Genomic DNA, 54,187 nt, shown 5'->3' with positions numbered 1-54,187 from the left:
GCGTTTCGAATGGGGCCTGGGCCTGGGCATCACCCACGCCAAGCTGGAAGCCAACGCCACCGGCCGCTCCACCGGCACCGACGAACTGGACCCGGAATGGGAGCAGGTGCGCTGGAAGCGCGACGGCACCTCGCCCAACCTGCACAGCCGCCTGACCTGGACGCCCGCGCCGCGCTGGCGGGTCGAGGTGCAGGGCCAGTACCTGGACACCCGCTGGGGCGACTTCATCGACGAGCGCGGCCATTTCGAGCGCGGCGGCCTGCTGGTGGAGTACCTGCTGACCGAGCGCGTGGCGCTGCACGCCGGCTACGACTGGTTCCGCCTGAAGCTGAGCGACGACTACCGCGGCTCGTTCGAAGCGCCGGCCGAGTCCGACATCGGCACGGTCGACGTCAGCGGGCGGGTGACGGGCCAGTTCAAGGTGCACGGCCCGATGGCGGGCGTGACGTTCAGGTTCTGAACCAGGGCCGGCTGCGCAGGCGTCGGGAACCTTCCGGCGCCGTGCCGGTCCATCTCCGTGTGGGCCGGTTCCGTATCCTCGTCGACCTCAGGATCGGCCCATGCCCACGAAGCCCCGGCAGCCCCGGGGCTTCGTTCATTTCCGCGTTCAGGAACTGCCGGCGCGCACCGCCGGCGCCTATTTCTTCTTCGGCAGGTAGAGATCGGTGATGGTGCCGTCGAACACCTCGGCCGCCATGCCCACCGACTCGCTGAGCGTCGGATGCGGATGGATGGTGTGGCCGATGTCGGCGACCTCGCAGCCCATCTCGATCGCCAGCGCGGTCTCGGCGATCAGTTCACCCGCGTGCACGCCGACGATGCCGGCGCCGATGATGCGGTGGGTGGCCTCGTCGAACACCAGCTTGGTGAAGCCTTCGGTCCGCGACAGGCCGATCGCGCGTCCCGAGGCTGCCCACGGGAACTTGCCCACGCCGACCTTCAGCCCCTTCGCCTTGGCCTCGGTCTCGGTGACGCCGACCCAGGCGATCTCCGGATCGGTGTAGGCCACCGACGGGATCACCCGCGCCACCCACTCCTTCTTCTCGCCGGCGGCGACTTCCGCGGCCAGCTTGCCCTCGTGCGTGGCCTTGTGCGCCAGCATCGGCTGGCCGATCACGTCGCCGATGGCGAAGATGTGCGGCACGTTGGTGCGCATCTGCGCATCGACGTCGATGAAGCCGCGCTCGCCCACGCGCACGCCGGCCTTGTCGGCGTCGAGCTTCTTTCCGTTCGGCGAACGGCCCACCGCCACCAGCACGCGATCGAACAGCTTGCCTTCCGGGATGTTCTCGCCCTCGAAGGACACCTCGATGCCCTTCTTGCCGGCCTTGGCCTCGACCACCTTCGTCTTGAGGTGGGTCGCCACGCCACCCTTCTTCAGGCGGTCCGCCAGCGGCTTGACCAGGTCCTTGTCGGCGCCCGGCATCAGCTGGTCGGCGAGTTCGACCACGGTCACCTCGCTGCCCAGGCCGCGGTACACCGTGGCCATCTCCAGCCCGATGATGCCGCCGCCGACGACCAGCAGCTTCTTGGGCACGTCGGCCAGGTCCAGCGCATCGGTCGAATCCATCACCCGCGGGTCGTCCCACGGAAAACCGGGCAACTTCAGCGCCTGCGAACCGGCGGCGATGATGCACTGTTCGAAGCGCACCAGTTGCGCCTTGCCGTCTTCGCCCGTCACTTCGAGCTCGTTGGCCGAGACGAACCGGCCGCTGCCCTGCACCACCCGCACCTTGCGCTGCTTGGCCATGCCGGCCAGGCCCTTCGTCAGCTGGCCCACCACCTTGTCCTTGTAGGCGCGCAGCTTGTCGAGCGCGATCTTCGGCTTGCCGAAGTCGACGCCGTATTCGCCGGCGTGGCTGGCCTGCTCGATCACGTCGGCCGCGTGCAGCAGCGCCTTGGACGGGATGCAGCCGACGTTGAGGCAGACGCCCCCGAGCGCGGCATAGCGTTCGACCAGTACGGTGTCGAGGCCGAGGTCGGCGGCGCGGAACGCGGCGGTGTATCCGCCGGGGCCGGCGCCGAGCACGATGATGCGGCACTCGACATCGGCCTGGCGGCCGCTGGGGCCCGCCGCCTGCAGCGGGTCGGGCTCGGCCGGTGCGCGGGGCGACGGCGCGACCGGCGGCTTGCTGCCCGGCGCGACCTTCTGTCCCGCCGGCGGCGGTGCCTGCGCGGACGATCCCGACGCCTCGCCGGTGTCGATGACGGCGACCACGGCGCCTTCCGAGAGCGTATCGCCCACCTTGACCCGCAGCTCGGTCACCACGCCGGCGGCCGCCGACGGCACCTCCATCGTCGCCTTGTCCGATTCCAGCGTGACCAGGCCCTGGTCCTGCGACACGGTATCGCCGACCGCAACCAGCACCTCGATCACCGGCACGTCGCTGTAGCCACCGATGTCGGGCACCGTGGCTTCCACAGTGCCGCCGGATCCCGAGCCGGAACCGCCTGCCGGGGGCTTCGGCGGCGTCGCGGCCTGGCCAGCCGGCGCCTCCCGTGACGGCGCCTGCGCGGGCGGCGGGGAGGCCTGCTTGTCGCCATCGGACGATGCGGCGTCGGCGCCGGCTTCCAGCACCACCACCACCGCGCCTTCGGACAGCGTGTCGCCGACCTTGACCTTCAGTTCCCTGACCACGCCCGCGGCGGACGCCGGCACCTCCATCGTCGCCTTGTCCGATTCCAGCGTGACCAGACCCTGGTCCTTCGCCACCGTGTCGCCGACCGCGACCAGCACCTCGATGACGGGCACGTCCTCGTAGCCGCCGATATCGGGAACCTTCACTTCGACCGTGTTCGCCATGCCTGCTCCTGTCTGTTCGTTCAATCCGCGCGGGGCCCGGGATCGGGCCGTTCGCGCTCGCCGGCTTCGCGCGTGTCCTGCGCGATCTGCCGCTCGGTATCGTCCCTGGCATCGTTGCGTGCCAGCAGTTCCCGTTCCTGCCTGCCCAGCCCGGGCGACTCCGGCTCATCCTCGCGATCGCCGCGCCGCGCGGGCTCGCCCTGCAGTGCGGCCAGGGCATCGTCGCCGCTGCGGCCGAACAGGCTGCGGATGTGCAGGTCGCGCTGCGGGAACGGGATTCCGATGCCGTTCTCGGTCAACGCGGTCTCCAGCTCCCACAGGTAGGCGGCCCTGACGCCCACGTTGCGCCGCGCCGCCTCGTCGGTGAGCCAGACCACCAGCAGGAAGTCCACCGAGTTCTCGCCGAACTCCACCAGCCACACCTGCGGGCGCTTCTCGCCTTCGGTCGCCAGGGTGAACGGCACCCGCGAGGCCGCCTCGAGGGCCGCTTTCTTCACCAGCAGCTTGTCGGCCCCGTAGGCCACGCCGAACGGAATGCGGATACGCCGGTTGAGCGATCCGTGGGTCCAGTTCACCACCCGGCCGTTGACGAACTCCGCATTCGGCACCAGCACATCGATGTTGTCGTTGGTCGTGATCAGCGTGGCACGGATGTTGATCGCACGGACCACGCCGCGCATGTCGTTCTCGAGTTCCACGAAGTCGCCGACCCGCAGCGAACGGTCGAACAGCAGGATCAGGCCGCAGATGAAATTGCTGAACACCGCTTGCAGGCCGAAGCCGAGACCGACGCCGGCCGCGCCCGCGAACACCGCGAACTGGCTGAGCGGCAGCCCGGCGACACTCATCGCCAGCAGCACGGCGACCACGACGAGCAGGTAATGCGCCAGACGCGACACGGTATAGAGCGTGGCTTCGCTGGTGCCGGGATGGCGTACGCCGATGCGGCGGATGCCACGCTGCAGCATCATCGATGCGAGCATCGCCACCAGCACCACCAGCACCGCTGCCAGCAGCGTCCCGAGCGTAATGCTCTCGATTCCGAACGCCCGCAGCGGCGCGAACTCGAGGGTCGCCTGCAGGTCGTCCCAGCCTCCGCCCCCGGTCGAGCGCGTCCCTGGCCGCGTGTCCTGCATGGGGATGGCGCCCGTTCCCCGCCGCTACAGCAGCACGCGGCGCATGTCCGCGAGCAGCTGCGCGAGGTAGGCGGTGAAGCGCGCGGCGGCGGCGCCGTCGATCACGCGGTGGTCGTAGCTCAGCGACAGCGGCAGGATCAGGCGCGGCACGAACTGCTTGCCGTCCCACACCGGCTTCATCGACGACTTCGACACGCCCAGGATCGCGACTTCCGGCGCATTGACGATCGGGGTGAAGCTGGTGCCGCCGATGCCGCCGAGCGAGCTGATCGAGAAGCAGCCGCCCGACATCTCGGCCGGGCCGAGCTTGCCGTCGCGCGCCTTCTTCGCCAGCTCGCCCATCTCCTGCGCGATCTGCAGCACGCCCTTCCGGTCGACGTCGCGCACCACCGGCACCACCAGCCCGTTGGGCGTGTCGGCGGCGAAGCCGATGTTGACGTACTTCTTCAGCGTCAGCGTCTCGCCGGCCGCGTCGAGCGAGGCGTTGAAGTCGGGATACTTCGCCAGCGCGTTCGCGCTGGCCTTGATCAGGAAGGCGAGCATGGTCAACTTGATGCCCGACTTGCTCTTCTCCTCCTCCTTGTTGAGCTGCACGCGCAGCGCTTCGAGCTCGGTGATGTCGGCATCGTCGTGCTGGGTGACGTGCGGGATCATCGCCCAGTTGCGGGCGAGGTTGGCGCCGGAGATCTTCCTGATCCGCGACAGCGGTTTCTCCTCCACCTCGCCGAACTTGGAGAAGTCCACCTTCGGCCACGGCAGCAGGTTCAGGCCGTTGCCACCACCACCGGTGGCTGCAGCTGCGGTCGCGCCGGACAGCGCGCCCTTGACGAACTTCTGCACGTCCTCCTTCGAGATCCGGCCGCCCTTCTCGCTGCCGGAGACCTGGAACAGGTCGACCCCCAGTTCGCGCGCGAACAGCCGCACGGCGGGGCTGGCATAGGGCACCTTGCCCGGGATCAGCGCCTCGGCCTCGAACCGCACCGGCGGTGCGCCCTGCGGCGGCGCCTTGCCGGCCTGCGCGTCGATCGACGCCTGCGCGAGGCGGTCGGGCTTCGACCCGGTCGCCGCCGGCTCGACCGCCGGATCGGGTTCCTTCGCCTTGTCCTGGACGGGCGCGGCAGGTGCCGGCGCGGGCGCGGGCCTGGCCTCGGCCGCAGGGGCGGCGTCCGACGCCGCGGCCTCGATCACCGCCACCACGCCGCCTTCGGACAGCGTGTCGCCGACCTTGACCTTCAGTTCCTTTACCACGCCGGCGAACTCGGCCGGCACTTCCATCGTCGCCTTGTCCGATTCGAGCGTGACCAGCCCCTGGTCCTTGCCGACCGTGTCGCCGACCGCCACCAGCACCTCGATCACGGGGACATCGTCGTATCCGCCGATATCGGGGACGCGGGACTCTTTCAGGTCGGCCATACGGCCCTCTCCAACGGCAAGGGGATTCCTATTGTGTCCGCATGTCCCCCGCTCGCCAACCGTGGCGGACGCCGGGGCGTACCTGCCCGGCGCCGCAGGCCCGCAGGCCGCGACAGCGGCGCTCAGGCGGGTGCGGCGAGGCGACGATCGCCGTCCGCGTATCGGCACACGCATCGCCACGGGCATGGTTGCGGTTGAAAGCATGACGCTGCGCCCGTCCCTCGGCGTTCGCACCGGATGTCGTGCCTTCACGTTTTCCCGGGCTGGATCGCATCGACCGGGCGCGATCGGGCGCTGCAGTCCGCGCGGATCGGGGACTCAACCTGAAGCCTGTCGTCACAGGCACGCGCGTCGCCGTCACCGCGATGAACACGGGCCACACGCGCGCGACAGGTTCGGCGCGCGACACCGGAACGGTTCATTCGCGCGTGGCTAGGTTGTGCCCGCCCACCACGGGCATCGCCCACCTCAACGGCGAAAGGCAACACCACAACCATATGAGGAGTCCCCCATGAAGTCCTTGCGTTCCCTTGCCCTGACCACCGCCATCGCTTCGCTGCTCGCCGCCCCGGCCGCATTCGCCCAGGACGGCGGCGACACCGCCTCCGGCAAGCGCTTCTCGGTGGTGGGCAGCGCCACGATCCTGCAGCCCGATTCCGATCCCCTGCCCGGCGCGCGGATCGACGCCGACGGCGATGTCGCGCCGACGCTCAGCGCCACCTACCACGTCACCGACAACATCGGCGTCGAACTCTGGGGCGCGGCCGACAAGTTCAACCATCGCGTGCGCGGCGACGGCGGCAAGATCGGAACGGTCGATTCCCAGCCCATCGCCGTGAGCGGCCAGTACCACTTCGGCGATGCGGACAACACCTTCCGTCCGTTCGTGGGCCTGGGCTACCACCAGACCAACATCAGCGACGAGGACATCGCGACCGCCGACGGCGCGCATGTCGGCCTGACCTCTCCCAAGGGCGCGATCGGCACGGTCGGCGTGGACGTGAACATCACCCCGACCTGGTTCGCCCGCGCCGATGCGCGCTATCTGGACGGCGATGCGGACGCGAAGCTGGCCGGACAGACGATCGAGCGCGACGTCCGGTTCAATCCCTGGACCGTCGGCGTCGGCGTCGGCGCGCGCTTCTGACCCACCGCGCCCCATGGCGCACGTGCGACGGGCCCATGCGGGCCCGTCGCCGTGTCCGGGCCTCGCGCCGCCGGACTGCACGAAGGCCCCTCACGAGGACACGCAGGTGGCGGATCGGTTCCGAGCCTCGGGGCCGATGCATCGACACGGTGACAGGCGACTTTACCGGGAGCGGGAGGCAACCTTCGCACCCGGACCGACGGACGCTCAACGGCGGCGCAGCATGCCCAGACGTCGCAACCGTCCGCGCAGCGACCACGCGAACCCGAGGTGATAGCCCAGCAGCAGGCCGCCCACTGCCCACAGGCTCGCAGGGTCTGCCAGCCAGGGCCAGGGCACGGGTGCCGGCACGCCTTCCACCGCGCGGTGCCAGGCCTGCCACGCTGCCAGCGCGACCCGCGCGGCCACCAGCAAAGTGAGCCCGGTCACCAGGCCCGCATGCGCGGTGTAGTGGAGCTGAGCGTCGCCGGCCTCCAGCCGCGCCATCCGCAATCCGATCGTCCCGAGTGCGACCCCGGCCAGCAGGCCGGCCGTCGCGTGCAGGGCGGCGCCTCCGATCCAGACCGAGGCCACGACCGCTCCCGCCACCAGCAGGAGCGCCGAGACCAGCAGGGCCCATGCGTTGAACGAGGCCATGGCCGGGTAGGCGCGCCGGCGCGCGCGGCCGCTGCGCCAGCGCATCCACAGCCCCAGCGGCCACAGCACCAGCAGCAGCGCCAGCAGCAGCAACACGACCACCGGAAGCAGCAGCAGCGGCATCGCGTCAGGGCGGAGGGGTCTGCGCCGCGTCGCCGGGACGCTGGCCGGCGACGATCCGCTCGCGCCGGATCAGGTACAGGCCACTGGCGATGATGATCGCCGCGCCGAGCCAGGTCGCGCGATCGGGCAGCGACTGCCACACCACCAGGTCCAGCAGGACCACCCAGACCAGTGCGGCGTACTCCAGCGGTGCGATCTGGCTGGCCTCGCCGAGGCGGAACGCATGCGTCAGCGCGACCTGGCCGAGCGCGCCGGTCAGGCCGATCGCAGCGATCACCGGCCAGTGCACGCGCTGCACCGGATGCCAGTCGAACGCGGCCACCGCGCCGGCGAACACGCCCAGCAGCACCAGGAACCAGAACACCATCGCCTCCGGGCTGTCGCGCAGCGCCAGCTTGCGCACGGTGATCGCGGCGATCGCGTAGCTCAGCGCCGCCAGCACCACCGCCAGCCCGGCGAGGGTCGCCACGCCCTCGCCGCTGGGACGCAGCACCACCAGCACGCCGAGCAGGCCGACCGCGATCGCCGCCCAGCGCCGCGGCCCCACCTTCTCGCCGAGGAACGGCACCGCCAGCGCGGTGACCATGAGCGGCGCAACGAACACGATCGTGTAGGCGGTCGACAGCGGCATCCGGGCCAGGCCGTAGACGAAACCCACCATCATCGCCACGCCCAGCAGGCCGCGCAGCAGGTGCAGCCGCCAGTGCACCCGCAGCAACGTATGCGCGCGCCCGCGCCATGCGATCCACGCCAGCACCAGCGGCAGCGCCGACAGGCTGCGCAGGGTCGCGACCTGGAACGGGGGGTAGTCGGTGGAGATCCACTTCATGCCCGCGTCCATGCCGGCGAACAGCAGCCCTGCCGCCAGCATCCAGGCTGCGGCCGCACCAGGGCGGGATTCGATCGCGGCGCTCATGCGTCGCGCCGCAGGTGATCGATGCACCGCCCGACCCCGCCAGGCGACAGGCATCCAGCCACGGCGGTCGCCGGGAACGCCTCGGACAGGGCAGCGGCGGCACGGAAGGACATGGCGGGCATCGGGACGGGCGCGACGGAGCCGGCATGATGCCGCATCCGACCCGCATCTCCGCATGCGGGGGGACGGCGCAGGGCGCTGGCGGCCTGTCCCCGCGAGACGTATCGGAAACGACCCATCGTCCACCCGCGTTCCACGGATGCCGCCGGCGCGCCCGAAGCCCTCAACCGGCTTCGAGCACCCGGCCGATGCCGCTGGCGTCGATCTCCGCCACCGCCCGCGCCAGCGCAGCGGCATCGGTCCCGCGCACGAAGCCGATGCGGAAATGCACCTCGCCCCCGGGCGTGCGCGAGGAGTGGATCGAGTCCAGGCTCACGCCGTGGCGCTCGAACACGTGCAGCAGGGTGCACAGCGAGCCGGCGCGGTCCTCGGGCAGGTGCACGCTGGTGTAGCGCGGGCCCACCAGGTCCGCGAGCAGGTAGCCCACGCGTTCGTAGGCGTAGTTGCCGTCGGCCAGCGCCTGCGGCCCGAACGCCTCGCGGCTGCGCAGGAAGCGTTCGCGGAACCGCGCGCGCGCCGCATCGTCGCCGCTGCGCACCAGGTCGCGCAGCTCCGTCAGCTGCGCCAGCAGGCGGTCGAGCACCTCGGCCGAGTGCGTGTTGCCGAACTGGATCTCCTCGTAGATCGCGGGGTTGAGCGAGAGGATGCGCGCCGCGATCGCGGCGTCGAGTTCGAACGAGGCCGAGCGGAACGGCATGATCGCGCCGAGTCCGCCCAGCCGGCCGGCGTATTCGTCCAGTACGCCGGCCTGTGCCAGGTGCGAGGCGTGCACCATCGCCTGCACCAGGGCCATCATCTGGTCGTGGCGCTCGGCGCTGGCGTGCACGCATTCGGCTTCCAGCGCCTCCAGCAGGGACTGCACCCACGGCCGCCAGCGGTCCAGCCGCGCCTCGCACACCACCACCACGCGTCCCTTCATGGTGGGCGCCTTGGGCGGGGCGGTCATCGGATGCAGGCCGACCACCTCCGCACGCGAGCGCAGCATCGCCTCCACCGCGCCCTGCTTGATCGAGGTCACGTCCAGCCACAACCGACCGGCCTCGCGCCCGTCCGAGCGACGCGCGTAATCGTCGATGAGGGCGGCGGTGACGCGGATCGGAGTGGCGAACAGCAGCACGTCGGCCCGATCGAGCAGGGCGTCCGGCGAGTCGCTGCCCGGATCGCCGGGGTCGTGCCCGAGCACTTGCAGGCCCATGCGCCGGGCAAAGAAACCGCACAGCCAGCGGCCGTAGGTCCCTGCGCTGCCGACGATGCCGATGGTGGGAGATGGTTTCACGCGTGGGCGACGGACGCGCCCCCGCCGGGCGCCGCGACAAGGTACGGGCTCGCCGCCATCCACGCATCCGTTGCGTGCGCAACCATGGAGTACCCTTGTGCGCGACGCCCGCAGCCGCCGGCCGCGCCGGAGCGCGGCGCGTGCACCATCATGCGACCGCACGCGCATGCCGCGCACGCCGGCGACACAAGCGCTTTTCCTTCCAGAGACCGGACCTCCATGCCTTCTTTCGACATCGTCTCCGAAGTGGATACCCACGAACTCATCAACGCCGTGGACCAGGCCAACCGCGAGCTCTCCACGCGCTTCGACTTCAAGGGCGTGGACGCGAGCTTCGTGCGCGAGGACGCCGTGATCACCCAGTCGGCGCCGAGCGAATTCCAGCTGCAGCAGATGACCGACATCCTGCGCGCGCGCCTGATCGCGCGGAAGATCGACGCGCGCTGCCTGGAGTTCGGCGACATCGACACCAACGTCGCCGGCGCGCGGCAGAAGGTCACCGTGCGACAGGGCATCGAGCGCGAGCTTGCGAAGAAGATCCAGGGCACGCTCAAGGACGCCAAGCTCAAGGTCGACAGCCAGATCAACGGCGACAAGCTGCGCGTAACCGGCAAGAAGCGCGACGACCTGCAGGCCGCGATGGCCCTGCTGCGCGGCGAGGACTTCGGCCTGCCCCTGCAGTTCGACAACTTCCGTGACTGACGGCAGCTTCGACGCCGCGCAGGTGGAGGCGCAGGTCCGGCGCTGGCTCGAGCGCGCGGTGATCGGACTGAACCTGTGCCCGTTCGCCAAGGCGGTGGTGGCCAGGGGCCAGGTGCGGATCGAGGTCAGCGATGCCAGCACCCCGCGCGCCCTGCTCGAACAGCTGGGCGAGGAGCTCGCGCTGCTGCGCGACACGCCCGCCGAGGCCATCGACACCACCCTGCTGGTGCATCCGCAGGTGCTCGAGGACTTCCTCGACTACAACGACTTCCTCGACGATGCCGACGCGCTCGTGGAGACGATGGGTCTGGACGGCGTGCTGCAGGTGGCCAGCTTCCATCCCGACTACCGCTTCGCGGACACGGCCGACGACGATCCGGCCAACCTCACCAACCGCGCGCCCTACCCGATCCTGCACCTGCTGCGCGAGGACAGCGTGGATCGCGCGGTGGCCGCCTATCCCGAACCCGACGCGATCATCGAGCGCAACATCGCCACCGTGCGGACGCTGGGCTTCGACGGCTGGCGTGCGCTGCTGGACGCAGGCGATGCGGATGACGGCAGCGGGCGCAGGGACACCGTCTAGGGGATCGCGCGTCGCGGCGGGCGCGCGTGCATGCCCCTGGCGCGCTGCCGCACCTGCCCCACGCAACGCCGCGCCCGCCGCCGCGCCTGCGTGCTCACGCCGGGCGTCGGTCCAGCTCCATGCAGGCCTCGAGCAATCGCTGCGCATCGCCCAGCGACTCGACGATGCGGTGGCGCAGGGCACGCACGGCGTCGTCCGGGACCACCAGGTCGGGGACCTGCACCGGGGTCATGCCGGCCGCCAGCGCGGCGCGCACGCCGGTGGGCGAATCCTCCAGCACCACGCAGCGCGCGGGGGCGACGCCGAGTTGCGCGGCCGCCAGCAGGTAGACGTCCGGCGCCGGCTTGGGATGGGCGACGTCGCTGCTGGTGCAGATGGCATCGAAGCGCGCCAGCAGCCCGGCGCGGCGCAGCTTGCGCAACGCCAGTGTTCGCCGCGTCGAGGTGGCGACCGCGCGCGGGATGCGCCGCTGCTCGAGCCAGTCGAGCAGGGCCAGCAGGCCCGGACGATGCGGCACGCCGGCGTCGACCACCTCCGCGTACAGGGCGCCGGCATGTTCCAGCAGCGCATCGGTGGCGGCGTCGCCGAGGCGTTCGGCGAGCATGGCGCGGCATGCGGCATCGCCGGTGCCCACCATCTCCAGCCACAGCCCCGGCGGCAGGTCGTGCCCGGCCTCGGCCGCGGCGCGGGTCATGCAGTCGGTGATCGCGCGTTCGCTGTCGAGCATCAGTCCGTCCATGTCGAACACGACTGCGTCCGGCCGCCACGCCAGCGGCGCGACCGCGCTCATGGCGCAGCACCCTCGAACAGCCGCGCGAGATCGCCGGCGTCGAGCGGCCGCCAGCGGCCTTCGGCCAAGTCGCCCAGCGTCAGCCCGCCGATCTGGGGGCGATGCAGCGCGACGACGTGGTTGCCCACCGCCGCGAACATGCGCCGCGCCTGGTGGTAGCGGCCTTCGGTGAGCACCAGGCGCGCACGGGTGGCGTCGACCGGCACCAGCGTGGCGGGCTTGAGCGGCGTCTGCTCCGACTCGAGCAGCAGCGTGCCGCTGGCGAACAGCGCCGCCTCGTCGCCACGCAGCGGCTGCGCCAGCGTCGCCTCGTACACCTTCGGCAGGTTGGATTTCGGGGCGATGATCCGGTGCAGCAGCTGGCCGTCGTCGGTCAGCAGCAGCAGGCCGCTGGTGTCGCGGTCCAGGCGGCCGACGGTGGACAGCTGCGGGTCGCGCATGCGGAAGCGCGGCGGCAGCAGGTCGTACACCAGCCGCCCGGGATCGCGGGTCGAACAGGTCGTGCCGACCGGCTTGTGCAGCATCAGCACCAGGCCGGGCGGCGGGTCCAGCGGTTCGCCATCGATTCGCACCGCCGCGTGCGGGACGCGGTCGTCGGCATACAGCACCTCGCCCTCGGCATCGGTGATCCGGCCTTCGCGGAACAGGGCCTGCACCTGCTTGCGGCTGCCGTAGCCGAGGTTGGCGATGTGGCGCACGAGCTTCGCCACCGGCGCGGACTGCGCGTGGCTCATCGCCCGCGCACCGCCTCGACCACCTTGAACCCGCCCTGCTGGGCCACCAGGCGTGCGCTGGCGAAGCGGGCGTCGAACATCTCCTCGTACGGCAACTGGCGGTTGGCCACCAGCCACAGCGCGCCGCCGGGCCGCAGCGCATCCGCGGCCGCGGCGATGAACGCGCGCCCGAGTTCGGGCCGGGGCTCGCCGCGCAGCGCATGGAACGGCGGATTGGTGACGATGAAGTCGTAGCGCGCCGGCAGGCCGGCGGTGACGTCGTGCCACAGGAAATCCAGCGCCACGCGTTCGGCATGGGCCTGAAGATTGACGTGGGCGCAGTCGAGCGCGCGGCGTTCGGCTTCCACCACGTCCAGCGCGGTGACCGCGGGACAGCGCGAGAGCACCTGGTCGGAGAGGAAGCCCCAGCCCGCGCCCAGGTCGGCGCCATGGCCGGACAGCGTCGCCGGAAGCTGCGCCGCCAGCAACGCGGAGGCCGGGTCGATCCGGTCCCAGGCGAACACCCCCGGGCGGCTCGTCCAGCGTCCGTCCAGGATCGGCCGCGGCGCATCCAGCGCGCGCCAGTCCGCCGCCAAACCGGCATCGGCGCCCGCGGTCGTGGCCCAGAACACGCGGCACTTGTGCTTGCTCAGGACGGACGCGGGGCCCAGCTGGGCTTCGAAGTCGGCCTGGCCCGAGCGCGCGCCGGCATCGTTGGGCATCGACGCGACCACGGTGCCGCCCGGCGACGTGCGCGCCAGCGCTTCGGCCAGCAGGGCCCGCGCCTCGTCGCGCTGGCGCGGGGGCAGCACGAGCACCAGCGGGAATGCGTCGTCGCCATCCGCGCGCACGCTGAAGCCCGCGCGCTGCAGCGCGTCGTACTCCGGGCGGAACGACTGCTCGCACACCAGCGCGGCGCGCGGCGCGTGCGCGTGCAGCGCCGCGCCCTCGCGCGCGCGCAGGAACAGTGCGCCCGCGCCGGGCCACGCCAGGCGCCGGTCGGCGAACGGCAGCATCAGCGCATCGAGGGCGGGATCGGACATGGCAGCCAGCGCGGAACGGGGCCGCAGATTCTACCGGCGCCGGCTGCGCTGCCGTGCAACGGCGCCCGTACGCAACGTTGACCCCGCGGGAACATCCCGCCCGGCACGCTGTCGATGAGGGAGCACCCCAGCCAAAGGAGCATTCCATGCGCGCACTGTTCGTCGGCGGACTCATCGACAACAGCGAACTCGACCTCGACGGCCAGGAGCCGCCGCGTCATTACCCCCCGGAAACGGGCAGCGGCCAGTCGCGCTACCGGCTGCACGCCGTCGGCCGGGGCAACGGCGGCATCGCCTGCGCGGTGTATGGAGCCCCCGATTCGGATCCGGAGGAGGTCCTGCGCATCAGCGGCGAGCGCGGCTACTCCCGCCGCTTCGAGACCGAACTCCAGCGCGTGGACTGACCCTGGGCACGGGCTGCGCCGCGCCCGATGCGTGGCGCAGCCCTCCGTGTCACCCGGTTCGACCGGGGCCCGAACGACACCTCATAGGCGACATCGGCGTCGATGCGTGGCGTGCGATCCCACGGATGCGGGACGCCCCGCGCCTCGAAGCCTGATTTGAGCAAGCTGCGCGTCCGGCACCGGCGTCACGCGCGACATGTCCTACGTACGGGGTCGCACCCGGGCCACTGCGGGCCGGATGCCTGGCGGGCGGATCAGGCCGCCGCTTCCGGAGAGCGTCGCTCCTGCACAAGCCAGCGCGCCGCGGTCGGCAGCCAGGACAGCAGCAGGCAGATGCCGGCCACCAGGCTCCACTGCGCGCCGCCGGCCCCGAACGCCTCGCGTGCCAGTGCCCACCACTGCGGTCCGTACAGCGCCAACGCGCCGGCGCCGACCAGGCCCATCAACACCAGCAACGTCTGCAGCAGCCGGCCTTCCAGCCCTGCGTCCGGCACCGCGTGCGGCACGGGCCCGCTGGCGGCCACGCGCGCGACGGCGGCCGCGAAACCGTGGGGCGGCACCGAGGCGGGCGCTGTGCGCAGCGCACGCGCGAGCAGCGCATCGCGCCGGTCGCCGGCACCGGCGAGCGCACGCTCCTGCGCCAGCCAGTCGCGTTCGGACGGCGCACGGGGATCGGGACGTGAACTAGTCATGCGGCGAAGACTCCCAGGCTCGGTTCCAGCAGCCCGCGCAACTGCCTGCGGCTGCGGAACAGGTGGCTCTTGATCGTACCCTCGGCGAGTCCGGTGACCCGTGAAATCTCGCCGATCGGCAGTTCTTCCAGGTGATACAGCGTGAGCAGCGTGCGCTGCAGCGGCGGCAGCCGGTCGATCGCGGCATGCAGCAGCGCCACCGCCTCCTCGTCGGAGCTCGCGGATTCAAGGTCGAAGCCGTCGTCGATGCGATCGAGCAGCGACGCTCCATCGTCGTCGCCCAACGCCTCGGCGATCGGGATCCGCTTCTTCTCCAGGTGGCGCTTGGCCACGGAGTAGGCGACCTGCGCGATCCACGACTTCAGCGCGCTCTCGCCACGGTACTGGTGCAGCGCCTGGTGCACGCGCAGGAAGGCCTCCTGGCACAGTTCGCGGGTGTCTTCGGGGTGGCGCACCATGCGGTCGATCACGTGCCAGCACAGGCCCTGGTACTCGCGCACCAGGCGTTCGAACGCGCCGGGCGCACCCGCGAGCACGGCCGCGACCAGGGCGCGGTCGGCCTGCAGGGTGTCCGGGGCGGGGGCGGCAATGGCCATCGCGGACAGGGATACGCCCCGGGCGCGGGCGGTTGCAAGGGTGAACCGTCACGTGCATGTGGCGCGGTCCGCCTCACGGACCCACGCCCGCCGCCTGGCCGACGGTTCCGGGCCGCCAGCGGATGGCGATCGACCCGCCGGCGGGACCCTAATACGTGGCGCGAACTCCGGCACGCCGCCGGTGCAACCGCCGGCGCACGCCCGGTATCTCCTGTCCCGAACCCGCTGTTCCCGACCACGCCACCGGACCTGCCGCCATGGAAATCGAAGTCTTCATTCCCATCACCCTGTTCATCTGCATCTACCTGGCGATCAAGGCCGTGGTCGATGCCCGCGCCCGCAAGCACATGCTGCAGTCCAACGGCTCGGAGGACATGCTGCGCACCCTGATCGAGGGCGAGGAAACCCGCCGCCGCCAGGCCTCGCTGCGCTGGGGCGTGATCCTGGTCGCGCTGGCGATCGGCTTCGGCCTGCTCGAGGGCTTCGACTGGACGGACGCCTCGCCCGGCCTGTTCGCGATCCTGCTGGCCGCCACCGGCGTGGGCAACCTCGCCGCCTACTACCTCGCCCGCCGCGCGAAGTAGCCCGTGGACCCGGCCCGGCCCGCCGCTCCGCACGGTGGGCCGGGCCTTCGACTTTGGTCGAAATCGCGCACCTCCATGCGCCAACCTACCCCCGCGTACGGCGTCTGCACGGCAATTCCGCGATACTTCGCGGCCACCCGAACGCGAGTCGCCCGGCCCGATGAAGGATGCATTCAGCTACGAACAACTGATCGCCTCCGGCGAAGGCACGCTCTTCGACCCCGGCAGTGGCCGCCTGCCGCTGCCGCCGATGCTGATGTTCGACCGCATCACCCATATCGACGACGACGGCGGTGCGCATGGACTGGGCCGGGTGGAGGCCGAACTCGACATCCGCCCCGACCTCTGGTTCTTCCAGTGCCACTTCAGCGGCGACCCGGTGATGCCGGGCTGCCTGGGCCTGGACGCGATGTGGCAGCTGGTCGGCTTCCATCTCACCTGGCAGCGGCTGCCCGGACGCGGCCGCGCGCTCGGCGCGGGCGAGGTGAAGTTCACCGGCGAAGTCGGTCCCGACGCGAAACTGGTGCGCTACGAGATCGACATCAAGCGCCTGATCAAGCGCCGCCTGATCATGGCCATCGCCGACGCGCGCATGTACTGCGACGGCACCGAGATCTATACCGCGAACGACCTGCGCGTGGGCCTGTTCCAGCGCAGCGAGACGCAGGAGGGCACGGCGGCATGAGCCTGAATTCCGGCGGGCGTCGCGTGGTGGTCACCGGCATGGGCATCGTCTCGTGCATCGGCAACGACCTGGAGACCGTGACCGGCGCGCTGCGCGAGAGCCGGCCCGGCATCCGGGCCGATCCGGTCTATGCAGAGATGGGCCTGCGCAGCCAGGTCTCGGGCGTGCCGCAGCTCGACCTCGAAGCCCTGATCGACCGCAAGCTGCGCCGCTTCATGGGTGACGCCGCGGCCTATGCCTACGTGGCCCTGCGCGATGCGATCGCGCAGTCGGGGCTGGACGAGGCGCAGGTCTCGCATCCGCGCACCGGCCTGATCATGGGCTCGGGCGGCGGCTCGCCGACCAACCAGATCGAATCGGCCGACACCCTGCGCCAGCGCGGGATCCGGCGCGTGGGGCCGTACCAGGTCACGCGCACGATGAGCTCGACGGTCTCGGCCTGCCTGGCCACGGCGTTCGGCGTGAAGGGCCTGAACTATTCGATCTCGTCCGCCTGCGCGACCTCGGCGCACTGCATCGGCGTGGCCGCGCAGCAGATCCAGGCGGGGCTGCAGGACGTGGTGTTCGCCGGCGGCGGCGAGGAGGTGAGCTGGGGCATGGCCATGCTGTTCGACGGCATGGGCGCGCTGTCGAGCAAGTACAACGACACCCCGGAGCGCGCCTCGCGCGCTTACGACGCCGACCGCGACGGATTCGTGATCGCCGGCGGCGGTGGCGCGCTGGTGCTCGAAAGCCTGGACCACGCGCAGGCGCGCGGCGCGACCATCCTCGGCGAACTGGTCGGGTTCGGCGCCAGTTCGGACGGGGTGGACATGGTGGCACCGTCGGGCGATGGCGCGATCGCATGCATGCGCATGGCGATCGAGGGCCTGGATGGCGGCATCGACTACATCAACACCCACGGCACCTCGACCCCGGTCGGCGACGTGAGCGAACTGCGCGCGATGCGTGCCGTGTTCGGCGAGCAGATGCCGCCGTTCTCCTCGACCAAGTCGCTCACCGGGCACTCGCTCGGCGCGACCAGCGTGCACGAGGCGATCTTCTGCCTGCTGATGCTGCAGCGCGGCTTCATCGCCGGCTCGGCGAACGTGGACACCGTGGATCCGGAAGCCGTAGACCTGCCGCTCGCCCGCGAGAGTCGCGACGCCGACCTGCACACCGTGCTGTCGAACAGCTTCGGCTTCGGCGGCACCAACGCCAGCCTGGTGCTTCGGCGTTGGGAGAACTGAGGCGCGGCGGGTCGCGGTGCATCTGCGATCCGCGGCTCGCGCAGATCGACTGAGCCGAGGCCGCGTCGCCCGGATCAGTCCGTAGCCCGGATAAGGCCAAGGGCCGCATCCGGGGAACGCGGTCGCACCACGGAAGTACGCCGCATACCGGATGGGCTGCGCTTGAGCAGGCAGGCACGGCGCGTGACCCCGCCCCGGGTGCGCTTCGCTTACCCGGGCTACGTGTTGCGGATCCGCTCGTCGTGGCATCCGGCGACGCGTTGGATTCGGGCTCGTCGTGGCATCCGATCGCCTGCGCGCCCCATCCGCCTTCCGCACGTTCCCCCGCGAGCGGAGGACGGGACAGGCGCGTAGCCCGGATAAGGCCGAAGGCCGCATCCGGGATCGATCCCACGCGATACCGGCACCCGGTCCCGGGTGCGCCGCGCTTACCCGGGCTTACGGGTGGCGGGGCGACGCGACGGATGGTGCCGCGATCACCGTGATCCGCGCCCCGCCGCTGTCCACCTGCTGCCCCGCGCGGATCTTGCAGGTGCGGCGCAGTTCCACGTCGCCATCCACGCGCACGGCGCCGCTCGAGACCAGGGCCTTGCCGGCGCCGCCGCTGTCGACCAGCCCGCACAGCTTGAGCAGCTGGTGCAGTTCGACGAAGTCGCCCTCTAGCGCGAATTCAGTCTCTTCCATCGCGCTCACCCCTGCAGCTCCCGCAACGTCGCCGACGGCGGCGCGTCGAGCACCTTGCGGGTCGCGAACAGGCCGGCGAGCAGCGTCATCGCCACGCCCACCGCGCTGCCGACCGCGGCCAGGGTCCAGTTCTGCCGCCACGGCAGGTCGAACACCTGGGTCGCGATCACCCCCGCCAGCACCGAGGCGGCGATCGCCGCCACCAGGCCGGCGAGCAGGCCGATCGCGGCGAACTCCGACACCTGCGCCATGCGCAGCTGGCCGCGGCTGCCGCCCAGCGCGCGCATCACCCCGCCTTCGAGCAGGCGCTCGTCCTGGCTGGCGCTGACCGCGGCCAGCAGCACCAGCACGCCCGCCAGCAGCGAGAACCAGAACACCACCTGGACCACGGTCGAGACCTGGTCGGCGGTCGAGCGCACCTGCGCCAGCACCGCGTCGACGTCGATCACCGACAGGTTCGGGAACGCCTGCACCAGCTCGGCGGTGAAGCGGCTGCGCTCCGGCGGCACCTGCACCGCGGTGATGTGGCTGGCCGGGTAGCCGTCCAGCGCGCCGGGCGACGCCACGACGAAGAAGTTCGGCTGGAAGCTTTCCCACTCCACGCTGCGCAGGCTGGTGATCGGGGCCTCGAACCGCTGCCCGGCGATGTCGAACGCGATCCGGTCGCCGATCTTCCAGCCCAGGTCTTCGGCGAAGCCTTCTTCCACCGACAGTTCCGGCGAGGCCGGCGTGCCGCTCCAGAACGTGCCGGCGGTGACCTGGTTGTCGTCGCGCAGGGAATCGGCCATCGACAGGTTGAACTCGCGCTCCGCGCGCCGCTGGGCCTGCCGGTCCTGCTCGGCGTCGCCGCTGCGGCCTTCGTAGTCGGCGCCGCTCACCGGCGCGCCGTTGCGCTCGACCAGGCGCGCGCGGACCATCGGGAACAGCACCGGCTCGGCCACGCCCTGCGCGGCGATGAATTCGCGCACCGGCGCGATCTGGTCTGACTGCACGTTGATGATGAAGCGGTTGGGTGCGTTCTCGGCCAGCGACATCTGCCAGCGGTCGAGCAGGTCGGTGCGCACGAACGTCAGCAGCAGCAGCGCCATCAGCCCCAGCCCCAGCGCGCTGACCTGGGCGATCGAGGTGCCGGCACGGCGGCTGACGTTCGCCAGGCCGTAGCGCAGCGCGCCGCGCAGGCGCGTGCGCAGGCGGCGCACAGCGAGGATAAGCGCCCAGGCGATCAGCGCCAGCGCAGCCAGCGTCGCGGCGATGCCGACCAGCATCGACAGCGCCAGCGTGGCCGAACCGGCCTGCCACCACAGCAGCGCCGCCAGGCCACCGAGCCCGGCGAGCGCCACGATCCATGCCGACGGTTCGGCGCCGTCGAGGTCGCGGCGCAGCACCCGCAGCGCCGGCACCCGGCGCAGCGCGAGCACCGGCGGCGCGCCGAAGGCCAGCAGCACCACCAGCCCGACGCCGTAGCCGCGCAGCGCCGGCCACAGGCTGGCCGGCGGGATGTCGACCTTCAGCGCCTGCGCCAGCCAGCCGGCCACCGACCACTGCAGCGCGAACGCGATCGCCACGCCCACGGTGCAGGCGATCAGCCCCAACAGCAGCAGTTCTCCGACGTGGATGCCCACCAGCGTGCGCTGCTGCGCGCCGAGGCAGCGCATCACCGCCACGCCAGACAGGTGCCGCTCGCTGTGGCGGCGCGCGGCCATCGCGACTGCGACCGCGGCCAGCACCACCGACACCAGCGCCGCCAGGCCGAGGAACCGGCCGGCGCGGTCGAGCGCCGAGCGCACTTCGGGCCGCGCGTCGGTGATGGTCTCGATCCGCTGGCCGCGGCCCAGGTTGTCGCGCGCGGTGGCGGCGAACTGTTCGACCGCGCCGGCCTCGCCCGCCACCACCAGCCGGTAGCGGATGCGGCTGCCTTCCTGCACCAGCCCGGTTGCGGGGAGGTCGTCGAGGTTGAGGAAGGCCTTGGGAGCGACATTGAAGTAGTCGATCGAGGCGTCGGGCTCCTGCACCACGAGTGCGGCGAGGCGGAAGCTGCGCGTGCCGATACCGACCGCATCGCCGATGCGCGCGCCCAGCGTATCGGCGCCGGCGCGGCTGAGCCAGAGCGTGCCGGGGGCGGGGATCGTGCCGGCGTCGCGCTCGATGCCGTCGGCGCCGGCGATACGGAAACTGCCGCGCAGCGGGAAGCCTGCCCCCAGCGCGCGCAGGTCGCCCAGCTGCAGGCGCGCGTCGCTGCCCTCGCCGACCCGGATCATGCTGTCGAGTTCGACCGTCTGCGTGCGCTGCAGGCCGGGGGCGGACGCGGCCTCCAGCACCGGTCCGGCGATCGGCGCATCGCCGCGCACCAGCGCGTCGCCGCCGAGCAGGCGGTTGGCTTCCATCGCCAGCGCGCGTTCGGCGCGGTCGGTGACGAAGCCGACCGAGGACACCGCCACCACCGCCAGCACCAGGGCGCCGGCGAGGATGCGGATGTCGCCGGCCTTGAGATCGCGGCGCAGCTGACGCCACGCGAGGGTGAGCGTCCTCATGCGCGGCTCACCGGCGCTCGTCCGCGACCAGGCGTCCGCTGTCCAGCCGCAGGGTCCGGTGGCAGCGCGCGGCGAGGTGGTCGTCGTGGGTCACCAGTACCAGGGTGGTGCCGGCCTCGGCGTTCATCGCGAACAGCAGTTCGATGATCGCCTGGCCGGTGTTGGTGTCGAGGTTGCCGGTGGGTTCGTCGGCGAACAGCAGCGAGGGGCGGGTCACGAACGCGCGCGCCAGCGCGACCCGCTGCTGTTCGCCGCCGGAGAGCTGCTTCGGGTAGTGGCCCAGGCGTTCGCCCAGGCCCACCTTGCGCAGCATCTCGCGCGCGGGGGTCTCCGCGTCCGCTTCGCCACGCAGTTCCAGCGGCAGCATCACGTTCTCCAGCGCGGTGAGCGAGGGCAGCAGCTGGAAGTTCTGGAACACGAAGCCGACGCGGTCGCCGCGCACGCGGGCGCGGCCGTCCTCGTCGAGGGTCGAGATCGGCTCACCGTCGAGCGTGACCGCGCCGCCGCTGGGCGTGTCGAGTCCGGCCAGCAGCGACAGCAACGTGCTCTTGCCGGAGCCCGAGGCGCCGACGATCGCGACCACCTCGCCGGCGGCGACGTCGAAGCCGACGCCGTCGAGGATCACCAGTTCGCCGGAGGGCAGCATCACCCGCTTGCCCAGGCCCTGCACCTGCAGGGCGGCGGCGGATGGACGGGACTGCGTGGCGCGGGGGGCAGCGGCAAGCGGCGCGGGGGCGTCGGCCATGTTCATTCCGGATTGGTTATCGTGGACCGCAGGCGCCACCGGTGCGCAGGACGGACGAGGAGGACAGATGAAGAGTGGTTATGCGGCCTGCCGGCATGCGATGCAATGGGCCATCAGTTTGGTCGCGCTGCTGGCGCTGCTGCCCGCGTTCGCCCAGGCGCCCTCCGCCGCGGCCGCCGCGTCGCCGGCGCCGCGCACGGTACTGGTGATGGGCGATTCGCTGTCCGCCGGCTACGGCATGGCCGCGTCCGAAGGCTGGGTGTCGTTGCTGGGCGAACGGCTGGCGCGCGAGCAGCCGGGCTGGCAGGTGGTCAACGCGAGCATCAGCGGCGAGACCACGGCCGGCGGCTCGGCGCGGATCGTCGCCGAGGTGCTGCGCCACCGGCCCGACGTCGTGGTGATCGCGCTCGGCGCCAACGATGGCCTGCGCGGCCTGCCGCTGGCCGAGGCGCGCCGCAACCTCGCGCGCATGATCGGGGCCTCGCAGCATGTGGGCGCGAAGGTGCTGCTGGTGGGCATGCGCATGCCACCCAACCTCGGCCCGGACTACACCGCCGGGTTCGAAAGCAACTACCGTGAGCTGGCCGAGCTGTTCGACACCGCGCTACTGCCGTTCCTGCTCGAACCGATCGCGCTCGAGCGCGCCGCCTTCCAGGACGACAACCTGCATCCGACAGTCGCCGCGCAGTCGAAACTGCTCGACCACGTCTGGCCCGCGCTGGAGCCGCTGCTGGACTGAAGGTCCGGCGGACACGGGTGGTGCGCGTTTCTTCGGCGGATGCGGCTGTGCGTGTGCAGGGCCTGCGCTGCACGCGAGCATTGCATTCCAGTGGCCGCGTCGGACCGGATGCCCGGAGCGCCGCCCCGCCCGTGCCGCCGGTGCGGCGGCCGCGTCGAACGATTTCGGGCTGCCGGACGATGCACGTCCTCAACGCGGCGAACCACATCGGAAAATCCGGTCGGCTGGCTCGCCCTTTACGCCGCACATGACGGCGCGATGGGCCGCACTAGCGCCCGTGCATCAGCTCGGCGACGTGATCGGGTGCAGGACAGGACAGCGCGCCGTAGTCATCCGCCGCCGGTCGCCGCGGCGGCATCGCGTCCAGTCGCGCCTGCCCGGCCTGCAGCCAGTCGCGCGCGGCGGAAGTTCCGAGCAGGTCGGTGGACGCCGCGCCGATGCGCTCCGCGTCGCCCTCGCGCAACGCGTCGAGCAGGCGTCCCAGGGCACGACCCGATTCGCCCTGCCACAGTGGAGAGCGGACCTCGGCGTCGGTCGTGCGCCCGGTGCCGGAATCCGGGCGTGCGGCCCCGGATTCCGCCGGGACGGGACCGGACTGCGCGCGCTGACGGGACTGGAGCAACGCACGCGCGGCCCGCTCCTGACGCGCGATCTCGACGTCCAGGCTCGGAATCATCGCGCCAGCCATGCCATGGCGCTCGACCGATTCGTGCAGCGCTGCCGGCCCCTGGCGCCAGAGCCGCACGGTGGCGGTCACGTCCGAGGCGGTGAACGGGGAGTCGGGACGATAGGTGGTCGCAGCCCCCACGATCGCGCCGGTGGTGGCGCCGATGGCCGCGCCGGCGGCGGGGACGCGCCCGGTCCCGGTGGCGATCGGCTCGCCGGCCGCATCGAAGGCGACCTGCATCCGGTCGCCCACCGCGTGCAGCGTCGCCCGCGCGGTCTCTCCACGACGCGCCATGCCTGCGTTCGCGGCCTGGCCGAGCGCGTCGCCGATCATCCCGAACGTCGCGGCCGCTTGTCGGCCGCGCTCCAGCGCGTCCGCCGCGGCGGCCTCGCCGTGCGCACGCGCCTGCGCGGCCCGCGCCTCCAGCGTCGCGGCCATGCCGTCGGCCTGCGACTGGAGGCGGTCGGCGGTCGCGCCCGGATGCGCGCCGGCCGCCCAGCCCACCACCCGTGCGAACGACGCCGCGGTGTCGTCGCGGCGCGCGTCCATCCACGCGTCGGCCTGCAGCGCGAGCGCTTCGGCGCCTGCCCGCGCCCGGCGCCAGTGGCCCGCGACGTCGCCCAGGGACTGCGCGCCCCACTGCGCAGCGATGCCGGTCACCCGGTAGCCCTGCCCGGCGAAATCGCCCGCCCACGACCAGGCCTCCGATGCGCGCGCCCCGGCCCAGTCGAGCCCGGTGTCGGCGATGCGCCCGCCGCTGGCCGCGAGCTCGCCAGCGGAACGCCCCAGTTCGGCACCGCGGGCGGTGGACGCTGCCACCTGCAGCAGTGGCCCGGCCAGGCGATGGAGCTCGGCCATCGAGGCCACTTCCTCGCGGCGCACCAGGGCGCGGTCGTGTTCGGTCATCGCCACCAGCGGTGGCCTGCGATCGCCGGCCGCCTGCGGCAGGTCCCGGATCAGGACGGCGGCATCGGGCTGCGCGAGCCGGTCCAGGAACGCGTGCACCGTGGAATGCGTGCTCTCGGGCAGGTGGGCGGCCATCGACTGCTTGAGCGTCTCGCGCGCCTGCGGCAGTTCGCGCAACAGCGAGGCCGTGTCCGCGAGCAGGCCCGCCAGCCGCCGGCGATCGCGCTCCCCGAGTCCGGCGAGATCGCGCTGGACGCCGTCGTTGAGCACCTCGCCCTGCACCTGCCACGCGGTCACCGTGTGCGCGGTGTCGTACAGCGGCAGGCCGCCCTGCTCGGCTGCGAAGCGGCGCGCGGTGTCCGGATGCAGCCCGGCGGCGTTGTAGGTGAATGCGCGCATGCCGGTGACGGCGGATGCTGCGGATGTCATGCCGCCGCCAAGACTGTGACCGGTGATGTCGAAGTCGAGGCCGCTTCGCCGCAAGAAGACTCCCAAATTCATGGCGCGGTCGTAGTAGTCCGTCTTAAGCCCGACGGACTGGGGGAAGTTGTTGGCCAGAAAGTCTTCGGCCGCTGTCTCCCGCGTAGCTCCGTCCGGTCCGATGACTTCTCCAGCGGAGCCCTTGAACACCAGGGTCGGCTTGTAACCGGGCCCGAGGATCGTCGGATCCGGAATGTAGATCTCTGCGCGAAAACCTGACTCGTCGGGCTGCAACATCGAGCGAAGTTGCTCGTCTGACACGCCGACATCAGGCATGAGTTTCCTGAGGGCTGCAAGGTCGCCGCTTGCGCGGATCCAGCCGGCGGGGGCCTCCCCGCTGTTCCGCGCCACGTCGTAACTGTCCTGCGCGATCAACGCCATCTGACGGGCGTGATACAGCTCTGCGAGCGCCTCTGCGGACGAGGATGCATTGGCGTCGCCTGAAACTTTGAGTTCATCAAGCAGCGCGGTCGGTTCGTGGGATTTCATATCGACTTCCTTGTCGTAAGCCATCAGAGCATCGGAATCTGCGCTTCCTCGTGCGGAAAGCCCAGCCGCTCCCGCATCAAGCGATATTGCTCGGGCATTGGAGGACGTTCATGTCCTTGCGACACAAGCCATTGCTGGCATTCGCGCTGCCAGCTTGGATCGTCGGGGTTTCCTGGATGCCAGAAGATCGCCTCGATGGCGTGCGAGTCGGGACGTTTCACCGGCTTGCTGTAGGCGTAGTCCAAGGTCGGATCTGCGCCATGCTCCAGCAGCCAGTGCGACATCATGAAACCGCCCATCGACGCATAGGTCGCAAGGATCGTCGAAGCTGGCGACGCCTCGATATTGAGATCCGCCCCCCGCTCCACCAGCAGCTGCACGTTGCGCCACTGGTTCTGCTTGATGAAGGCGTGGAACAGCAGGGCTTCGTCGTTGCCGTTGCGCGTATCGGGATCGCCGCCGTGGTCGAGCAGCAGGCTCAGGTACTCCGGATCTTCGTTCTCGGCGGCCCAGACCATGGCGTTGGCGTGGTAGCGCTCGCCGCGCGTGCTGGCGGACCGCTTCTTTGCGTTCGGGTCGGCGCCGGCCTCGAGCATCACGCGCAGGCCTTCGGGACTGCCGCTGTAGATCGGCCATGCCAGCAGCGGCATGCCGCCGTCGTGGCCGCCGAAGGTCACGTCCGGATCGACGCCCTCGTCCTGCATCAGGCGGCGCACTTCGGCCGCATCGCCCCGCTCGGCGGCGATCGCCAGGGCTTGCGCCCGCGGATCGGGGAACGCGCGCTCGAGCGCCGCCTGGTGGCGGGACGGGGATTCGGCCGCCGACAGCACCGCGTCGCAGGCCGTCAGCCAGAGCACGCACACGAGCAGCACCCAAGCGCGGCGCCAGGCGGCGCCCCCCACGCTCGACCGCATGACGGGCCTGGCCCGCGCGTCCCTGTCCTTCACTCCATCCATGGCGTGCCCTGCGTCGGGTGACGTGCCTAGGTTAGCCCAATCGCGGTGGCCACGCTGCCGCCTGCTCCACGTGCGGGAGCGCCGCGCATGCCGGCAGGACGATCACCTGCGCGCGGGGCGCGATGCCGCTCCGGCGAGTCGCGAACGGCGCGACGCGGAGCGGGCCCGCGCGGCGCATCATCACGATCAGCGCGTCGGCGCTCCCGTCAGCAGCGGATACGGATTGACCGGCGTACCGGTCCACCACTGGCGCTCGGGCGTGAGCGCGAAGACCGCGAAGTGCAGGTGTGGCGCGGCGGGGTCGGCATTGCCGCTGCTGCCCACGAAGCCGATCACGTCGCCGCGCTTGAGCGCCTGGCCCTCGGCCAGTCCCGGCGCATACGACTGCAGGTGGGCGTAGTAGTAGCACCACGCGCCGCTCGGCTCGAACTGGTAGACGGTCAGGCCGCCGCGCTCGCTGTCGAACAGCTTCTCGACATGCCCGTCGGCCACGGCGAGCACCGGCGTTCCCGCCGGCGCCATGATGTCGAGCGCCTCGTGCATGCGTTCCCCGCTGCGGGCGTCCCCGAAGGTGTCGGCCAGGTCGCCGGGGGCGATGCCCTGGACCGGAACGACCAGGCCCGACGGCGCCGCGGCGTTCGGGGCGGGCGGACCCGTGGGCGAGGGCGGAGCGGACGTGCCCGACACCGGCGTCGCGCGCGGAACGCCGGGCGGCGCCTGCGGGGGGTCCGGCGCCGCCGTGGTCGGCGGGTGGGCACCGGTGGACTGCCCGGCGTCGGCCGGTCGCACGGGAACCGGGGCAGGCGGCTCCGCATCCGCTGCCGCGGCGTGCTCGCTCCACAGCGGACCGGGTTGCCCGCGCCACGCCCACCAGATCACGTTGGCAGCCAGCAGCACGAGCACCAGCGCGAACAGCCAGCGCATGGCGGTCACTCCTGCAGCAGCGCCGGCGTGCCCGCCTCCACTGCAGCCGCGACCGCGCGCGCGCTCCAGTTGGTCAGGCGGATGCAGCCATAGGATTCCGTCTTTCCGACCTTCTCCGGATCCGGGGTGCCGTGGATGCCGTAGTGCTCCTTGGACAGGTCGATCCACACCGTGCCCACCGGACTGTTGGGCCCCGGCGGCAGGGTGGCCTTGGCCTGCGACTTGTCCGCGTCCCAGAACAGTTCCGGGTTGTAGTGGTAGGTCGGGTCCATCGCGACCGTGGTGATCGCCCACTCGCCGATCGGCAGCGGGTCGTGCTCGCTGCCGGTCGAGGCCGGGAACTGCGCGTACACGCGGCCGTCCGCATCCTGCAGCCGCAGCACCGAATCGCTCTTGTCCACCACCACCGTGGCCGCCGGCGCCAGCGCCGCCAAGTCCGCGACGTTGGGCACCACGAGTTCGGTCCCGGCCTTCAACGCCTTGTCCGGATTGAGACGTGCGATCAACGCGGGCGAGGACTGGAACTTCTCGGCGATCGCCTCCTCCACCGACGTGAATCCGAGCGATTCGAGTCCGGCCTTGGCCATCGTGTCCTCGGGCATCTTGCGGAACGGGCCGGCGACCTCCTCCGCGGTGAGGGTATGGGTCACCAGCGCGGGGGTGGCGTCCTTGCCCAGCGCGTCCCACGTGGCCGCGTCCAGCTCGCCGCTGGGCTTGAGGTCGTGGGCACGCTGGAAGGCGGCGATCGCGCGCGCGGTGTTGCTGCCGGCGCCGCCGTCGATTTCACCCGGGGAGAACCGGGCCCGCTCCAGCAGCACCTGCGCGCGCAGCAGCGCGCCGGGCGCGTCCCCGGTGGCGGCGTTGACCTGTTCCGGGGTGAGCGCGGCTGCATCGTCGGCAGCCAGCGCTGGCAGCGGGGCGAGAGCCAGGTACAGGGCGCACAGGAAGGTCGGTCGGATCACGGCAGGGCCTTGCGGGAGATCGGCCCGCATCATGGCCGTGCGGCTTGCCTGCGTCGCGTGAACGCCGGCAAGCGGGCTCTGCATCCTCCGGGGCGGATGCGGGGTCATCCGCCGTGGTGGCGCCCCGCCGTTCTGCACCGTTAAGCCCGGCGGGCGCAGACTTCCCCTGTACTTCCGGAGCCCTGCCATGACCCGTGCCGCACGCCTCCTGCTGATCCTGCTCGTCGTCTTCGCGACCGCCACCGCGGCTGCCCGGACCCGCAACGTCACCGACCCCGATGCCCCGCGCAGCCTGCCGGCCGATGGCCCGGTCAGCGTGCAGTGGAGCGACCCGTCGGAGTTCACCGACCTGAAGTTCAGCGGCAACCGCTGGCGCGCCGCGCAGGGGGACTGGGTGTACCAGCTCGCCGAACACCTGCGCGACACCGCCGCCGAACGCCTGCCCGAAGGCGAGCGGATGGACGTCACCATCACCGACATCGGCCGCGCCGGACGCTATGAACCCTGGCATGGGATGCGCCTGCAGGACGTACGGATCCTGCGCGACCACTACCCGCCGTCGATGAAGCTCGAGTTCCGCCACTACGGCGCCGACGGCAGCGTGCTGGCCGAGGGCAGCCGCGAACTCCGCGATACCGGCTACCTGATGGGCGGCAGCAACATCGGCGGACAGAACAACCTCTATTACGAGAAGAGGATGATCGACGAATGGGTCCGCGACGAACTGCGGCGCACGTCGGTCGCGAGCCACTGACCGGTCGCGCCAGCGGGCGCTCGCAACCCCACCGAAGCCCCGGCCCTGCCGGGGCTTTCGCGTAGACGGGAGACGCTCGTCGTCTCGAACCGACGCAGGGGCGCGCGACGGCAGCCGCCTCTGCCCGTCCGCCGGGCAACCCCTCGGCCGCGGCGGCCGTGGGGCGTGGCGGACGCGCAATGGACGGAACACACGCCTGCGCGGGCAGCACCGGGATGGCGGCCCGTTGCTATCCTGCCGCGATGACGGTGTATGTCGACGATGCGGTCACCCTCTGGCGCGGCAGGCGCTGGGCGCACCTGATGGCCGATTCGCTCGACGAGCTGCACGCCTTCGCCGCACGGCTGGGCATTCCGCGGCACGCGTTCCAGGACAAGACCAGCGGCGCGCACTACGACGTCAGTGCGGACGTGCGCGAGCACGCGATCGCGCTGGGGGCGGTGGCCATCTCGCGCCACCGCGACCGCGCGCTGGTGCGCGCAGTGATCGCACGGGCCAAGGCGCAGGGGCGGCGCGAAGCCTCCTGACCCGGCGCGCGCACCGTGCGCTGCGGATATCCTTGCCGACATGCCACGCACGGTCCAGGTCACCCGCTACGTCACGCCGCTGCGCGAAGGCGGTTCGATGCCGGCCGTGGTCGAGGCCGACGACGAGGGCCTGTACGTGCTCAAGTTCCGCGGCGCCGGCCAGGGTCCCCGCGCGCTGGTGGCCGAATGTATCGTCGGCGAGCTGGGCCGCGCGCTCGGACTCGACGTGCCGGAGATCGTGTTCGCGGAGCTCGATCCGCTGCTCGCTCGCACCGAGGGTGATCCCGAGATCCAGGCGCTGATCCGCGCCAGCGACGGCCTCAACCTGGCGCTCGACTACCTCCCGGGCGCGGCCAATTTCGACCCGCTGGCGTGGCGACCCGATCCGGCCCTGGCCTCGCGCATCGTCTGGTTCGACGCGCTGTGCAGCAACGTCGACCGCACCGCGCGCAACCCCAACCTGATGCTCTGGCACGGGCGCCTGATCCTGATCGACCACGGCGCGGCGCTGTACTTCCACCACGGCTGGGACGGCGATCCTGCGCGCGCCGACACCGCGTTCCCGCTGATCCGCGACCACGTGCTGCTGGCTGCGGCCGACCGCATCGAAGCGGCCGACGCGGAACTCGCGCCGCGGCTCACGCCTGCGCTGATCGCCGGGATCGTCGACGCGGTGCCAGATGCCTGGCTGCAGGGACCGGATGCGTTCGCCGACGCCGATGGCCAGCGCCGGGCCTACGTCGACTACCTGGTGCGGCGCGTGCAGCGGCGCGACGCCTGGCTCGCGGGGATCGCCGATGCACGCGCCTGAGTTCTACGACTACGCCGTGCTGCGGCTGGTGCCCCGGGTGGAGCGCGGCGAGTTCGTCAACGTCGGCATCCTGCTCTCGTGCGCGGCGCGCAAGCACCTGGATGTGCGCATCGAACTCGACCCGGTGCGCGCACTGGCGCTCGACCCCACGCTCGACCTGGCGCTGGTGCGGCGGCTGCTGGATGCGGTCGAGGCCGTGTGCCAGGGCGGTCCCGCGGCCGGCCCGATCGGGCTGCTGCCGCCGCGCGCGCGCTTCCACTGGCTGACCGCGCAGCGCAGCGCGATCCTGCAGACCTCGCCGGTGCACGGCGGCAAGTGCGCCGACCTCGACGCGACCATGCAGCACCTGCTGCAGCGGATGGTGCGCGTGCCCGGCCGCGGCTGAGGCGTCGGCTACACTACGGCCAGTCCTCCGCCCCGCCCCGCCATGACCGATTCGCCCCCCGACCGCCTGTCCAACGATCCGCGCAGCCCGCACTACGACGCGGCGATGCTCGAACGCGGCATCGGCATCCGCTTCAAGGGCGTGGAGCGGCGCGACGTGGAGGAATACTGCGTCAGCGAGGGCTGGATCCGCGTCGCCGCCGGCAAGGCCCTCGACCGCCGCGGACAGCCGCTGACGATCAGGCTCAAGGGCGATGTCGAAGCCTGGTTCAGGCTGCCCGGCAGCGACTGACCTAGCCTCCCGACGCCCCACGCACGAGGATCCGCCATGCCCGGTTTCGACCTCACGCCCCCCACCGCCGACCAGCGCGCGCGCCTGGAAGCCACGCTCGACGAGGCCGAGCGCCGGGTGCTGCTGGCGCACGGCACCGAGGCGCCGTTCTGCGGCGTGTTCCTCGACAACAAGCGCGAGGGCGTCTACACCTGCCGCCTGTGTGGACTGCCGCTGTTCCGCTCGTCGACCAAGTTCGATTCCGGGACCGGCTGGCCCAGCTTCTTCGCGCCCTACGCACCGGAACACATCCGCTACGTGCGCGACGCCAGCCATGGCATGGTCCGCACCGAAGAAGTGTGCGCCCGCTGCGGCAGCCACCTCGGCCACGTGTTCCCCGACGGACCGCCGCCCACGGGCGAGCGTCACTGCCTGAATTCGGTCTCGCTCGCCTTCACCGGCCTGGGCGAGCCGTTGCCCGACCCGCTCGCACGCGGTGGCGCCGAAGCCGGCGCGGCCGACTGACGCCGCCCCACCGAACCAAGGATCCGCGCCGATGCAATACCTGCTGCTGGTGTACACCGACGAGTCGCTGCTCGAGGCCCTGCCCGAGGGCGACTACGATCGCCGCATGCGCCACTGCCTCGAGCATGCGGACGAACTCAAGGCGTCCGGCACCCTGCTCGGCTTCCAGCAGTTGGAACCGGCGCAGGGCGCGAAGTCGGTGCGGCGCCGCGGCGGCAAGGTGAGCGTGGTCGACGGCCCGTTCGCCGAGACCAAGGAGCTGCTGGCCGGCTTCAACCTGGTCGAGGCCGACAGCCTGGAAGAGGCGCTGCGCCTGGCCGAACAGCTGCCGTGGGCCGACACCGGCTGCATCGAGGTGCGCGAGGTGCGCGACGTCGAGGCGGTGCGGCAGCGCGTCGGCGCGCGGCCGGCCGCGGCCTGAGTCCACCGGCGCGCCTCAGGCGCGCGTGTCCAGCTCCAGCGCGCGCGCCGTCGATGCGGCTGCCACGCGGTTGCGGCCGGCCAGCTTGGCCGCGTAGAGCGCGCGGTCCGCGCCCGACAGCAGCCGCGACGGCGTGCGCGCCGGGCCCGGCGGCGCGACGTTCACGCCGATGCTCACCGTGACCCAGGGCGCCACCACCGACACCGGGTGTGCCATCGCCGAGTCCTCCACCCGCCGGCGCAGCCGTTCGGCGATCGCCGTCGCCGCGACGATGTCGCGCCCCGGCACCAGCAGCGCCAGCTCGTCGCCGCCGTAGCGCGCGGCCAGGGCGTCCTCCTCGCCGGCAGCCTCGGCGCACATGCGGGCCAGCCGCCGCAGGCATTCGTCGCCGTGCAGGTGGCCCAGCGCGTCGTTGAGCTGCTTGAAGCAGTCGGCATCGATCAACAGCAGCGCCAGCGGCCCGGCCCCGTCGGCGCATGCGTCGGCCAGGCGCTCGTCCAGGCAGCGGCGGTTGGCCAGGCCGGTGAGGCCGTCGACGGTCGAGAGTTCGCGCAGCTTGCGGTTGGCCGCTTCCAGCTCGGCGACCACGCGCGCCAGGTGGATCGCGCCGGCCACCTGGTGGGCGACGGCGTCGAACACGGCGCAGGTCTGCGCGGTGAAGAACTCCTCGCCGGTGCTCTCGATGTTGAGCACGCCGTGCAGGCGCCCGCGGTGGCGGATCGGCACCACGTATTCCGAACGCACGCTGGAGTTGCCCATCACGTAGTCCGGATCGACCGCGACGTCGGCGATCAGCTGCGGCTTTCCGGTGCGCGCGCAGCGCCCGGCGATGCCCATCGAGACGTCCCAGATCGCCATGTCGATCTCGGCCAGCGGGATGTCGCCGGCCCAGACTTCCTTGATGAAGCGGGTGCCGCTGTCGTCGAGCAGGATGATGCTGGCGATCGGCACCGGCAGCCTGCGCGCCACGCAGTCGACGATCCGCTGCAGCACGTCGTCCAGCCCGTCGGCCTGCAGCGCCTCGCGCGACACCTGCGCCAGCACTTCCGACAGACGGGCGTCGCTGGCGGACGGCATCGCGTCCGGCGCGTGCGCGCCGCGGCCCGTCGCCGTCCTTCCATCGCCATCGCGCATCAGGGGCCTCCCGCGACGGTCAGTGTAGCCTCGCGACGCGCGCGGACCGCCGACGCGGTCACGGATGCGCGCGTCACTCGCCGCGTGCGCCGCCGAGGTGGTCGGACAGGAACGCGAGCAGTTCGCTGTAGTACCGGCGGCGATGCTCGGGCTTGCGGAAGCCGTGGCCCTCGCTGTCGATGTAGAGCGTGCGCACCGGCACGCCGGCCTTCTCCAGTGCGCGCTGCATGCGCCGGCTGTGCGAGATCGGCGCGATGTCGTCCGCGCCCCCGGCCGCGAGCAGCACCGGCGCCTGGATGCGGTCGGCCAGGTTGACCGGCGAGCGTGCGGCCAGCGTGTCGCGTTCGCCGAGCCAGTCGTTGGCCCAGTTCCGCATCCAGTTCGCCGAACGGGCGCTTTCGGTGTACATCGCCGGCAGGTCGTAGACACCCACGTAGCCGACCGCGCAGCGGTACAGCTCCGGTTCCTTCGCCACGCCCATCAGCGCAGCGTAGCCGCCGTAGCTGGCGCCGGCGATGCAGATGCGCGACGGGTCGGCGACTCCCTGTTCGATCGCCCAGCGGGTGGCGTCGGTGAGGTCGTCCTGCATCGTGCCGCCCCACTGCTGCGCACCCAGCACGCTGAACGCGTAGCCGTAGTTGCCCGAGCCGCGGAAGTTGACCCGGAGCACGGCGTAGCCGGCGGCGGCGAGCAGTTGGGTCTCAACGTCGAAATCGCCACTGTCGTAGATGCCGAACGGCCCGCCGTGCGGCACCACCACCATCGGCAGCGGGGCGTCGCCCGTGGTCGCCGGCCGGGTGAGGTAGCCGTGCAGGCCCACGCCATCGCGGGCCTCCAGCGTGATCTTGCGCGTGGGCGCCAGCGATTCGGGGGCGAACCAGGCCATACGCCCGAACAGGCCGTTCGCAGTCCGGGCCTCGGTATCGAACAGCAGGTACTGGCCCGCATCGCGGTCGTGCCAGGCGCGTACCAGCGACAGCCGGCCGTCGCGCGTAGTCGAGGTGATCGCGATTCCGGAGCCGGGGAGCGCCTTTTCCAGCATCCGGTAGCGCCGCGCCATCGGGGCGCCTTCGTCGAAGAAGCGCAGTGTCACGCCGTCGTCCATGTAGCGTGCGCCCACCGGCGTCCGGCGGTCGACGTCGTAGAGGATCGCGTCGGGGTCGACTACCGGATCGCGCAGCAACGGCCGGCGCGCCATGGTCCGCATGTCCCAGGCCTCGATCTCGTCCGGACCCTCCGTGCGGCTGACCTGGACGTAAGCCGTGGTGCCGTCGGCGGCCATGCCGAGCGCCCCGGCGATGAATCCGCTCTCCGCCTGGTCGTTGACCAGCCGCCAAGGCGCGTCCTCGCCTTCGCGGTAATACAGGTGGCGGTAGTTGCGCTCGTCCAGACCGTCGGCGAAGCGCGCGTTGCCCGCGGGATCGAGCGTGAAGTCGGCGCGTCGCACCGGCGCGGCCACCACCACGTTGCGGCGACCGCTGCGCAGGTTGAGCATCTCCAGCTGGGTCTTCGGCGCCGTGCCGGGGATCCAGGTGGCGATCAGTACCTCGCCGGGGCTGCCCGGCATCGGATCGATGACGGTGGCCAGTTCCACCGGATCGCCCGCGCCGTAGCGCGTCACCAGTCCGGTCTCCTCCTTCCGTCCGAACAGGCGCTTGACCCGGCTACCGCCGATCTCCAGCGCATGCAGCTCCCCGGTGGCGTACAGCGGATCCTTGCTGCCGAAGCTCTGGGCCATCGAGATCACGATGCGGGTATCGTCGACCCACCAGAAGTCCCACACCGCCGAATTGCGCACGCCCATCCCGCCGGCGACGACCTTCAGGCCGTCCTCGCGGTCCAGCACCACCAGGACGGTGCGGTCCTCCATTGGCACGGTGGCCGCGAAGTGGCGGCCATCGGGCGAAATCTTGATGGTCTCGTAGCTGTCGTGGCGGACGTACGGCGTCAGGTCGATCTGCGCGTACGCCGGCAGCCATGCGGCCACCGACACGAGCACGGCCACGGCCAGCCACCGGCCTGGCGCCCTGCGTACTGCGTTCATGCGCATTCCCCCGCCGCCCCCGCGGCATCCCCGCCTGCATCCTAGCGCGGCCCTCGCCAGGCGCACCAGTGGTGTGAATGCCGCGCGCCACGCAGGCACTACCATCCCGTCATGCGCTCCGACCCCGCTGATCCCGCATCCGGCCGACGCCGTTTCCTGCACGCCGCCGGCGCTTCGGCGCTGGCGCTGGCCATGCCGCCGCTGCTGGGTGGTTGCGCCACGACGACGACGCGCGCGGCGGCCGCGCCGTCGATCCGCTTCGCTCAGCCCGCGCCGCTGGTCGCGATCCGCGCCAGCGCCGACCGCATCATCGCCATCGACGTCTGCACCCGACCGTTCCGCGCGCAGGGCCCGCGGATCGAAGCCGAGCGCATGGACGGCCACACCATCGTCCACTGCTACGGCCACGGAGGTGCCGGCTGGTCGCTGTCCTGGGGCTCGGCGGAGGAGGCGCTGGCGCTGGTGCGCGAGACCGGCGTGACCGAGCTGGCGGTGGTCGGCTGCGGCGCCATCGGCCTGACCACCGCCCTGCTCGCGCAGCGCAGCGGGCTGCAGGTCCGCATCTACGCACGCGACCGGCTGCCGCAGGTGCCTTCCGCGTTCGCGACCGGGGTCTGGTCGCCCGCATCGCGGATCGCCGCCGCCGAACACGCCACGCCCGCGTTCGAAGCGCAGTGGGAACGCATGGCGCGGACGTCGTTCCACTCGTTCCAGACCCTGCTGGGGCTGCCGGGCGAGCCGGTGGGATGGCACGACTTCTACTGGCTGTCCGACGGCCCGGGCTCGCGCCGCGCCAACGCCGGCGAGGACCGTGAGCCGCGTTACGCGATGCTGGAAGGACGCCTGCTGGACGACCTCACACCCGACACCACGCGCTTGTCGCCCGGGTCGCATCCCTTCGCCGCCGCGTCGGTGCGCCGCACGTCGCAGCCGGTCTTCAACCTGCATGCGTACGCGCGCCTGCTGCTGGCCGATTTCCTCCAGCTTGGCGGGACGATCGAAACCCGCACCTTCCATGCCGCGCGCGAACTGGCCACGCTGCGCGAGACCACCGTGGTCAACGCCACCGGCTACGGCGCGCGCGCGCTGCTGGACGATGCCTCGGTGGTGCCGGTGCGCGGCCAGACCGCGCGGCTGGTGCCGCAGGCGGGCGTGGACTACGGGCTCGGTTACGGCAGGCGCAACCTGTTCGTGGTGCCGCGCGCGGACGGCATCCTGGTGCAGGCACAGCAGCCGACCGACTATGGCAACGCCGACACGACGCCCGATCGCGCGCTGTCGGAGGCCGCGGTGGCGCGGCTGGCGGAGGTGTTCGCATGAACATCCACACCGCGTGCGCCGCCCTGCTGCTGTGGGCCTGCACGGGCGCGGCGCTCGCGGCCGGTCCTGTGGCCACCGTGCGCGTGACGTTCGACCGAGACGCGATCACGTCCACGCACACCGACGGCCCGGCGGACACCGCGACCGGACGCGCGGTGACCGCGGACGATCCGGTGCGGGTGGCCTCGATCTCCAAGCTGGTGGTGGCGATCGGCGTGCTGCGACTGGTCGAGGCCGGCACCCTGGACCTCGACGCCGACGTCTCCGACCACCTCGGCTGGACCCTGCGCCACCCGGCCTGGCCGGACGTGCCGATCACCCTGCGCCTGCTGCTCTCGCACCGGTCGTCGCTGACCGACGGCGCCGGCTACTGGCAGGTGCCGCTGGGCGAACCGCTGGCACCATTGCTCGACGATGCGCGCGCCTGGGACCCGGCACATGCACCGGGCACCTTCTTCCGCTACGCCAACCTCAATTTCCCGCTGGTCGCGCAGGTGATGGAGCGCGCGACCGGCGAGCGCTTCGACCGCCTGATGGCGCGCCTGGTGCTGGCGCCGCTCGACATCGCCGGCTGCTACAACTGGGATGCCTGCGACCCGGCCACGGCCGCGCGCGCGGTGGTGCTGTACGACGCGTCGCGCACGCCCGTGCGCGACGACCATCGCGGCGGCCCGGCGCCCTGCCCGGTGATCGTGGCCGACGGCGCGTCCTGCGACCTCGACCGCTGGCGCGCCGGCGAGAACGGCGCACTGTTCTCTCCGCAGGGCGGGCTGCGCATCTCCGCCAACGGCCTGGCGAAGATCGGCCAGCTGCTGCTTGGCGAGGGCACGGTGGATGGCGTGCACCTGCTGTCGCCGGAATCGGTGCGCCTGCTGCTGGCGCCGGTGTGGACGCGCGGCCCCGGCAACGGCATCGGCCACGAGGAAGACACCGGCGACGGCCAGGCGCTCGCGTTCTTCTGCCGCTACGGCCTGGCGACGCAGACCCTCGCCACCCCGCAGCCCGGATGCGGCGATGATCCGTTCGGCGATCGCGTGTCGCGTGTCGGCCATGGCGGCGATGCCTACGGATTGAAGTCGGGTTTGTGGATCGATCCCGCATCGGGCACGGGCGTGGCGTACTTCGCGACCGGCGTGGATCCGGCCGATCGCGGCGCGCGTTCGGCGTTCACCGCGGTCGAGGAACGACTGGCGACCGGGCGCGATCCAACGCATCGCTGACGCGACGGCGACCGGATGTTGACGGACGGGCGTCAACAATCGGCCCGTTCGCGCCATGGAGCCCCGCATGTCCCACGCCACGCCCGTTCCCGACGAAGCCTTGCGCCAGCGCACGCTCGAGCGCTACCGCATCCTCGACAGCCTGCCCGAGCAGGCCTACGAGGACATCGTGCGCCTGGCGTCGACCCTGTGCGATACGCCGGTGGCGCTGGTCAGCCTGATCGACCGCGACCGGCAGTGGTTCAAGGCGCGTACCGGCTTCGATGAGGCGCAGACCAGCCGCAGCGTCGCCGTGTGCGACCACGCCATCCGCACGCCGGACCGGCTGATGGAAATCCCCGACCTGCGCGAGGATCCCCGCTTCGCCGCCAACCCGCACTTCAACGGCGTGGCGGGCGACGCCCGTTTCTACGCCGGCATGCCGCTGGTGACCCCCGAAGGCACCGCGATCGGGACGGTCTGCGTGCTCGACGACCGTCCGCGCGCACTGGATGGCGAACAGCGCGCGGCGCTGGAGTCGCTGGCGCGGCTCACCATGACCCTGCTCGAGGCCCGCGTACGCGAACGTGCGCTGGCGCACGAGGCCTTCGTGGCCACCGCCGCGCCGTCGGTCGAGCCCGCGGCCTCGCCCCGCTACACCCTGGCGCTGCTGGAACTGCAGGACCACGCCGGCGCCGTCGCCCGCCACGGCGAACGGCGGACCGAGAAGCTGCTCGAACAGATCGACGGCGAACTGGAGCAGGCCCTGGCCGGCACGCGCGGCGACAGCGCCAACCGCACCAGCGGCAGTGCCGAGTACGTGCTGGTACTGCACGGGCCGGACGCGGACGCCGCGATGGCGAAAGTGCGGGCCGTGCTCGAACGCAACGCGGCGGCGCACGGCCTGGTGTTCCTGGTGGGCACCGCCGAGGGCGAGGCCTCCGAGCCGCCGTCGGCCGTGTTCATGCGCGCGGACGCCGACCTGCTGGCGCGCAGGTCGCCGGCGCACCCGGTGCACTGACTCCGGGCCGCTGCCGCCAGCCGCGTCGGCTTGCGGCGTGCATCCGCGTCACACGGAGCCGGTCCATGCGGACGCCACCCGATGCGGGCTGAAGCAGGAGTCCGGGCGCTCGGCAGGATGCGGCGACGCGTCCACGGCGGCATGCTTGGAGGCCCGAATTCGACGACATCGACCGATGCCTCTTCCGCCGATCGCGCCCCCGCGCTCCGGCCTGGTCTGGCCGCACCTCGCCCTGGCCGGGATCGCGGCCTTCGTGCTCGCCGCAGGCGCGCTGCACCTGCTGCGTCCCGACCTGGACCCGGTGGCCCACCCCATGAGCCTGTACCTGGTCGGCGCCTGGGGCGCATGGCTGCAGGCGGCCTACGTCGCCCTGGGGCTGGCGATGGCGGGGCTCGGTTGGGGGCTTTACCGCACGCTGGGGGCGGATGCGCGCAGTGCCGCGCCCGTGCTCCTGTTCGCGCTCGCGGGTGCATCCCTGGCGACCACCGCGTACGCATCGATGGACCTGCCCGGCGTCGATCCGGGCGTCGAGGGACTGGTGCACGGCATCAGCGCGCAGGCCGCGTTCCTGTTCGCCACCACCGGCCTGGTGCTGCAGGCGCTGCGGTTCCGCCACGACGCCGCGTGGCGGCGCCATGTGCGCTGGCTGCTGCCGTGGGCGCTGGCCTGCTTCGCCGCGGTCTGGGTGCTGGCGCTGTGGCGCGACCTGCCGCGCGGGCTGGCGCAGAAGACGGTGATCGCCATGATCGTGGGCTGGCTGCTGGCGGTCGCCCTGCTGCTGCGGGCGCGCCTGCGGCTGGCGAGTCGCGCGTCCTGACTCCACACAGCTCCCCCGCCACGCCGTCCGCCCACCCCGAAACCGCTCCTTGAAGCCTCCGTACCGAAACTGAACTTCGCGCGATGCAAGCGCAGTTCTGTGGATCACGTCACCGAATGGGCGCGGAAAACCGCGGCGATTCAGGCAGTTCAGCTTGCAGTTAGGCTTCCGCGCCCAAGAATTTCCGCCAAGGGGATCCAAACGCAATGCGATGCAGGTGCCGGCCACACGCTGGCGGGGACGCTGTTGTCTCCGTCGCCAGGGCTGGCTGCCGGTGCCGTCCGCCTTCCCCGTTCCGGCAGACCCTCATGACCTTGTCGTCCCCCATCCCCCTCCGGAACGGATTCCGCACCGCCCTGATCCTGGCCGCCGGCCTGCTGCTGTCGGCCTGCGGCGCGCAGCTGCAGGTGTCCCAGGCCGAACTCGACCTGGCGGCGGACGCAGCCGCCGGTGCGGCGCCCGCCGCCGCCCGCCGCGCCACCTCCGCAGCGGCGCCGAAGGCGGTGACGGTGGAGAACCCGATCCTGTTCGTGACCCAGGTACCGACCGAAGGCGACCCCTTCGGCAGCCGCGTGTCCTCGTTCGCCAACCATTTCCCCGACATCGGCGACGTGCCCCGCGGCGGCGACCTGATGATCCGCTACCCGGACGGCACCCTGCGCAACCTGACCCGCGAGGCGGGCTACGGCATGGACGGCCTGCAGGGCGACCGCGCGATCGCCGTGCGCGAGCCGACCGTGCACTGGAGCGGCACGAAGGCGGTCTTCAGCATGGTCGTCGGCGCACCGCCGCGCCAGCACGCGAGCATCAACGTGAAGTGGCAGCTGTACGAGGTGACCGGGCTGGCCCGCGGGCAGACCGCGCGTATCACCAAGGTGGCCCACCAGCCCACCGCGTACAACAACATCTCGCCGCTGTACACCAGCGACGACCGCATCCTGTTCACCTCCGACCGGCCGCGCAACGGCCTCTCGCACCTGTATCCGCAGCTGGACGAATACGAGAGCACGCCCACCGTCACCGGCATCTTCAGCCTGGATCCGGCCACCGGTGCATTGCGCATTCTCAACCACGCGCCGAGCGGGGCGTTCTCGCCGACGATCGACAGCTACGGCCGGGTGGTGTTCACCCGCTGGGACCACCTGCAGCGCGACCAGCAGAACCTGTCGACCTTCGGGCCGGTCAACTACGCCAGCGAGGCGAGCAATGCGTCGCGCGCATCGGGCGCCACCGAGACCTTCCCCGAATCGCGCACCGGCATGTCCAGCGCCTACGGCGAGGTCAACGGCTTCACCTACAACCTGTTCACGCCCTGGCAGATGAACCAGGACGGCACCGACGAGCTCAGCCTCAACCACATCGGCCGCCACGAGCTTTCGTTCAACTACGTGCCGCGTTCGTTCCGCGGCGACACGTCGCTGGTCGACACCATCAACACCTCGCTGTTCGCCAACCGCACCGAGATCGACATCGACTCCGGCCTGTTCCACCTGCGCGAGGATCCGCGCAACCGGGGCACGTTCTACGCCATCCATGCCAACGAGTTCGCCGAAGGCACATCGGGTCGCATCGTGCGCGTCACCGCCGCGCCCAATCTCACTGCCGACCAGATGCTGATCACGGTGGCCTCCGCCAGCGGCGGCCGCTACCGCAATCCGCTGCCGCTGGCCTCGGGGAAGATGGTGGCCAGCTACACGCCCAGTTCCAGTTTCCAGCGCGGCATCGACCTGCGCCTGCACCAGCTGGGCAACGACGCCAGCGGGCGCCTGGTCGCCGGCGACGCACTGACCGGCAACGGCATCAGCAAGTCGGTGTCGTGGTGGACGCCGGGCACGCAGCAGTCCTACAGCGGCCTGCTGTGGGAGCTGGAGGCGGTGGAGGTGGTGGCGCGGACGGTGCCACCGGCACCGACCCTGGCGATCACCACCCCGGAAAGTGCCGTGCTCTCGGAAGAGATGGTCAGCGAAGCCAGCCTGCGCGAGTGGATGAAGGCGCGCGACCTGGCCCTGATCGTGGTCCGCAACCAGACCAGCCGCGACCGCGCCGACCGCCAGCAGCCGTTCAACCTGCGCGTCCCCGGCGGGGTGCGCACCACCGGCAGCAGCGGGCGGGTGTACGACATCTCGCACTTCCAGATCCTGCAGGGCAACCAGGTGCGTGCCTACACCGACTTCAAGGCCGGTCGGCGCGTGATCGCGCAACCGATGGCGGCGACCGGCAACCCGGCGTATCCGGCGGGTCCCGCCGGCAGCGTGGCGATCGCCAGCGACGGTTCCTCGGCCGCATTCGTGCCGGCCAGCCGCGCGCTGACCTGGCAGACCACCGATGCCGCGGGCGAGGCGATCGTGCGCGAGCGGGTGTGGGTGACGATGCAGCCGGGCGAGATCCGCACCTGCACCGGCTGCCATGGCGAGAACGTGCGCAACCAGGCCGGCACCGCCGCGTCGCAGGCCAGGCCCGAGGCGCTGCGCCAGTTGCTGCGGCACTGGAAGCAGACCGAAGGCGGTGGGACCGCGCGGCGCCGCAACGGATCGCGGCCGCTGCTGCCGGGCGGCTGAGTCCGCCAGGCGCGACGCGGGCGGCGCGGGAAGTTCGCGCCGTCCTCGCGCCGCGTCAGTCCGGGGTCGCGGGCGACTCCCCGTAGCTCAGCCACAGGCTGGCGCGCTGCGTGTCGGAGAACACCTGCGCCTGCAGGCCGGCGCCGATCGCCGACAGCACGCAGTACTCGACCGTCTCCAGGCCCCGCGGCTTGACGTGCGCGACGCGCAGTTGCCCCAGGCGCGGACCGACTTCGGCGACCAGGGTGCGCCACTCTTCGGCGCTGAGCGGCGGTCCGGTCAACTCGTCGACCAGCAGCAGCTCGCGCGCCGGCTGGGCCTCGATCGCATCGGCGATGGCGCGCCAGTAGGCGAGCGTATTGGCCAGCGTGGTGCGTCCGCTGACGCGGACGTGCAGCCGTGACCCGGCCTCCCGGCGCAGCGCGATCTGGACGTCATCCTGCATTGCACGCCTCCCGCCGTCGGCGGCGAAGGGTGGACGGCGTCGCCGGCCCTCGCACGTCCGATGGACGGTGCGAAGCCGGGCTCGACGTCGGCCACCATCGCCCCGCACGTCTCCCACGCCGATCCTAATCAGAACGACGCGAAAGCGGTCGTGAAGGGGACACCCTGGGCGGCGCAGGCCGCGGTCACGCCCGGATCACCGGCGACGTTGCACGCTGCCAACCCCCGCTTCGTGTCGGAGACCTGGCATGTCATTCCTGAAACTGTTCGCAGCCGGCGCACTCGGCTTCGTCGCCTACCGCACCTGGCAGCGCCGCCAGCTCACCCGCGGCAACGCCCGGCTGCAGGACGATGGCCAGCGCACCGCGCCGCACGGCGATCCGGTCCTGGTGGGCGAGCGGCTCGACGTCGCGCCCGCCGCGCGCACGGCCTCGCATTCCAGCCGCGGTTTCGGCGAGCCGTGACCGGTCCGCGCTCCGTCGCGCCAGCTTCGCGGAAGCCGTGATGCGCCTGCTCGTCCTGCTGACCGCCCTCGCCATGCCGATCGTGGCGTGGCTATCGAATACCGGAACCTTCGGGCCGGACAACGGTACCGTCTCGGACCGCTACCCGACCCTGCTCGTCGCCGCCGGGTACGCGTTCTCGATCTGGGGCCTGATCTTCCTGCTCGATCTCGCCTACGCCGGCTGGCAGGCCACCGGCCAGCGCCGGGCGGATGCGACGCTCGCACGCATCGCGCCGTGGGCCGCCGCTGGATTCGCGCTGACCACGCTGTGGATGCCGCTGTTCTCCAACCAATGGTTCTGGGCCTGCCTGCTGGTGATCTTCGGCGCGATGGCCTGCCTGGTGCGGTGCGCGCTGCTGCTGTCGCGCGACGCGACGCCGGCACCGGGGCAGCGGCTCTGGGCCTGGCTCCCGCTGTCGCTGCACGCGGGCTGGCTGACCCTGGCGGCGTTCCTCAACCTGGCGCAGGTCATCGTGGCCTACGCGCTGTTGCCGGTCGGCGACCAGCTGCCGTGGAGCCTGGCGCTGTTCGCGGTGGCGGCGGCCGTGCTGCTGGTGCTCAACCACCGCATGCGCGGCAACCTCGCGTACGTGGCGGCCGCGCTGTGGGCGCTGGCGGCGGTCTACGTGAAGCAGTCCGGGCACGACCTGGCAGGTGCAGGCACCGCGGCGTGGGTCGCGCTGGCGATCGCCGCGCTGCTGGCGGTGCAAACGCTGGTCCTGCGTTCCGGCGCGCGCGGACGCGGCACCCCGCACGTACATCGATCGCACGCGGGCGGCGCCTGACAGTCCCTGCAACGGCAGCCGCGCGGTGCGGCGGCCCGTCGGCCGACGACGCGAGCGAACTCCTTGCCGGAATCCGGCCTCCGTGAACGTCGCTCGCGGAGCCGGTGGCCCGGAGCTAGGGTGCTGCGGTGGTGGCCGCCAGGCGTGCCTGGAGCGCATCGCGCAGACCCACGCCCGACGGCGGGCGCAGGCCGAACTCGTCGCGCAGTACCCGGAGCACCGCATCGGCATCCTCGAGCTCACGACGCTCGCTCGCCGCCCCGAGGCGATGCACGGCGAAACTGCCGTTGCGCAGCGCCTTGCGCCATCCCTCGCCGGTGCGGGCCACCCGCAGTTCGCCCAGGAACGGCGAGCCCGGATGGGTGGAGACGTACCAGCTGCCCATCTCAAGATCGATGTCGAGCTGGGGCTGCAGGTCGAAGGTGTACAGGTCGCGCCAGGCATCGCGCACCCGCGCGCGCAGCAGGTAGCCGCCGTCGGTCGCGACCAGGCGACAGGGTTCGTGCGGCGTGGCTTGCACCGCATCCGTGTCGAGCCGCAGCGGAGCGGTGGGCACCATGCCGCCGAACCCCACGTCGGAGAGCCACGTCACGCCATCGATCCTCACCGCCAGCGTCAGGTGGGTGCGCGCCAGCGGAGCATCGCCTTCGATCACGCGCGCGGCCAGCGCGCGGGCGTCGAAGCCCAGCCGCTGCAGCAGCGCCAGGAACAGGCGGTTGAGTTCGAAGCAGTAGCCGCCGCGTCCGGCGTGGAGCAGCTTGCGCTCCAGCGTGGGCAGGTCGACGGGCACCGGCCTGCGCAGCAGGGTATCGATGGTTTCGAAGGGGAACGCGGCCGTATGCGCCGGCTGCAGTGCGCGCAGTGTCGACAGGGTCGGCGCCGGTGGTGCGGCGAAGCCCAGGCGGGCGAGGTAGGCGTGGAGGTTCTTCAGCGGCTGCGGCATGGCATCGCCAGGGCATCGGGACAGGCTGCCGAGGCTAGAGCCTCGACATTGGTTGAGGTCAACAGACCGAGGCAGGCTGACGGTGCCCGGACGGGCCGGGCCGCGCGCGATCGGCACGCACTACGCCGCCTGGGGGCCGGGAGCGGTCCCGATGCGGATAGGAAGACGGGCCATGCGGCTCAGGGGCCGCACTGCCACCATCCTTCGAACGTCCGGCTGGCGCCGTCGGCGCGCAGGTAGGTGAGCGTCGCCGGACGCGGTGGCGACTCGCCGCCGCCCGCGGCCGGGCCGGTCGCAGCGATGCGGATCGTCGTGCCCCGGCCGGTGAACGTGGGGTCGTCGAGCATGCCGCTGAAGCCACCCGGCGAGCGCAGGCCTTCGACATGGCCGGCCACCTTGACGATGCCCGTCGCCGGGGTGTCGGATGCGACGACACCCATCGCATACAGCATCGGCGCGGCGCCCGCTTCCGGTGCGAAGCTGCAGGCCAGTTCGCCCGTCAGCCCCGGCTGCTCCAGGTCGGCGGCGACGAGCGGGTCCAGCTCGATGGCCGAGCCATCGCCGCCCTGGGTGTCGCCTGCAGTGGCCGGTGCAGGATCGGCGTCGGGCGGCGTCGTTGCCGCCGCAGGACCGGCATCGGGAGGCGTCGTCGCCGGCGTCGTCGCCGGCTGCGGTCCCGACGCAGGAGACGGGGCGGACGGGTCTGCCGCCGCCGTCGCGTCGGAGCCGGCCGGCGGGGCCGACGGATCGGCCTGCCGATCCGCACAACCGGACGCCAGCACACCGGCGATCAGGATCGCAGCGGATGCCCGGGGCAGGCGTGAAAGGAACAAGGTCTGCGCGTTCGCGGGAGTCTTCATGCATTCCCCTGGCTGGTGGGTGGAGGATCCTCGCACGGCAGGGCCGCGACCGGCTGTTCGCACCGCCATCCCGTTCGAGGGGACATTCTCAACCGTCGGTGTTGGCGCGCTTGCGCGCGGTCGCGCGTCCGCCCTTGCGGGCCGCCTGCTTCGTCGGTGCGCCGGACGACTTGCGCGTGGAAGAAGCGGACTTCTTCCTGCCGGTGGACGTCTTCGCGGCCTTCTTCGCCGTCTTCTTCCGCGGCGCCGTGCTGGCGGACTTCTTCGCGGCCTTCTTCGTGGCCTTCTTCGTCGCCTTCTTCGCGGTCTTCCCGCTCGAGCTGCCACCCTTTTTCGCCGCTTTCTTCTTGCCGCCGCCGTCCTGCTTGTTGACCGTGGCCCAGGCGATGCGCTCGGCGGCTTCGCCGGAACGGCCACGCGACTTCTCGCTGTCCTCGATGTGCTCGGCCTGGCGCTTCTGCCTGTCGGTGTAGCTGGACTTGTCTCCGCGTGGCATGGCGGGGGTCCCGGAGAGGAGGTGCGAAGAACCTCGCATCGCGGCGGTGAAGCGGATGCGAAGCGACGTGACGTCGCGTCCCTCGCCAACTCACCGGTCTCGAGGTTCACGCGTGCGCGAACGCAGGCTCGCGCCAGACGTTGCATCCTCGCGCACCGCGAACGGCAGGCACCATCCCGCTGTGGACGTCGACAGGCGATCCCCGCGGCGCGAGCCGGCCGCTCGCCTCAGTCGCGCCACCAGGCCGTCGTCGGCTGGGGCGATGCCAGGTCGACGCGCTCGCCCATGCGCGGCGTGGCCAGCACGATGCCGCGCTCGGCCGCGAGTGCGGTCACCCGCTCGAAGGGGTCGGTCCACGCGTGCAGGGCCAGGTCGAAGGTGCCGTTGTGGATCGGCAGCAGCACGCCTCCGCGCAGGTCGGCATGCGCCTGCACCGTCTGCTCGGGCAGCATGTGCACGGAGGCCCAGCGGCGGTCGTAGGCGCCGGTTTCCACCAGGGTGACGTCGAAGGGGCCGAAGCGGCGGCCGATCTCGCGGAAGCCGTCGAAATAGCCGGTGTCGCCGCTGAAGAACAGGCGCAGGCCGGCGTCGTCGGCATGCGCGGGGGGATCGATCAGCACCCACGAGGTCCACAGCGTGCGGTCGCCATCGAACAGGCCGCGGCCGGAAAAATGCTGCGCGGGCGTGGCGACGATGCGCAGGCCGTCGAGTTCGGTCTCCTGCCACCAGTCGAACTGGCGCACCTGCGCGGCCGGCACGCCCCAGGCGACCAGGCGGTCGCCGACACCCAGCGGCGCCAGGAACACCTCGGCCCTGGCGGCCAGCGCCAGCACCGCGTCGCGGTCGAGATGGTCGTAGTGGTCGTGCGAGAGCAGCACGCCGCGCAGGGGCGGCAGGTCCTCGAGCGCGATCGGCGGCGCGTGGAAGCGTTTCGGCCCGGCCCAGGCGAACGGCGATGCGCGCTCGGCGAACACCGGATCGGTGATCCAGAACCCGCCGCGCAGCTTGATCAGCAGGGTCGAATGCCCGAGCCGGAACAGACTGCGATCGGGCGCCGCCGCGAGCGCCTCGCGGGTCAGCGGCAGCACCACCGGCGGCGTGGCCGGCACGGTATCGGCGGGCTTGCGGAACGTCACCTCGAAGAACAGGGCGACCATCCTGCCCAGGCTCATGGGCGGGCGCGGCACCGGGTTGGCGAATTTGCCGTCGACCGACTGCGGCGACGCGGGATAGTCCGCCAACGGTCGGCTGGTGCGGACGAGGGACAGGGTGCAGGCAGTCACGGACAAGGCTCCAAGGGTGAGGATCAGGGCGGCCAGTAGCCGGAGGGGACGGGCGGAGCGGCGGGGAACGGGCATGGCGGGATCCGGAAACTACACTGTGCAGTGTAGTTAGATACCGGGAAAAGTAAACCCTCCGGTGTAAACTTTCCCGATGACCGTTCCCGGTACCCCTGCCCGCCTGACCGACCGCAAGCGCGCGGCGATCGTCGAGGCCGCAGTCGCGGAGTTCCGCGGCGCCGGGTTCGAGGCCACGAGCATGGATCGCATCGCCGCCAGCGCCGGCGTGTCCAAGCGCACCATCTACAACCACTTCCCGAGCAAGGACGCCCTGTTCCTGCACATCGTCGACGCGCTGATGGCGCGCGGCGGCGACGAGCACGCCACGCCCTATCGCGCCGATCGCCCGCTGCGCCCGCAGCTGCTCGAACTGGTGCGGCACAAGCTGCGCCTGCTGCACGACCCCGATTTCGCCGACCTCGCCCGGGTGGCCATCGTCGCCAGCCTGCATTCGCCCGATCTCGCCCGCCAGCTGGTCGACCTGCTCGGCCAGCGCGAGCACGCCATGACCGCCTGGGTACGCGCCGCCGCCGCGGACGGGCGGCTGAACACCGGGGACCCGGGCTTCGCGGCGATGCAGCTCGAAGCGCTGGTCAAAGGGTTCGCGTTCTGGCCCCAGGTGGCCATGGGCCAGCCCGCGCTGGACGCCGAGCAGGCAGACACCGTGGCCGACTCCGCGGTGTCGATGTTCCTCGCCCACTACGGCTGAGCCCACGCCGCCGGGACGGGGCGCCGTGCGCTGGTCACGGCGCTCCCGCAAGGAGGCCGCCGCAGAGACACTCATCCACATGTGCGTTGGGGGTGTAGGGGAACGCATCGCGAGTCCGGGCCCTGAGCCACCCGGGGTCGGACGCCGCGAAAGACTCCGGAATTAACGGAATCACCACGGGCTGGTGGCACGCTTGCAACTCCGCGCGCACCACACCGGGGCGATGCGCACGCCTGGCGGCGCCCCGATGCGGTCGAATCGTGACGCCGCGGATGCAGCGTCCGTGGCAGCGTGGCGATTCCCCGCGCCGGCCGCTGCGTGCCGCGTCGCGACGACACCCGAGGAGACCGCCGATGGACCAGGATGCGATCGCGCGCAGCGCGCCCGCCGATGCGCCCGAGGCAAGCGCCGGCACGTGCAGCCTGGCCGAACGCTTCCACGCCGTGCGCCGGCAGACGCTGGCGCTGGCGGCGCCGCTGTCGGCCGAAGACGCGGCGGTCCAGAGCATGCCCGACGCCAGTCCGGCGAAGTGGCACCTGGCGCACACCACCTGGTTCTTCGACCGCTTCGTGCTGCAGCCGCTGGCCGGCGCGCGTTCGCCGCACCCGGAGTGGGACGCGCTGTTCAACAGCTACTACGAGAGCGTCGGACCGCGGCACCCGCGTCCGCAGCGCGGGCTGCTCACGCGTCCGTCGCTGGACGAGGTGCTCGGCTATCGCGCCGCGATCGACGCCCGCCTGGGCGACGCCCTCGCGCGCGACACGTTCGACCGCGACGGCCTGCGCATTGTCGAGCTGGGCCTGCAGCACGAGCAGCAGCACCAGGAACTGCTCCTCACCGACCTCAAGCACGCGTTCTCGCTCAATCCGCTGCTGCCGGCCTACCACGTGCACGCGCCGGCGGCGGCGTCGGCCGGGCCGCTGGAGTGGATCGGGTTCGACGAAGCGGTGGTCGAGATCGGCGCGCCCGCATGGCCGGCCAGCGACGCGTTCGCGTTCGACCTGGAAAGTCCGCGCCATCGCGTGCTGACCGCCGCGTTCGCGCTCGCATCGCGGCCGGTGACGGCGGGCGAGTACCGGCGCTTCATCGAGGACGGCGGCTACCGCACGCACGCGCACTGGCTGTCCGAAGGCTGGGCCTGGGTGCAGGCCGGACAACGCGCGCGGCCGCTCTACTGGCTCGACGATGCCCACCACTTCACCCTCGCCGGCGCGCAGCCGATCGATCCCGACGCGCCCGTGGTGCACCTGAGCTACTACGAGGCCGACGCCTACGCCCGCTGGGCCGGCGCACGCCTGCCGACCGAGTTCGAGTGGGAGCGCGCCGCCGCCGGCCAGCCGGTGCGCGGCAACTTCGCCGACCACGGCCACCTGCACCCGCGCGGCAGCGCCGGCAAGGGCCTGCGCCAGCTGTTCGGCGACGTCTGGGAGTGGACCTCCAGCGCCTACGGCGCTTACCCGGGCTTCCGTCCGATGCCCGGCTCGCTGGGCGAATACAACGGCAAGTTCATGTGCAGCCAGCAGGTGTTGCGCGGCGGCAGCTGCGCCACCCCCGCCAGCCACGTGCGCGCCACCTACCGCAACTTCTTCCCGCCTTCGGCACAGTGGCAGTTCGCCGGCCTGCGCCTGGCCAAGGATCCCGCATGACCCCCGCTTCCGGCTCCTGTTCCGCGCGCCAGGCATCTTCCGATGACTGGACCCTGATCGACCTCGCGCCGCCGGTCGCGGACCTGCGCGCCGACGCGCGCGCCGGCCTGCGCGCCAGCCCGAAACGGCTGTCGTCGAAGTACTTCTACGACGCGCGCGGCTCGCGCCTGTTCGAGGCCATCACCCGCCAGCCGGAGTACTACCTCACGCGCGTGGAAACCGCGCTGCTGGAAGCGGTGGCGCCGCGGATCGCGCAGCGCGTGGGGCCGAACGTGCACGTGGTGGAGCTGGGCACCGGCAGCGGCATCAAGACCCGCCAGCTGCTGGACGCCCTCGACGACCCGGTGGCCTACACCTCGGTCGAGATCTCCAAGGCCGCGCTGATCGACAGCACCCGCGCGCTGGCCGCGCAGTTCCCGCACCTGCAGCTGCTGCCGGTGTGCGCGGATTTCACCCGGCCGGTGCCGCTGCCCCCGGCGCGGCGCGCGGCGCGGCGCACCCTGGTGTTCTTCCCCGGCTCCACGCTCGGCAACTTCGACGACGACGACGCGCTGGAACTGCTGCGCTCGATCCGCCAGACCATGGGCACCCACGGCCTCGCCCTGCTCGGCTTCGACCTGGTCAAGCCGGTCGAACGCCTGGAGGCGGCCTACAATGACGCCGCCGGCGTGACCGCCGAGTTCACCCTCAACCTGCTCGCGCGCCTCAACCGCGAGGCCGACGGCCGCTTCGACCTCAACCGCTTCGCACACCACGCGGCGTACTCGGTGGAGCGCGAACGCATCGAGACCGCGATCGTGAGCCGCGAAGCGCAGACGGTGGACGTCGCGGGCGAGACGGTGCACTTCGATGCCGGCGAGCGCATCGAGGTGGAGATCAGCCGCAAGTACACCGGGGCCAGCATCCGCGGGATCGCCGCCGAATCGGGACTGGCCGTCGCCGAGACCTGGACCGACGCCGCGCGCGACTTCGCGCTGGTGCTGCTGCGCGCGCAGGACGCGGACGCGTAGCGCGCGTCGCGCCGCCGCGCGATCGACGCGCGGACGATCCGATCACGCTGCGGTGGTCACAGCCGCGCCGCCTGCACGTGCATCCAGTCGCGGCCGATGGCACGGCCGAGCGAAATCCAGCCGTGCGCTTCCCAGATGTCGAAGAACCGGCGGTATTCGCGCCCGCAGAACAGCGCCTGCGGGCAGCGCGCGGTCAGGCCGTTGGGTCCGGCGAAGAAATCCCAGGCGCAGCCGTAGGCGTGCATCGACCACGCCGATCCGCCCCGCATGCGGCGATGGTTGTAGGTGCCGGCGTGGCGGTCGAGACCGAGGCGATGCAGTTCGTCGGCGCCGTACTTGCGCCCGATCTCGCGCATCGCCGCCTGCGCACTCTCGGCGCAGCGCGCGTGCAGCTGCACGCGCGTGACCGGCTTCGACAGCTGCCAGTCCAGGCGCATGGCGAACGGCAGGTCGACCATCACCAGCTGCTGCGCCACGGCGGGACCCGGCGCGCCGTAGTAGGCGACGCACCCGGACTGCTTCGGGAATCGGCTGTCGACCGCCGGGCCGGTGCGCGTGGCATCGAGCACCAGGTCGCGACCGTAGGCCTGGCGATGGTTCCACTGCAGCAGCGCACCGGTGGTCTGGTTGCCGGCATAGCCGTCGACGACCCCCGGCTCGCAACCCGCGTGCGCGAGCACCAACTGCCCGGCGCCGATGCGCCGGCGCTTGTCCGACCATCGTGACGGATCGGACACGCACTCGGCCGCGTGCGCGGTGAGGATGGCATCGATGGCCGCGAGGCTCCGGGGGCCGATGTCCCCGTCGATGGCGCCGGTGTAGTGGCCGGCGGCGGCGAGCAGGCGTTGCAGGTCGGTCGGCGTCATGTCCGCGACTCCCGTTGGCCCCTGTGCCTGCAACCAACGCTGCGCCCGCCGTGGAGCGGACACGGCGAGCCATCCCCCGGACCCGGCGCAGCGCGCGCGTGGGACGCCTAGGGAATCGGCTCCAGTAGGGTGCACGCGTACTGCAGGGTGAGTTGCCCGCCCTGCGGCAGTTCCGGGACCGTCACGCCCGCGCCCTGCAGATCGCCAAGCGTGGCGGACGCGGGACACTGCGCGCCGCCGCTCGCGGTGCAGGCGACCGCGTTCGCGGCCGGGCAGTCGAGGCCCGCCACCACAGGATCGGTCACGAGCGCGCCATCGGCGGCGAACGGGCCGGCGTTGCCGACGGTCACCGTGTACTCGACCACCTGTCCGACGACCGCCGTCGTCGGCGCCACGACCTTCTGCAGCGACAGGTCGACCGCGAGCACCAGTTCGATCGCGTGATCCTCCACCTCGCCATCGGCCGCTTCACCGGTCGGCGCCTGCACCTCGGACGCGTCGCTGGCATAGCGCAGGCGCACATGGCTGGCGCCGGACGACACGTCGGCCGGCACGGTCCAGGACAGCGCCGCCGCCCCGCCGTTGCACGCGGCCAGCGCGCGCTCGTCGGGATCGAACGCGCCGTTGCGGTCGAAGTCGATCCAGCCGGCGACCGTGCCGGTGCCCACGCAGGCGATGCTGCGGTCGATCGGCTGGGTGGCGTCGGCAATGGCCAGGTCCGTTCCGAAGGTCCAGGCATCCTCTTCGGCGGATCCCGCGCTGCCGCTGGTGTCGTCGCCATCGGCGTCGGCGCCGGACTGCGCGCCCGGTTCGCCGTCGGGACCGATGCTGCCGAGGAAGCCGCTGTCGGGCGGCGCCAGCTGGCCGAGCTGGAAGCCCGGGGTGTTGATGTCGATGGCACCGGCGCCGGGCGCCAGCCCGTCGGGCTCGGCCACCAGCCCGCGAAGCAGGTGCGCAGCGTCGCCGTAGCTGGAGGGCGCGTCGCCGAAGTCGGCGGACGGCGCCAGCAGTCCGATCGCGATGGCGGTATTGCCGCCACCGAGGATCTCGAACTCCATGGAGATCGATTCGCCGGGCCCGTAGGCCGCCTCGTCGAAGGTCAGGAAGGTCACGCCCGCCGGGCTGGTGGTGCCGTTCTGTTCGCCGCCCGGATTGCCGAAGCGGATCGACTGCAGGCCGCCGCCCAGGTCGTCCTTGCGCGCGTCGTAACGGTTGCCATTGCCGGTGTTGACCTCGACCACGTTCCACTGGCCGAGGGCAGTGCCTTCCAGGTACTCGGTCGTGGTGTTCATGGACTCGGCGTCCGCCATCACCAAGCCGGGGATGCGGTAGGGCTGGCCGCCCAGCGTCGCCTGGCATTCGACGGTGAAGCCGTGGGTGCCGGTCCGGCCCATGATGCCGGCGATCAGCTGGTTGGCATTGCCGGTGCCACCGATGTTGTACATGTCGTCGAGCGCATCGCCGGTCCAGCCGCCGGGCCGATAGCTCTCGATGGTGCCGCTGATGCCAGACAGGCTGCACTCCAGCACCAGGTCCTGGGTCGCGGTCACGGGAATGGTGGCCGAGGTCGTGGCGCCGTCCGTCAGCGGAAGCCCCGCGGTGCCGTTCACGCCGCCGCCCCACGTCAGCCACAGCACCTCGTTGCGGTATTGCCCGTTGCCACCCGTGGCATAGGCGGCGGCGTGTGCCTGCGGCAGGTGCGCGGCGAGCAGGCCGGTGCCCAGCAGCAGCGCGCAGGCGGTGCGGAGGTTGCAAGTCTTCATCAGTAGCTGCCCACGAAATTGACGAACCAGCCCTGGTGGTCGTAATCGAACTCGGTCAGGTCGTCGCTGAAATCGGTGAAGTTGTAGCCGGCGCCGATGCGGAAGTTGCGGCCGAGGTCGCGGTCGATGCCGGCCATCCAGCCCTGCCGGGTGCCGCCGTCGTCCACGTCCAGCCAGCGGTACTCCGCCATCGCATGCCAGCGATACAGCAGTTCATAGCGGACCTGGCCCGCGGCGAACGTCGTTGCCGAATCGAACCACTCGCCGGTGCCGCGGCCGAAGCGCGCCTCGCCCTCGCGGCGCGCGAGCTTGGCCGCCAGTTCCCAGCGCTGGTCGTGGCGGTACACGCCTTCCAGCGACAGGACCTGGGTCCTCTGGTCGTACTGCGCGCCACCCATCTGTCCCAGCGTCGCCAGGTCGTAGAGGTAGGTGTAGCGACCGAACAGGCCCCAGCGCGTGCTGTTCCAGGGACGGAAGGCGAAGCCGAAGTTGCCTTCGATGAACTTCGCGCTGGCGGCCGGGTCGAGGTCGTCCTGGGTATCGGCGTAGTTGAAGCGCCCGGCGAGGCGCCAGCTCTCGTTGAGCTTGTGGGTCAGGCGATGGGTGCTGACCCACTGGGTGACGCGCTCGGCGCCGGTGTCCTCGCGCCACTCCAGCTTGCTCTGCCAGCTGGTGTCGGTGGAGGTGCGGCCGCCGGCGACGCTGATCGCGCGGCGGTCGACTTCGCCGCCGCTGGCATTGGTCAGCTCGCCGTCGCTCAGGGTGAAGCCGACGTTCCAGCCCTGGGCCGGGTAGAAATCCAGGCCGAAGGTGTGCGCCAGCCCGCTCTCGCGCCGGTTCTTCAGGAACTGACTCTCGTTGAACACGTTGACCTGGTTCGACAGCCGCCAGCGCTGGCCGAGCGTCCAGCCGTTGCGCGCGTTGGGGTTGAACAGCGGGTCGTAGTCGCTGCGGTCGGTCGAGTACGTATAGCTGCCGTAGAAGCTCTGCTGCGCCGAACGCCGCCACTCGCCGTTGACCTGCGCCGCGTCGCCGCGGTCGCCGGTGGTGAGTTCGCCGCCCAGGGTGGAAAGGTTGGCGAAGTTGTAGCGGCCGCCGAGGGTGAAGGCGTCGTTGTCGGCGTAGGCGCCGCTGTCGTCGTCCAGGGTCAGCTGCGCGGTGCCGTAGACGTCGAGCGCGGTGCCGAAGCGGCGGGTGTAGCGCGCGGCGCCGAGCAGGCCGGCGGCATCGAGCGTGCCGCGCGCCTCCTCGACCCGGCGCAACTCGAACGCGAGCGAATCGACATCGCCGATCCGCCACTCGGCCCGGGCCTGCGCCTGGGTCAGCACGTCGCCGGCGCGCTCGGCGCGGCTGTAGC

Annotated in this window: 54 protein-coding genes (2 of these 54 cut by a window edge); 26 read left to right on the top strand and 28 right to left on the bottom strand. The window is 71.7% G+C overall.

The window, feature by feature from the left end; genetic code table 11:
• On the top strand, window positions 1–460 hold the final stretch of the coding sequence (locus tag QFW81_RS14645) for a hypothetical protein (RefSeq protein ID WP_280579797.1). It extends 467 nt beyond the left edge of the window; only the last 460 of its 927 coding nucleotides appear in the window; its start codon lies beyond the left edge, outside the window; it ends in the stop codon at window positions 458–460.
• Window positions 461–637: 177 nt separating this feature from the next.
• Here the strand turns inward: QFW81_RS14645 and lpdA are convergent, their stop codons facing one another.
• Genes lpdA through QFW81_RS14630 form a run of 3 tightly spaced genes read right to left on the bottom strand, consistent with a single transcriptional unit; the run spans window position 638 to window position 5,526 of the window.
• Entirely contained in the window at window positions 638–2,803 is a 2,166-nt protein-coding gene (gene lpdA, locus QFW81_RS14640; RefSeq protein WP_280579796.1) for a dihydrolipoyl dehydrogenase, read from the bottom strand.
• Between the two features lie 20 nt (window positions 2,804–2,823).
• Window positions 2,824–3,939 carry a mechanosensitive ion channel family protein gene (locus tag QFW81_RS14635; RefSeq protein WP_280579795.1) on the bottom strand — a complete coding sequence of 372 codons (1,116 nt, stop codon included), beginning with the start codon at window positions 3,937–3,939 and terminating at the stop codon, window positions 2,824–2,826.
• Between the two features lie 24 nt (window positions 3,940–3,963).
• Complete coding sequence (locus QFW81_RS14630; protein ID WP_280579793.1) at window positions 3,964–5,526, bottom strand: dihydrolipoyllysine-residue acetyltransferase; 1,563 nt, start codon at window positions 5,524–5,526, stop codon at window positions 3,964–3,966.
• Between the two features lie 337 nt (window positions 5,527–5,863).
• On the opposite strand from QFW81_RS14630, the gene QFW81_RS14625 reads away from it, so the two are divergent.
• Window positions 5,864–6,499: an OmpW/AlkL family protein gene (locus QFW81_RS14625; RefSeq protein WP_280579791.1), complete on the top strand. Its 636-nt coding sequence runs from the start codon at window positions 5,864–5,866 to the stop codon at window positions 6,497–6,499.
• Between the two features lie 207 nt (window positions 6,500–6,706).
• Here the strand turns inward: QFW81_RS14625 and QFW81_RS14620 are convergent, their stop codons facing one another.
• From QFW81_RS14620 to QFW81_RS14610, 3 genes are all read right to left on the bottom strand, one after another.
• Window positions 6,707–7,258: a DUF1453 domain-containing protein gene (locus QFW81_RS14620; protein WP_280579789.1), complete on the bottom strand. Its 552-nt coding sequence runs from the start codon at window positions 7,256–7,258 to the stop codon at window positions 6,707–6,709.
• Between the two features lie 4 nt (window positions 7,259–7,262).
• On the bottom strand, window positions 7,263–8,174 hold the full coding sequence (locus QFW81_RS14615; protein WP_280579788.1) for a DMT family transporter: 912 nt from the start codon (window positions 8,172–8,174) through the stop codon (window positions 7,263–7,265).
• Window positions 8,175–8,457: 283 nt separating this feature from the next.
• Complete coding sequence (locus tag QFW81_RS14610) at window positions 8,458–9,570, bottom strand: prephenate dehydrogenase (protein ID WP_280579787.1); 1,113 nt, start codon at window positions 9,568–9,570, stop codon at window positions 8,458–8,460.
• A 219-nt stretch (window positions 9,571–9,789) separates the two neighbouring features.
• Between QFW81_RS14610 and QFW81_RS14605 the strand changes: the two genes are divergently transcribed.
• Entirely contained in the window at window positions 9,790–10,272 is a 483-nt protein-coding gene (locus QFW81_RS14605) for a YajQ family cyclic di-GMP-binding protein (protein WP_280579786.1), read from the top strand.
• On the top strand, window positions 10,265–10,858 hold the full coding sequence (locus tag QFW81_RS14600; protein WP_280579785.1) for a DUF1415 domain-containing protein: 594 nt from the start codon (window positions 10,265–10,267) through the stop codon (window positions 10,856–10,858). Before QFW81_RS14605 ends, QFW81_RS14600 begins: the two co-directional genes overlap by 8 nt.
• Before the next feature lie 94 nt (window positions 10,859–10,952).
• On the opposite strand, the gene QFW81_RS14595 is transcribed toward QFW81_RS14600, so the two are convergent.
• From QFW81_RS14595 to QFW81_RS14585, 3 genes are read right to left on the bottom strand one after another with little or no spacing between them, the layout of a single operon-like run.
• A complete protein-coding gene (locus QFW81_RS14595; protein WP_280579783.1) occupies window positions 10,953–11,648 on the bottom strand; it encodes an HAD family hydrolase in 696 nt (231 codons plus the stop codon).
• Window positions 11,645–12,382: a pseudouridine synthase gene (locus QFW81_RS14590; protein WP_280579782.1), complete on the bottom strand. Its 738-nt coding sequence runs from the start codon at window positions 12,380–12,382 to the stop codon at window positions 11,645–11,647. Before QFW81_RS14590 ends, QFW81_RS14595 begins: the two co-directional genes overlap by 4 nt.
• Window positions 12,379–13,413 carry a class I SAM-dependent methyltransferase gene (locus QFW81_RS14585; RefSeq protein ID WP_425604070.1) on the bottom strand — a complete coding sequence of 345 codons (1,035 nt, stop codon included), beginning with the start codon at window positions 13,411–13,413 and terminating at the stop codon, window positions 12,379–12,381. Before QFW81_RS14585 ends, QFW81_RS14590 begins: the two co-directional genes overlap by 4 nt.
• Window positions 13,414–13,550: 137 nt before the next feature.
• Between QFW81_RS14585 and QFW81_RS14580 the strand changes: the two genes are divergently transcribed.
• Entirely contained in the window at window positions 13,551–13,808 is a 258-nt protein-coding gene (locus QFW81_RS14580; RefSeq protein ID WP_280579780.1) for a hypothetical protein, read from the top strand.
• A 254-nt stretch (window positions 13,809–14,062) separates the two neighbouring features.
• Here the strand turns inward: QFW81_RS14580 and QFW81_RS14575 are convergent, their stop codons facing one another.
• Both QFW81_RS14575 and QFW81_RS14570 read right to left on the bottom strand, forming a co-directional pair.
• Complete coding sequence (locus QFW81_RS14575) at window positions 14,063–14,500, bottom strand: hypothetical protein (protein WP_280579778.1); 438 nt, start codon at window positions 14,498–14,500, stop codon at window positions 14,063–14,065.
• Window positions 14,497–15,096, bottom strand: coding sequence for an RNA polymerase sigma factor (locus QFW81_RS14570; protein ID WP_280579776.1), 600 nt, complete (start codon window positions 15,094–15,096; stop codon window positions 14,497–14,499). Before QFW81_RS14570 ends, QFW81_RS14575 begins: the two co-directional genes overlap by 4 nt.
• Window positions 15,097–15,353: 257 nt before the next feature.
• Here QFW81_RS14570 and QFW81_RS14565 point away from each other — a divergent pair, with 257 nt between their 5' ends.
• From QFW81_RS14565 to fabB, 3 genes are all read left to right on the top strand, one after another.
• Window positions 15,354–15,680, top strand: a complete 327-nt coding sequence (locus QFW81_RS14565; protein WP_280579775.1) for a DUF6249 domain-containing protein — start codon at window positions 15,354–15,356, stop codon at window positions 15,678–15,680.
• Between the two features lie 160 nt (window positions 15,681–15,840).
• Complete coding sequence (fabA, locus tag QFW81_RS14560) at window positions 15,841–16,365, top strand: 3-hydroxyacyl-[acyl-carrier-protein] dehydratase FabA (RefSeq protein ID WP_280579774.1); 525 nt, start codon at window positions 15,841–15,843, stop codon at window positions 16,363–16,365.
• Window positions 16,362–17,594 carry a beta-ketoacyl-ACP synthase I gene (gene fabB / locus QFW81_RS14555; protein ID WP_280579772.1) on the top strand — a complete coding sequence of 411 codons (1,233 nt, stop codon included), beginning with the start codon at window positions 16,362–16,364 and terminating at the stop codon, window positions 17,592–17,594. The genes fabA and fabB overlap by 4 nt, the downstream gene beginning before the upstream one ends.
• Before the next feature lie 438 nt (window positions 17,595–18,032).
• Here the strand turns inward: fabB and QFW81_RS14550 are convergent, their stop codons facing one another.
• From QFW81_RS14550 to QFW81_RS14540, 3 genes are read right to left on the bottom strand one after another with little or no spacing between them, the layout of a single operon-like run.
• Window positions 18,033–18,278, bottom strand: a complete 246-nt coding sequence (locus tag QFW81_RS14550) for an RNA-binding S4 domain-containing protein (RefSeq protein ID WP_280579770.1) — start codon at window positions 18,276–18,278, stop codon at window positions 18,033–18,035.
• 5 nt (window positions 18,279–18,283) lie between these two features.
• Window positions 18,284–20,809, bottom strand: coding sequence for an ABC transporter permease (locus QFW81_RS14545; protein WP_280579769.1), 2,526 nt, complete (start codon window positions 20,807–20,809; stop codon window positions 18,284–18,286).
• Between the two features lie 7 nt (window positions 20,810–20,816).
• Window positions 20,817–21,554 (bottom strand): ABC transporter ATP-binding protein, encoded by a 738-nt coding sequence (locus tag QFW81_RS14540; RefSeq protein ID WP_280579768.1) that lies wholly within the window; start codon window positions 21,552–21,554, stop codon window positions 20,817–20,819.
• Between the two features lie 67 nt (window positions 21,555–21,621).
• Between QFW81_RS14540 and QFW81_RS14535 the strand changes: the two genes are divergently transcribed.
• On the top strand, window positions 21,622–22,293 hold the full coding sequence (locus tag QFW81_RS14535) for an arylesterase (RefSeq protein WP_280579767.1): 672 nt from the start codon (window positions 21,622–21,624) through the stop codon (window positions 22,291–22,293).
• Window positions 22,294–22,561: 268 nt separating this feature from the next.
• On the opposite strand, the gene QFW81_RS14530 is transcribed toward QFW81_RS14535, so the two are convergent.
• From QFW81_RS14530 to QFW81_RS14515, 4 genes are all read right to left on the bottom strand, one after another.
• Complete coding sequence (locus tag QFW81_RS14530; RefSeq protein WP_280579766.1) at window positions 22,562–24,859, bottom strand: Tle-like phospholipase domain-containing protein; 2,298 nt, start codon at window positions 24,857–24,859, stop codon at window positions 22,562–22,564.
• Entirely contained in the window at window positions 24,859–25,707 is an 849-nt protein-coding gene (locus QFW81_RS14525; RefSeq protein ID WP_280579765.1) for an ankyrin repeat domain-containing protein, read from the bottom strand. Before QFW81_RS14525 ends, QFW81_RS14530 begins: the two co-directional genes overlap by 1 nt.
• Window positions 25,708–25,977: 270 nt before the next feature.
• The gene (locus QFW81_RS14520; protein ID WP_280579764.1) at window positions 25,978–26,715 is read right to left on the bottom strand and encodes a M23 family metallopeptidase; all 738 of its coding nucleotides are present in this window, start codon (window positions 26,713–26,715) and stop codon (window positions 25,978–25,980) included.
• Between the two features lie 5 nt (window positions 26,716–26,720).
• The gene (locus QFW81_RS14515) at window positions 26,721–27,710 is read right to left on the bottom strand and encodes a L,D-transpeptidase family protein (protein WP_425604052.1); all 990 of its coding nucleotides are present in this window, start codon (window positions 27,708–27,710) and stop codon (window positions 26,721–26,723) included.
• Window positions 27,711–27,864: 154 nt separating this feature from the next.
• On the opposite strand from QFW81_RS14515, the gene QFW81_RS14510 reads away from it, so the two are divergent.
• The 7 genes from QFW81_RS14510 (at window position 27,865) to QFW81_RS14480 (ending at window position 31,370) form a co-directional block, all read left to right on the top strand.
• A complete protein-coding gene (locus QFW81_RS14510; RefSeq protein ID WP_280579760.1) occupies window positions 27,865–28,431 on the top strand; it encodes a DUF3016 domain-containing protein in 567 nt (188 codons plus the stop codon).
• A gap of 242 nt (window positions 28,432–28,673) precedes the next feature.
• Entirely contained in the window at window positions 28,674–28,958 is a 285-nt protein-coding gene (locus QFW81_RS14505; protein ID WP_280580536.1) for a DUF4031 domain-containing protein, read from the top strand.
• 40 nt (window positions 28,959–28,998) lie between these two features.
• Window positions 28,999–29,769: a HipA family kinase gene (locus tag QFW81_RS14500; RefSeq protein ID WP_280579759.1), complete on the top strand. Its 771-nt coding sequence runs from the start codon at window positions 28,999–29,001 to the stop codon at window positions 29,767–29,769.
• The gene (locus QFW81_RS14495; protein ID WP_280579757.1) at window positions 29,756–30,154 is read left to right on the top strand and encodes a DUF3037 domain-containing protein; all 399 of its coding nucleotides are present in this window, start codon (window positions 29,756–29,758) and stop codon (window positions 30,152–30,154) included. The genes QFW81_RS14500 and QFW81_RS14495 overlap by 14 nt, the downstream gene beginning before the upstream one ends.
• Before the next feature lie 42 nt (window positions 30,155–30,196).
• Window positions 30,197–30,445 (top strand): DUF3297 family protein, encoded by a 249-nt coding sequence (locus QFW81_RS14490; protein WP_280579756.1) that lies wholly within the window; start codon window positions 30,197–30,199, stop codon window positions 30,443–30,445.
• Window positions 30,446–30,481: 36 nt separating this feature from the next.
• Entirely contained in the window at window positions 30,482–30,949 is a 468-nt protein-coding gene (msrB, locus tag QFW81_RS14485; protein WP_280579755.1) for a peptide-methionine (R)-S-oxide reductase MsrB, read from the top strand.
• Between the two features lie 31 nt (window positions 30,950–30,980).
• Entirely contained in the window at window positions 30,981–31,370 is a 390-nt protein-coding gene (locus QFW81_RS14480) for a YciI family protein (RefSeq protein WP_280579754.1), read from the top strand.
• A 15-nt stretch (window positions 31,371–31,385) separates the two neighbouring features.
• Here QFW81_RS14480 and QFW81_RS14475 read toward each other — a convergent pair whose 3' ends face one another.
• A complete protein-coding gene (locus QFW81_RS14475; RefSeq protein WP_280579752.1) occupies window positions 31,386–32,447 on the bottom strand; it encodes a sensor domain-containing diguanylate cyclase in 1,062 nt (353 codons plus the stop codon).
• 130 nt (window positions 32,448–32,577) lie between these two features.
• Window positions 32,578–34,548, bottom strand: a complete 1,971-nt coding sequence (locus QFW81_RS14470) for an alpha/beta hydrolase family protein (RefSeq protein WP_280579750.1) — start codon at window positions 34,546–34,548, stop codon at window positions 32,578–32,580.
• A 111-nt stretch (window positions 34,549–34,659) separates the two neighbouring features.
• Here QFW81_RS14470 and QFW81_RS14465 point away from each other — a divergent pair, with 111 nt between their 5' ends.
• From QFW81_RS14465 to QFW81_RS14445, 5 genes are all read left to right on the top strand, one after another.
• Window positions 34,660–35,868, top strand: coding sequence for an FAD-dependent oxidoreductase (locus QFW81_RS14465; protein ID WP_280579749.1), 1,209 nt, complete (start codon window positions 34,660–34,662; stop codon window positions 35,866–35,868).
• Window positions 35,865–37,088: a serine hydrolase domain-containing protein gene (locus QFW81_RS14460; RefSeq protein WP_280579748.1), complete on the top strand. Its 1,224-nt coding sequence runs from the start codon at window positions 35,865–35,867 to the stop codon at window positions 37,086–37,088. Before QFW81_RS14465 ends, QFW81_RS14460 begins: the two co-directional genes overlap by 4 nt.
• Before the next feature lie 67 nt (window positions 37,089–37,155).
• On the top strand, window positions 37,156–38,088 hold the full coding sequence (locus tag QFW81_RS14455; protein ID WP_280579746.1) for a GAF domain-containing protein: 933 nt from the start codon (window positions 37,156–37,158) through the stop codon (window positions 38,086–38,088).
• Between the two features lie 175 nt (window positions 38,089–38,263).
• Window positions 38,264–38,905 carry a DUF998 domain-containing protein gene (locus QFW81_RS14450; protein WP_280579745.1) on the top strand — a complete coding sequence of 214 codons (642 nt, stop codon included), beginning with the start codon at window positions 38,264–38,266 and terminating at the stop codon, window positions 38,903–38,905.
• 308 nt (window positions 38,906–39,213) lie between these two features.
• The gene (locus tag QFW81_RS14445) at window positions 39,214–41,463 is read left to right on the top strand and encodes an HzsA-related protein (RefSeq protein WP_280579744.1); all 2,250 of its coding nucleotides are present in this window, start codon (window positions 39,214–39,216) and stop codon (window positions 41,461–41,463) included.
• 55 nt (window positions 41,464–41,518) lie between these two features.
• On the opposite strand, the gene QFW81_RS14440 is transcribed toward QFW81_RS14445, so the two are convergent.
• Window positions 41,519–41,908, bottom strand: coding sequence for a hypothetical protein (locus QFW81_RS14440; protein WP_280579743.1), 390 nt, complete (start codon window positions 41,906–41,908; stop codon window positions 41,519–41,521).
• Window positions 41,909–42,155: 247 nt separating this feature from the next.
• Here QFW81_RS14440 and QFW81_RS14435 point away from each other — a divergent pair, with 247 nt between their 5' ends.
• Window positions 42,156–42,371 carry a hypothetical protein gene (locus QFW81_RS14435; protein ID WP_280579742.1) on the top strand — a complete coding sequence of 72 codons (216 nt, stop codon included), beginning with the start codon at window positions 42,156–42,158 and terminating at the stop codon, window positions 42,369–42,371.
• A gap of 40 nt (window positions 42,372–42,411) precedes the next feature.
• Window positions 42,412–43,197 carry a hypothetical protein gene (locus tag QFW81_RS14430; protein ID WP_280579740.1) on the top strand — a complete coding sequence of 262 codons (786 nt, stop codon included), beginning with the start codon at window positions 42,412–42,414 and terminating at the stop codon, window positions 43,195–43,197.
• A 115-nt stretch (window positions 43,198–43,312) separates the two neighbouring features.
• On the opposite strand, the gene QFW81_RS14425 is transcribed toward QFW81_RS14430, so the two are convergent.
• The 4 genes from QFW81_RS14425 to QFW81_RS14410 all read right to left on the bottom strand — a co-directional run bounded on the left by QFW81_RS14425 (window position 43,313) and on the right by QFW81_RS14410 (window position 46,854).
• The gene (locus QFW81_RS14425) at window positions 43,313–44,140 is read right to left on the bottom strand and encodes an arylamine N-acetyltransferase family protein (protein ID WP_280579738.1); all 828 of its coding nucleotides are present in this window, start codon (window positions 44,138–44,140) and stop codon (window positions 43,313–43,315) included.
• A 179-nt stretch (window positions 44,141–44,319) separates the two neighbouring features.
• Window positions 44,320–45,000 carry a hypothetical protein gene (locus tag QFW81_RS14420; RefSeq protein ID WP_280579737.1) on the bottom strand — a complete coding sequence of 227 codons (681 nt, stop codon included), beginning with the start codon at window positions 44,998–45,000 and terminating at the stop codon, window positions 44,320–44,322.
• An 88-nt stretch (window positions 45,001–45,088) separates the two neighbouring features.
• Window positions 45,089–45,496 carry a hypothetical protein gene (locus QFW81_RS14415; RefSeq protein ID WP_280579735.1) on the bottom strand — a complete coding sequence of 136 codons (408 nt, stop codon included), beginning with the start codon at window positions 45,494–45,496 and terminating at the stop codon, window positions 45,089–45,091.
• Between the two features lie 227 nt (window positions 45,497–45,723).
• Window positions 45,724–46,854, bottom strand: a complete 1,131-nt coding sequence (locus QFW81_RS14410; RefSeq protein ID WP_280579734.1) for an MBL fold metallo-hydrolase — start codon at window positions 46,852–46,854, stop codon at window positions 45,724–45,726.
• A gap of 76 nt (window positions 46,855–46,930) precedes the next feature.
• On the opposite strand from QFW81_RS14410, the gene QFW81_RS14405 reads away from it, so the two are divergent.
• From QFW81_RS14405 to egtD, 3 genes are all read left to right on the top strand, one after another.
• The gene (locus QFW81_RS14405; protein WP_280579732.1) at window positions 46,931–47,545 is read left to right on the top strand and encodes a TetR/AcrR family transcriptional regulator; all 615 of its coding nucleotides are present in this window, start codon (window positions 46,931–46,933) and stop codon (window positions 47,543–47,545) included.
• Window positions 47,546–47,898: 353 nt separating this feature from the next.
• Window positions 47,899–49,191: an ergothioneine biosynthesis protein EgtB gene (egtB, locus tag QFW81_RS14400; RefSeq protein ID WP_280579731.1), complete on the top strand. Its 1,293-nt coding sequence runs from the start codon at window positions 47,899–47,901 to the stop codon at window positions 49,189–49,191.
• Entirely contained in the window at window positions 49,188–50,201 is a 1,014-nt protein-coding gene (gene egtD / locus QFW81_RS14395; RefSeq protein WP_280579730.1) for an L-histidine N(alpha)-methyltransferase, read from the top strand. The genes egtB and egtD overlap by 4 nt, the downstream gene beginning before the upstream one ends.
• 56 nt (window positions 50,202–50,257) lie before the next feature.
• Here the strand turns inward: egtD and QFW81_RS14390 are convergent, their stop codons facing one another.
• The 3 genes from QFW81_RS14390 to QFW81_RS14380 form a co-directional block, all read right to left on the bottom strand.
• Entirely contained in the window at window positions 50,258–51,067 is an 810-nt protein-coding gene (locus QFW81_RS14390; RefSeq protein WP_280579729.1) for a hypothetical protein, read from the bottom strand.
• Between the two features lie 107 nt (window positions 51,068–51,174).
• Window positions 51,175–52,830: a CshA/CshB family fibrillar adhesin-related protein gene (locus tag QFW81_RS14385; protein ID WP_280579728.1), complete on the bottom strand. Its 1,656-nt coding sequence runs from the start codon at window positions 52,828–52,830 to the stop codon at window positions 51,175–51,177.
• Window positions 52,830–54,187, bottom strand: partial view of a hypothetical protein gene (locus tag QFW81_RS14380; protein WP_280579726.1) — the 3' portion only. The gene runs 2,308 nt beyond the window's last position; 1,358 of the gene's 3,666 nt are visible here — the last part of the coding sequence; the start codon falls outside the window, past its right edge; it ends in the stop codon at window positions 52,830–52,832. Before QFW81_RS14380 ends, QFW81_RS14385 begins: the two co-directional genes overlap by 1 nt.

The sequence above is a fragment of the Luteimonas kalidii genome, from assembly GCF_029887935.1.
Lineage (GTDB): Bacteria > Pseudomonadota > Gammaproteobacteria > Xanthomonadales > Xanthomonadaceae > Luteimonas > Luteimonas kalidii.
This window is presented reverse-complemented; position numbering and strand designations above follow the sequence as displayed.

What these genes read in the sequence shown, in the direction of transcription:
- lpdA (WP_280579796.1), bottom strand. Translation starts at nt 2,803, where the DNA reads ATGGCGAACACGGTCGAAGTGAAGGTTCCCGATATCGGCGGCTACGAG.
- QFW81_RS14635 (WP_280579795.1), bottom strand. Translation starts at nt 3,939, where the DNA reads ATGCAGGACACGCGGCCAGGGACGCGCTCGACCGGGGGCGGAGGCTGG.
- QFW81_RS14630 (WP_280579793.1), bottom strand. Translation starts at nt 5,526, where the DNA reads ATGCGTGTGCCGATACGCGGACGGCGATCGTCGCCTCGCCGCACCCGC.
- QFW81_RS14625 (WP_280579791.1), top strand. Translation starts at nt 5,864, where the DNA reads ATGAAGTCCTTGCGTTCCCTTGCCCTGACCACCGCCATCGCTTCGCTG.
- QFW81_RS14620 (WP_280579789.1), bottom strand. Translation starts at nt 7,258, where the DNA reads ATGCCGCTGCTGCTGCTTCCGGTGGTCGTGTTGCTGCTGCTGGCGCTG.
- QFW81_RS14615 (WP_280579788.1), bottom strand. Translation starts at nt 8,174, where the DNA reads ATGAGCGCCGCGATCGAATCCCGCCCTGGTGCGGCCGCAGCCTGGATG.
- QFW81_RS14605 (WP_280579786.1), top strand. Translation starts at nt 9,790, where the DNA reads ATGCCTTCTTTCGACATCGTCTCCGAAGTGGATACCCACGAACTCATC.
- QFW81_RS14595 (WP_280579783.1), bottom strand. Translation starts at nt 11,648, where the DNA reads ATGAGCGCGGTCGCGCCGCTGGCGTGGCGGCCGGACGCAGTCGTGTTC.
- QFW81_RS14590 (WP_280579782.1), bottom strand. Translation starts at nt 12,382, where the DNA reads ATGAGCCACGCGCAGTCCGCGCCGGTGGCGAAGCTCGTGCGCCACATC.
- QFW81_RS14580 (WP_280579780.1), top strand. Translation starts at nt 13,551, where the DNA reads ATGCGCGCACTGTTCGTCGGCGGACTCATCGACAACAGCGAACTCGAC.
- QFW81_RS14575 (WP_280579778.1), bottom strand. Translation starts at nt 14,500, where the DNA reads ATGACTAGTTCACGTCCCGATCCCCGTGCGCCGTCCGAACGCGACTGG.
- QFW81_RS14570 (WP_280579776.1), bottom strand. Translation starts at nt 15,096, where the DNA reads ATGGCCATTGCCGCCCCCGCCCCGGACACCCTGCAGGCCGACCGCGCC.
- QFW81_RS14565 (WP_280579775.1), top strand. Translation starts at nt 15,354, where the DNA reads ATGGAAATCGAAGTCTTCATTCCCATCACCCTGTTCATCTGCATCTAC.
- fabA (WP_280579774.1), top strand. Translation starts at nt 15,841, where the DNA reads ATGAAGGATGCATTCAGCTACGAACAACTGATCGCCTCCGGCGAAGGC.
- fabB (WP_280579772.1), top strand. Translation starts at nt 16,362, where the DNA reads ATGAGCCTGAATTCCGGCGGGCGTCGCGTGGTGGTCACCGGCATGGGC.
- QFW81_RS14550 (WP_280579770.1), bottom strand. Translation starts at nt 18,278, where the DNA reads ATGGAAGAGACTGAATTCGCGCTAGAGGGCGACTTCGTCGAACTGCAC.
- QFW81_RS14545 (WP_280579769.1), bottom strand. Translation starts at nt 20,809, where the DNA reads ATGAGGACGCTCACCCTCGCGTGGCGTCAGCTGCGCCGCGATCTCAAG.
- QFW81_RS14540 (WP_280579768.1), bottom strand. Translation starts at nt 21,554, where the DNA reads ATGGCCGACGCCCCCGCGCCGCTTGCCGCTGCCCCCCGCGCCACGCAG.
- QFW81_RS14535 (WP_280579767.1), top strand. Translation starts at nt 21,622, where the DNA reads ATGAAGAGTGGTTATGCGGCCTGCCGGCATGCGATGCAATGGGCCATC.
- QFW81_RS14530 (WP_280579766.1), bottom strand. Translation starts at nt 24,859, where the DNA reads ATGGCTTACGACAAGGAAGTCGATATGAAATCCCACGAACCGACCGCG.
- QFW81_RS14520 (WP_280579764.1), bottom strand. Translation starts at nt 26,715, where the DNA reads ATGCGCTGGCTGTTCGCGCTGGTGCTCGTGCTGCTGGCTGCCAACGTG.
- QFW81_RS14515 (WP_425604052.1), bottom strand. Translation starts at nt 27,710, where the DNA reads ATGATGCGGGCCGATCTCCCGCAAGGCCCTGCCGTGATCCGACCGACC.
- QFW81_RS14510 (WP_280579760.1), top strand. Translation starts at nt 27,865, where the DNA reads ATGACCCGTGCCGCACGCCTCCTGCTGATCCTGCTCGTCGTCTTCGCG.
- QFW81_RS14505 (WP_280580536.1), top strand. Translation starts at nt 28,674, where the DNA reads ATGACGGTGTATGTCGACGATGCGGTCACCCTCTGGCGCGGCAGGCGC.
- QFW81_RS14500 (WP_280579759.1), top strand. Translation starts at nt 28,999, where the DNA reads ATGCCACGCACGGTCCAGGTCACCCGCTACGTCACGCCGCTGCGCGAA.
- QFW81_RS14495 (WP_280579757.1), top strand. Translation starts at nt 29,756, where the DNA reads ATGCACGCGCCTGAGTTCTACGACTACGCCGTGCTGCGGCTGGTGCCC.
- QFW81_RS14490 (WP_280579756.1), top strand. Translation starts at nt 30,197, where the DNA reads ATGACCGATTCGCCCCCCGACCGCCTGTCCAACGATCCGCGCAGCCCG.
- msrB (WP_280579755.1), top strand. Translation starts at nt 30,482, where the DNA reads ATGCCCGGTTTCGACCTCACGCCCCCCACCGCCGACCAGCGCGCGCGC.
- QFW81_RS14480 (WP_280579754.1), top strand. Translation starts at nt 30,981, where the DNA reads ATGCAATACCTGCTGCTGGTGTACACCGACGAGTCGCTGCTCGAGGCC.
- QFW81_RS14475 (WP_280579752.1), bottom strand. Translation starts at nt 32,447, where the DNA reads ATGCCGTCCGCCAGCGACGCCCGTCTGTCGGAAGTGCTGGCGCAGGTG.
- QFW81_RS14470 (WP_280579750.1), bottom strand. Translation starts at nt 34,548, where the DNA reads ATGAACGCAGTACGCAGGGCGCCAGGCCGGTGGCTGGCCGTGGCCGTG.
- QFW81_RS14465 (WP_280579749.1), top strand. Translation starts at nt 34,660, where the DNA reads ATGCGCTCCGACCCCGCTGATCCCGCATCCGGCCGACGCCGTTTCCTG.
- QFW81_RS14460 (WP_280579748.1), top strand. Translation starts at nt 35,865, where the DNA reads ATGAACATCCACACCGCGTGCGCCGCCCTGCTGCTGTGGGCCTGCACG.
- QFW81_RS14455 (WP_280579746.1), top strand. Translation starts at nt 37,156, where the DNA reads ATGTCCCACGCCACGCCCGTTCCCGACGAAGCCTTGCGCCAGCGCACG.
- QFW81_RS14450 (WP_280579745.1), top strand. Translation starts at nt 38,264, where the DNA reads ATGCCTCTTCCGCCGATCGCGCCCCCGCGCTCCGGCCTGGTCTGGCCG.
- QFW81_RS14445 (WP_280579744.1), top strand. Translation starts at nt 39,214, where the DNA reads ATGACCTTGTCGTCCCCCATCCCCCTCCGGAACGGATTCCGCACCGCC.
- QFW81_RS14440 (WP_280579743.1), bottom strand. Translation starts at nt 41,908, where the DNA reads ATGCAGGATGACGTCCAGATCGCGCTGCGCCGGGAGGCCGGGTCACGG.
- QFW81_RS14435 (WP_280579742.1), top strand. Translation starts at nt 42,156, where the DNA reads ATGTCATTCCTGAAACTGTTCGCAGCCGGCGCACTCGGCTTCGTCGCC.
- QFW81_RS14430 (WP_280579740.1), top strand. Translation starts at nt 42,412, where the DNA reads ATGCGCCTGCTCGTCCTGCTGACCGCCCTCGCCATGCCGATCGTGGCG.
- QFW81_RS14425 (WP_280579738.1), bottom strand. Translation starts at nt 44,140, where the DNA reads ATGCCGCAGCCGCTGAAGAACCTCCACGCCTACCTCGCCCGCCTGGGC.
- QFW81_RS14420 (WP_280579737.1), bottom strand. Translation starts at nt 45,000, where the DNA reads ATGAAGACTCCCGCGAACGCGCAGACCTTGTTCCTTTCACGCCTGCCC.
- QFW81_RS14415 (WP_280579735.1), bottom strand. Translation starts at nt 45,496, where the DNA reads ATGCCACGCGGAGACAAGTCCAGCTACACCGACAGGCAGAAGCGCCAG.
- QFW81_RS14410 (WP_280579734.1), bottom strand. Translation starts at nt 46,854, where the DNA reads ATGCCCGTTCCCCGCCGCTCCGCCCGTCCCCTCCGGCTACTGGCCGCC.
- QFW81_RS14405 (WP_280579732.1), top strand. Translation starts at nt 46,931, where the DNA reads ATGACCGTTCCCGGTACCCCTGCCCGCCTGACCGACCGCAAGCGCGCG.
- egtB (WP_280579731.1), top strand. Translation starts at nt 47,899, where the DNA reads ATGGACCAGGATGCGATCGCGCGCAGCGCGCCCGCCGATGCGCCCGAG.
- egtD (WP_280579730.1), top strand. Translation starts at nt 49,188, where the DNA reads ATGACCCCCGCTTCCGGCTCCTGTTCCGCGCGCCAGGCATCTTCCGAT.
- QFW81_RS14390 (WP_280579729.1), bottom strand. Translation starts at nt 51,067, where the DNA reads ATGACGCCGACCGACCTGCAACGCCTGCTCGCCGCCGCCGGCCACTAC.
- QFW81_RS14385 (WP_280579728.1), bottom strand. Translation starts at nt 52,830, where the DNA reads ATGAAGACTTGCAACCTCCGCACCGCCTGCGCGCTGCTGCTGGGCACC.